Annotated in this window: 49 protein-coding genes and 1 tRNA gene (2 of these 50 only partly in view); 27 read left to right on the plus strand and 23 right to left on the minus strand. The window is 46.0% G+C overall.

The genetic code is table 11. The features are described 5' to 3' along the window. A protein-coding gene (gene thiL / locus DXN05_RS04725) for a thiamine-phosphate kinase (RefSeq protein WP_116846031.1) crosses the window boundary here: on the plus strand, positions 1-164 show its final stretch. It extends 871 nt beyond the left edge of the window; only the last 164 of its 1,035 coding nucleotides appear in the window; its start codon lies off the left edge, out of view; it ends in the stop codon at positions 162-164. Then, positions 161-1,654: a S41 family peptidase gene (locus tag DXN05_RS04730; protein WP_116846032.1), complete on the plus strand. Its 1,494-nt coding sequence runs from the start codon at positions 161-163 to the stop codon at positions 1,652-1,654. Before thiL ends, DXN05_RS04730 begins: the two co-directional genes overlap by 4 nt. Here DXN05_RS04730 and nagA read toward each other — a convergent pair. The 7 genes from nagA to DXN05_RS04765 all read right to left on the minus strand — a co-directional run bounded on the left by nagA (position 1,641) and on the right by DXN05_RS04765 (position 12,696). Further along, positions 1,641-2,747, minus strand: coding sequence for an N-acetylglucosamine-6-phosphate deacetylase (gene nagA, locus DXN05_RS04735; RefSeq protein WP_116846033.1), 1,107 nt, complete (start codon positions 2,745-2,747; stop codon positions 1,641-1,643). The genes DXN05_RS04730 and nagA overlap by 14 nt on opposite strands. Continuing rightward, on the minus strand, positions 2,740-3,564 hold the full coding sequence (locus tag DXN05_RS04740) for a nitrilase family protein (protein ID WP_116846034.1): 825 nt from the start codon (positions 3,562-3,564) through the stop codon (positions 2,740-2,742). Before DXN05_RS04740 ends, nagA begins: the two co-directional genes overlap by 8 nt. 11 nt (positions 3,565-3,575) lie before the next feature. Next, complete coding sequence (gene kdsB, locus DXN05_RS04745) at positions 3,576-4,307, minus strand: 3-deoxy-manno-octulosonate cytidylyltransferase (RefSeq protein WP_116846035.1); 732 nt, start codon at positions 4,305-4,307, stop codon at positions 3,576-3,578. 237 nt (positions 4,308-4,544) lie between these two features. Next, the gene (locus DXN05_RS04750) at positions 4,545-5,840 is read right to left on the minus strand and encodes a TolC family protein (protein ID WP_116846398.1); all 1,296 of its coding nucleotides are present in this window, start codon (positions 5,838-5,840) and stop codon (positions 4,545-4,547) included. Between the two features lie 53 nt (positions 5,841-5,893). Further along, positions 5,894-8,968, minus strand: coding sequence for an efflux RND transporter permease subunit (locus DXN05_RS04755; RefSeq protein WP_116846036.1), 3,075 nt, complete (start codon positions 8,966-8,968; stop codon positions 5,894-5,896). Between the two features lie 35 nt (positions 8,969-9,003). Further along, positions 9,004-10,092 carry an efflux RND transporter periplasmic adaptor subunit gene (locus DXN05_RS04760; protein ID WP_116846037.1) on the minus strand — a complete coding sequence of 363 codons (1,089 nt, stop codon included), beginning with the start codon at positions 10,090-10,092 and terminating at the stop codon, positions 9,004-9,006. Between the two features lie 213 nt (positions 10,093-10,305). Then, complete coding sequence (locus DXN05_RS04765) at positions 10,306-12,696, minus strand: TonB-dependent receptor plug domain-containing protein (RefSeq protein ID WP_116846038.1); 2,391 nt, start codon at positions 12,694-12,696, stop codon at positions 10,306-10,308. A 250-nt stretch (positions 12,697-12,946) separates the two neighbouring features. Between DXN05_RS04765 and DXN05_RS04770 the strand changes: the two genes are divergently transcribed. Together DXN05_RS04770 and DXN05_RS04775 are read left to right on the plus strand one after the other, a co-directional pair. After that, positions 12,947-14,122 (plus strand): GAF domain-containing sensor histidine kinase, encoded by a 1,176-nt coding sequence (locus tag DXN05_RS04770; protein WP_116846039.1) that lies wholly within the window; start codon positions 12,947-12,949, stop codon positions 14,120-14,122. A gap of 42 nt (positions 14,123-14,164) precedes the next feature. Further along, the gene (locus DXN05_RS04775; RefSeq protein ID WP_116846040.1) at positions 14,165-15,031 is read left to right on the plus strand and encodes a serine hydrolase; all 867 of its coding nucleotides are present in this window, start codon (positions 14,165-14,167) and stop codon (positions 15,029-15,031) included. A 5-nt stretch (positions 15,032-15,036) separates the two neighbouring features. On the opposite strand, the gene feoB is transcribed toward DXN05_RS04775, so the two are convergent. Then, positions 15,037-17,178 (minus strand): ferrous iron transport protein B, encoded by a 2,142-nt coding sequence (gene feoB / locus DXN05_RS04780; RefSeq protein ID WP_116846399.1) that lies wholly within the window; start codon positions 17,176-17,178, stop codon positions 15,037-15,039. A 194-nt stretch (positions 17,179-17,372) separates the two neighbouring features. On the opposite strand from feoB, the gene DXN05_RS04785 reads away from it, so the two are divergent. From DXN05_RS04785 to DXN05_RS04795, 3 genes are read left to right on the plus strand one after another with little or no spacing between them, the layout of a single operon-like run. Then, positions 17,373-19,013 (plus strand): M28 family peptidase, encoded by a 1,641-nt coding sequence (locus DXN05_RS04785; protein ID WP_158559126.1) that lies wholly within the window; start codon positions 17,373-17,375, stop codon positions 19,011-19,013. A gap of 8 nt (positions 19,014-19,021) precedes the next feature. Further along, positions 19,022-19,456 (plus strand): IPExxxVDY family protein, encoded by a 435-nt coding sequence (locus tag DXN05_RS04790; protein ID WP_116846042.1) that lies wholly within the window; start codon positions 19,022-19,024, stop codon positions 19,454-19,456. A gap of 16 nt (positions 19,457-19,472) precedes the next feature. Then, positions 19,473-19,721: a 4a-hydroxytetrahydrobiopterin dehydratase gene (locus DXN05_RS04795; RefSeq protein ID WP_116846043.1), complete on the plus strand. Its 249-nt coding sequence runs from the start codon at positions 19,473-19,475 to the stop codon at positions 19,719-19,721. Between the two features lie 35 nt (positions 19,722-19,756). On the opposite strand, the gene DXN05_RS04800 is transcribed toward DXN05_RS04795, so the two are convergent. Beyond that, the gene (locus DXN05_RS04800) at positions 19,757-20,077 is read right to left on the minus strand and encodes a DMT family transporter (protein WP_116846044.1); all 321 of its coding nucleotides are present in this window, start codon (positions 20,075-20,077) and stop codon (positions 19,757-19,759) included. A 122-nt stretch (positions 20,078-20,199) separates the two neighbouring features. Here DXN05_RS04800 and DXN05_RS04805 point away from each other — a divergent pair, with 122 nt between their 5' ends. Together DXN05_RS04805 and DXN05_RS04810 are read left to right on the plus strand one after the other, a co-directional pair. Beyond that, positions 20,200-20,820, plus strand: coding sequence for a hypothetical protein (locus DXN05_RS04805; RefSeq protein WP_116846045.1), 621 nt, complete (start codon positions 20,200-20,202; stop codon positions 20,818-20,820). A gap of 105 nt (positions 20,821-20,925) precedes the next feature. After that, positions 20,926-23,298: a S9 family peptidase gene (locus DXN05_RS04810; protein WP_116846046.1), complete on the plus strand. Its 2,373-nt coding sequence runs from the start codon at positions 20,926-20,928 to the stop codon at positions 23,296-23,298. Positions 23,299-23,361: 63 nt separating this feature from the next. Here the strand turns inward: DXN05_RS04810 and DXN05_RS04815 are convergent, their stop codons facing one another. Together DXN05_RS04815 and rho are read right to left on the minus strand one after the other, a co-directional pair. Further along, the gene (locus DXN05_RS04815) at positions 23,362-23,826 is read right to left on the minus strand and encodes a DinB family protein (protein ID WP_116846047.1); all 465 of its coding nucleotides are present in this window, start codon (positions 23,824-23,826) and stop codon (positions 23,362-23,364) included. 150 nt (positions 23,827-23,976) lie between these two features. After that, complete coding sequence (gene rho / locus DXN05_RS04820; RefSeq protein WP_245975124.1) at positions 23,977-25,611, minus strand: transcription termination factor Rho; 1,635 nt, start codon at positions 25,609-25,611, stop codon at positions 23,977-23,979. Between the two features lie 400 nt (positions 25,612-26,011). Between rho and asnS the strand changes: the two genes are divergently transcribed. The 3 genes from asnS (at position 26,012) to DXN05_RS04840 (ending at position 28,551) form a co-directional block, all read left to right on the plus strand. Beyond that, a complete protein-coding gene (gene asnS / locus DXN05_RS04830) occupies positions 26,012-27,451 on the plus strand; it encodes an asparagine--tRNA ligase (protein ID WP_116846400.1) in 1,440 nt (479 codons plus the stop codon). A gap of 71 nt (positions 27,452-27,522) precedes the next feature. Then, positions 27,523-28,314, plus strand: a complete 792-nt coding sequence (locus DXN05_RS04835; RefSeq protein ID WP_116846050.1) for a DUF3050 domain-containing protein — start codon at positions 27,523-27,525, stop codon at positions 28,312-28,314. A gap of 164 nt (positions 28,315-28,478) precedes the next feature. Beyond that, a tRNA-Phe gene (locus DXN05_RS04840) sits at positions 28,479-28,551 on the plus strand. A 76-nt stretch (positions 28,552-28,627) separates the two neighbouring features. Here DXN05_RS04840 and DXN05_RS04845 read toward each other — a convergent pair. Beyond that, positions 28,628-29,293 carry a hypothetical protein gene (locus DXN05_RS04845; protein ID WP_147313837.1) on the minus strand — a complete coding sequence of 222 codons (666 nt, stop codon included), beginning with the start codon at positions 29,291-29,293 and terminating at the stop codon, positions 28,628-28,630. Positions 29,294-29,464: 171 nt separating this feature from the next. Here DXN05_RS04845 and DXN05_RS04850 point away from each other — a divergent pair, with 171 nt between their 5' ends. Both DXN05_RS04850 and DXN05_RS04855 read left to right on the plus strand, forming a co-directional pair. After that, a complete protein-coding gene (locus tag DXN05_RS04850; RefSeq protein ID WP_116846052.1) occupies positions 29,465-30,472 on the plus strand; it encodes a DNA-methyltransferase in 1,008 nt (335 codons plus the stop codon). Further along, complete coding sequence (locus tag DXN05_RS04855) at positions 30,456-32,129, plus strand: AlwI family type II restriction endonuclease (RefSeq protein WP_116846053.1); 1,674 nt, start codon at positions 30,456-30,458, stop codon at positions 32,127-32,129. Before DXN05_RS04850 ends, DXN05_RS04855 begins: the two co-directional genes overlap by 17 nt. A gap of 185 nt (positions 32,130-32,314) precedes the next feature. Here DXN05_RS04855 and DXN05_RS04860 read toward each other — a convergent pair whose 3' ends face one another. Together DXN05_RS04860 and DXN05_RS04865 are read right to left on the minus strand one after the other, a co-directional pair. Beyond that, positions 32,315-33,088 carry a hypothetical protein gene (locus tag DXN05_RS04860; protein ID WP_116846054.1) on the minus strand — a complete coding sequence of 258 codons (774 nt, stop codon included), beginning with the start codon at positions 33,086-33,088 and terminating at the stop codon, positions 32,315-32,317. A gap of 730 nt (positions 33,089-33,818) precedes the next feature. Beyond that, positions 33,819-34,355 carry a DinB family protein gene (locus DXN05_RS04865; protein WP_116846055.1) on the minus strand — a complete coding sequence of 179 codons (537 nt, stop codon included), beginning with the start codon at positions 34,353-34,355 and terminating at the stop codon, positions 33,819-33,821. Between the two features lie 55 nt (positions 34,356-34,410). On the opposite strand from DXN05_RS04865, the gene DXN05_RS04870 reads away from it, so the two are divergent. Continuing rightward, positions 34,411-34,623, plus strand: a complete 213-nt coding sequence (locus DXN05_RS04870; RefSeq protein WP_116846056.1) for a hypothetical protein — start codon at positions 34,411-34,413, stop codon at positions 34,621-34,623. Here the strand turns inward: DXN05_RS04870 and DXN05_RS04875 are convergent, their stop codons facing one another. Genes DXN05_RS04875 through DXN05_RS04885 form a run of 3 tightly spaced genes read right to left on the minus strand, consistent with a single transcriptional unit; the run spans position 34,624 to position 38,362 of the window. Then, positions 34,624-35,952: an amidohydrolase family protein gene (locus tag DXN05_RS04875; protein ID WP_116846057.1), complete on the minus strand. Its 1,329-nt coding sequence runs from the start codon at positions 35,950-35,952 to the stop codon at positions 34,624-34,626. Positions 35,953-35,965: 13 nt separating this feature from the next. Next, complete coding sequence (locus DXN05_RS04880; RefSeq protein WP_116846058.1) at positions 35,966-37,474, minus strand: TolB family protein; 1,509 nt, start codon at positions 37,472-37,474, stop codon at positions 35,966-35,968. A 33-nt stretch (positions 37,475-37,507) separates the two neighbouring features. Next, entirely contained in the window at positions 37,508-38,362 is an 855-nt protein-coding gene (locus DXN05_RS04885; protein ID WP_116846059.1) for an AraC family transcriptional regulator, read from the minus strand. A 393-nt stretch (positions 38,363-38,755) separates the two neighbouring features. Here DXN05_RS04885 and DXN05_RS04895 point away from each other — a divergent pair, with 393 nt between their 5' ends. After that, positions 38,756-39,802 (plus strand): nucleoid-associated protein, encoded by a 1,047-nt coding sequence (locus tag DXN05_RS04895; protein WP_116846401.1) that lies wholly within the window; start codon positions 38,756-38,758, stop codon positions 39,800-39,802. A 99-nt stretch (positions 39,803-39,901) separates the two neighbouring features. After that, positions 39,902-40,057 carry a DUF1328 domain-containing protein gene (locus DXN05_RS04900; protein ID WP_116846060.1) on the plus strand — a complete coding sequence of 52 codons (156 nt, stop codon included), beginning with the start codon at positions 39,902-39,904 and terminating at the stop codon, positions 40,055-40,057. A gap of 69 nt (positions 40,058-40,126) precedes the next feature. Here the strand turns inward: DXN05_RS04900 and DXN05_RS04905 are convergent, their stop codons facing one another. From DXN05_RS04905 to DXN05_RS04915, 3 genes are all read right to left on the minus strand, one after another. Next, positions 40,127-41,032, minus strand: a complete 906-nt coding sequence (locus DXN05_RS04905; RefSeq protein ID WP_116846061.1) for a DUF72 domain-containing protein — start codon at positions 41,030-41,032, stop codon at positions 40,127-40,129. A 36-nt stretch (positions 41,033-41,068) separates the two neighbouring features. Beyond that, complete coding sequence (locus DXN05_RS04910; protein WP_116846062.1) at positions 41,069-42,151, minus strand: mannose-1-phosphate guanylyltransferase; 1,083 nt, start codon at positions 42,149-42,151, stop codon at positions 41,069-41,071. Positions 42,152-42,224: 73 nt separating this feature from the next. Then, positions 42,225-43,187 carry a KpsF/GutQ family sugar-phosphate isomerase gene (locus DXN05_RS04915; protein ID WP_116846063.1) on the minus strand — a complete coding sequence of 321 codons (963 nt, stop codon included), beginning with the start codon at positions 43,185-43,187 and terminating at the stop codon, positions 42,225-42,227. Positions 43,188-43,381: 194 nt separating this feature from the next. Here DXN05_RS04915 and recQ point away from each other — a divergent pair, with 194 nt between their 5' ends. The 5 genes from recQ (at position 43,382) to chrA (ending at position 49,150) form a co-directional block, all read left to right on the plus strand. Continuing rightward, positions 43,382-45,703, plus strand: coding sequence for a DNA helicase RecQ (gene recQ, locus DXN05_RS04920; RefSeq protein WP_211329977.1), 2,322 nt, complete (start codon positions 43,382-43,384; stop codon positions 45,701-45,703). A gap of 136 nt (positions 45,704-45,839) precedes the next feature. After that, on the plus strand, positions 45,840-46,316 hold the full coding sequence (locus DXN05_RS04925; protein ID WP_116846064.1) for an ExbD/TolR family protein: 477 nt from the start codon (positions 45,840-45,842) through the stop codon (positions 46,314-46,316). A gap of 158 nt (positions 46,317-46,474) precedes the next feature. Continuing rightward, positions 46,475-46,732, plus strand: a complete 258-nt coding sequence (locus DXN05_RS04930; protein ID WP_116846065.1) for a hypothetical protein — start codon at positions 46,475-46,477, stop codon at positions 46,730-46,732. Positions 46,733-46,909: 177 nt separating this feature from the next. Further along, positions 46,910-47,854, plus strand: coding sequence for an isopenicillin N synthase family dioxygenase (locus tag DXN05_RS04935; protein WP_116846066.1), 945 nt, complete (start codon positions 46,910-46,912; stop codon positions 47,852-47,854). Between the two features lie 33 nt (positions 47,855-47,887). Beyond that, on the plus strand, positions 47,888-49,150 hold the full coding sequence (chrA, locus tag DXN05_RS04940; protein ID WP_116846067.1) for a chromate efflux transporter: 1,263 nt from the start codon (positions 47,888-47,890) through the stop codon (positions 49,148-49,150). Positions 49,151-49,153: 3 nt separating this feature from the next. Here the strand turns inward: chrA and nadD are convergent, their stop codons facing one another. Together nadD and DXN05_RS04950 are read right to left on the minus strand one after the other, a co-directional pair. Then, positions 49,154-49,735, minus strand: coding sequence for a nicotinate (nicotinamide) nucleotide adenylyltransferase (gene nadD / locus DXN05_RS04945; RefSeq protein WP_116846068.1), 582 nt, complete (start codon positions 49,733-49,735; stop codon positions 49,154-49,156). A gap of 24 nt (positions 49,736-49,759) precedes the next feature. Further along, complete coding sequence (locus tag DXN05_RS04950) at positions 49,760-49,987, minus strand: FeoA family protein (protein ID WP_116846069.1); 228 nt, start codon at positions 49,985-49,987, stop codon at positions 49,760-49,762. Positions 49,988-50,068: 81 nt separating this feature from the next. Here DXN05_RS04950 and ybeY point away from each other — a divergent pair, with 81 nt between their 5' ends. The 5 genes from ybeY (at position 50,069) to DXN05_RS04975 (ending at position 56,735) form a co-directional block, all read left to right on the plus strand. Then, positions 50,069-50,506 carry an rRNA maturation RNase YbeY gene (gene ybeY, locus DXN05_RS04955; RefSeq protein WP_211329978.1) on the plus strand — a complete coding sequence of 146 codons (438 nt, stop codon included), beginning with the start codon at positions 50,069-50,071 and terminating at the stop codon, positions 50,504-50,506. Positions 50,507-50,937: 431 nt separating this feature from the next. Next, positions 50,938-52,806, plus strand: coding sequence for a tRNA uridine-5-carboxymethylaminomethyl(34) synthesis enzyme MnmG (gene mnmG, locus DXN05_RS04960; RefSeq protein ID WP_116846070.1), 1,869 nt, complete (start codon positions 50,938-50,940; stop codon positions 52,804-52,806). A 198-nt stretch (positions 52,807-53,004) separates the two neighbouring features. Beyond that, entirely contained in the window at positions 53,005-54,204 is a 1,200-nt protein-coding gene (locus DXN05_RS04965; protein ID WP_147313838.1) for a hypothetical protein, read from the plus strand. 148 nt (positions 54,205-54,352) lie between these two features. After that, positions 54,353-55,849, plus strand: a complete 1,497-nt coding sequence (locus DXN05_RS04970) for a T9SS type A sorting domain-containing protein (protein ID WP_158559127.1) — start codon at positions 54,353-54,355, stop codon at positions 55,847-55,849. 154 nt (positions 55,850-56,003) lie between these two features. Further along, on the plus strand, positions 56,004-56,735 hold the full coding sequence (locus DXN05_RS04975; protein WP_116846073.1) for a peptidase associated/transthyretin-like domain-containing protein: 732 nt from the start codon (positions 56,004-56,006) through the stop codon (positions 56,733-56,735). A gap of 75 nt (positions 56,736-56,810) precedes the next feature. On the opposite strand, the gene nadA is transcribed toward DXN05_RS04975, so the two are convergent. Beyond that, positions 56,811-57,671, minus strand: the 3' portion of a protein-coding gene (gene nadA / locus DXN05_RS04980; protein WP_245975126.1) for a quinolinate synthase NadA. 126 nt of this gene lie beyond the right edge of the window; only the last 861 of its 987 coding nucleotides appear in the window; its start codon lies beyond the right edge, outside the window — the gene reads right to left on this strand; its stop codon occupies positions 56,811-56,813.

Raw genomic sequence — 57,671 nt, forward strand, 5'->3', positions numbered from 1 at the left:
TGATTTTTACCCTGAAACAGGAAGACCATGAGAAAATAACACTGAACGAAGAAATTTCAGTGATTGGTTATATCACCGACCTGGAAGAGGGGCATAAATTACAGACCAAGGGTGGCAATGTATTCAATATTACCGCCCAGGGCTGGAACGCATTTCATAAATGATCAAATTACAGCAACACTTCATTGGTTTTGTCCTTATCCTTTTGTTCGCATCCTGCGCTTCGCGCAAAGGCATTGCAGTAGCCGACCGCAGGTATGCACCCGAACAAGCCAGGGCCGATGTAGTGTTGCTGAAAAAAATTCTCGAAGCCAACCATCCCAGTCTTTACTGGTACACGCCCAAAGACAGTATTGATTATTATTTCAACGCAGTTACTGCGGGCATTACCGATTCACTAACCGAGCAGCAGTTTAAAAACAAAGTATCGTGGGTGGTAAGTAAAATACGCTGCGGCCATACTGCTGTACGCAATTCAAAAGCATATTACCGCGAAACAGGCAAGGTGCCCAGGCCGCAATTCCCGCTTATTATCAAAACCTGGAAAGACAGTATGGTGGTGCTCGCCAACCTGTTTAAGAACGATACCGTATTCACACGCGGCACAGTGATCACCGGCATCAACGGACTGAGCAATAAACAAATGCTCGATTCTATGTTTCAGCTCATCAGTACCGACGGCTATTCAGACAATTTCAAAAGCCAGGTCATCAGCATGAACTTTCCGGGTTACTACAGAAATAGCTTTGGCATCAGTGACAAGTATACCATTAACTATCTCGACAGCACCGGCAAGCCACACACCGGCACCATCGGCAATTACGATGTAAAGGCGGATACCGCAAAAAAATCAGTTGCAGTACAACACCTGCCGCCATTAACCCGCAGGGAACTGCGCAGGGCCGATCTCAGTGCCAAAAGAAGCCTTCGCATAGATACGGCCACGCACACGGCCTACATGCGTTTAACCACTTTTTCGGAAGGCAGGCTGCGCCGCTTCTTCGCCCGCTCGTTCAGGCAGCTGCACCAGCAACAAGTACAAAACCTTATTATCGATTTAAGGGAAAACGGCGGCGGCAGCATTGCGTTGAGCAATAAACTCACCCGCTACCTGTCAGATCATCCTTTTGTAACTGCCGATACCCTGGCCACACCCAGCCGCAGGCTGCGTTATGGTAAATACATTCACCCTGCATGGGTATATTGGATAAGCATGCATTTTGCAGCACACAAACAGGCAGACGGACGATATCACTTCATCCACTACGAAAAGCACGCGTATAAGCCCTACACCAAAAATCATTTCAGCGGACAGGTGTATGTATTGCAGGGTGGTTATACCTTTTCTGCGGCAACTATGTTTATTGCCAACATCAAAAGCCAGCCGAACGTAACAACAACAGGTGAAGAAACCGGCGGCGGCAGTTATGGCAATTCATCGGTACACCTGCCCAGCGTGCGCTTGCCCAACACCGGTTTACAGGTGGTACTGCCATTGTTCAGGGTGGTGATCAACAGTAAACAACCCAAAACAGGCCGCGGCCTGATCCCGGATATTGCTATTTACCCCACCAGCAATGCCATTGAACGCAATGCAGATATCAAGATGGAAAAATTACAGGCTATTATCGCAGCGCATGCTACGCCACAATAAGGCGTTCAACCCCAAGGTCTTTGTTTAATACCACCATCTCTGCCGGGTAACCGGCTTTCAGCAGCAACTTTTCATCAGTAAGGCTCAGCAGTTTTCCCTGGTACAGGCTGCACATGCGCAGCGCTTCGGGCAAATCGATATGTACTTTTTCTACCAGGTTTTTCAGGCCCTTTGCCATGGTTAAGGCAGAACCGCTGAGTATGCCGTTCGCTTCGTATTTATCGCCTGCAAGATAGTGCTGGTAAGGACCTTCAGTAGTGGTAGTCACCGCATCGGTAATGATAAACAGGCGGTCTTTCATAATTTTTTTCGCAATGCTAATGGCTGCAAAATCAACATGAAAGCCATCGGGTACAATACTGCATTTAATGGTATTGTGATTAAAGATGGCACCCACCAAACCCGGTTCACGGTGTTGCAGCGGGCTCATGGCATTGTACAGGTGCGTAGCTGTTTCAATGCCGCTGGTAAACATGTCACAGGCCTCATGATAAGTCGCATTGCTGTGGCCGGCAGATACCACTATGTTGTACGAACGTATCAGTGCCACAATTTCCCTGCTGCACACTTCGGGGGCCAGGGTAATTATTTTAATTACATCCCTGCCATATTCAAGCAGTTCTTTTACCTGTTCAACCGTAGGAGAAAAAATATATTGTTCAATATGCGCACCACGCTTCACCGGGTTAATCCAAGGGCCTTCCACATGCAGGCCCAATGCGCCTTTGCCGCCCTGGTTCCAGTAAGCTTTAATGGCATCAACACAGGCGAATATAACTTCGTAGCTATTGGTAGCAACCGTGGGTATGCAATAAGCTGCGCCGCCCTCTTTTGAATAATCTACAATAGCCTGCACGGTTGCTGCATCAGGGTAAACAGATAATAACCTGCCTGCGGCACCATACAGCTGGATATCGAGAAACGGTGGGGCAATTACTGCATCCTCACCAAAATTGACGATTTCAACGCCATCATCAACACTTACAATGGGCATCACCGATTCAATGATGTTATCGCTGGCAATGACTGCGTGGTTCCGCAGCATATCGGTTCCGGTAAATACCTGTGCGGCGGTGTAGGCTATTTTAGACATGCAGTATATTAAAGTAGTCCGCATCACGCCAAAACGGAAAACGGTTACGCGTTTCGTCGAGCTGCGTTTTTTGTAAGGTAATGGTATAAATATCTTCGTCGTTTTCCTTGTGGTACAGTATTTCACCAAGCGGGTCAATCACCATACTATCGCCGCTGTGGGCAATATTATTACCGTCGTTACCCACACGGTTTAAGCCAGCCACAAAACATTGGTTTTCGATGGCGCGTGCCTGCAGCAGGGTTTTCCAGGCAAGCTTCCTGCGCTCGGGCCAGTTGGCAACATAAATAAGCACATCATACTCCGGACCTGCATCTACAGTTGCCCCGCCATTTTCAGCAACAGCGGCCATTGACTGCCTGGCCCATACCGGGAAGCGAAGATCATAACAAACCTGCAGCTGAATGCGCCATCCCTTTACAGAAGCAATCAGCCGTTTGTTGCCGGGTGTATAATACTGGTCTTCTTTACCGTATGCAAACAGGTGGCGTTTGTTGTATATGCCGTATTGCCCATTGGGCAGCATCCATATCAAACGATTGTAGTATAAACCGCCTTCTTCAATAATCACACTGCCTGTAAGCACAATTTTCTTTTGTGCTGCCACACGTTTCATCCACTTAACCGTTGGGCCATTCATGGGCTCGGCCAGTAATGCAGGCTGCATGCTGAACCCGGTGCTGAACATTTCAGGCAGTACCACAATTTCCGGTTTCCCGGTAATGCTGTTGATCTTTTGCTCCAGCATTGCCAGGTTGGCTTTTTTATCTTCCCAGTATAAAGCCGTTTGTATTAAGGTAAGGCTCAGTGAAGACATAGATAGATGAATTAACCGTTAACCAGTTTAGCCGCACGTTCCAGGTCTTCAGGTGTATCAATTTCAACGCCCATATAATCTACAATGGCCATTTTGATAGATACGCCGTTTTCCAGGTAACGCAGGCATTCAATTTTTTCAGCTGCTTCCAGTGGTGTCATGGGCCAGCTGGTAAAATTCAGCAGGGCCTGCTTGCGAAAAGCGTATACACCAATGTGTTCATAATAGGTAATGGGATGATCATTTGCACGCGGGTAAGGAATTACCGAACGGCTAAAGAACAGGGCATTACATTTTTTATCTACAGCAACTTTCACATAGTTGGGATCGTCGATAAACCGTTGCTCCTTTAACACCTGCATCAGGCTGGCTACCTGTACTTTTTTTCCCTCTTCCCCTTCAAACAAACGCAGCAGTTTATGTAAAGGTTCTTTTTTAACAAAAGGTTCATCTCCCTGCACATTCACCACAATATCTGCAGGAATATTGGCCACGGCTTCGGCAATGCGGTCGCTCCCGCTTTCGTGCTGCTTTTTGCTCATTACGGCCTTTCCGCCATGTGCTGTTATTTCGTTGAAAATAATATCGCTGTCTGTAGCAACAATCACTTCGTCAAAAAGACCGGTAGCAACGGTGTTGTCGTAAGTATGCCGTATCACCGGTTTATTTCCCAGCTGTTGCATTAGCTTGGCAGGGAAACGTGTGGCAGCATAACGTGCGGGAATCAGTGCAATCTTTTTCATGCAGAAAAAAGTTTTTTCAGGCAGCAGTTCATTGCCTGCTTTAAATTACTGCAAAGATGCGGATAGCTGCTTATATGCGCGGGAAAATAATGGGACCGGGATTGGTGTAAGGTTTAACGTTTGAAGTTTAAAGTTGGAAAGTGTACGAGCCTTCTCCGGAGGATACTTGTGGGATCCTGTTGAATCCCTCCCGGATTGAACCTTAAACATGAAACTTCAAACGTTAAACCCAAGCCCCTAGTACGTAAGCAGGTTGGCCAGCAGTTTCAGCTGTATTTCAGATGCCTTGGCGGCATACGTAAGATTGATTAGTGAATATCCCGCATTTTCAAAGCTTTGCTGGGCGGTGATTACATCAACAATGGTTGCCTGGCGCAGCTGAAAACGCTGCAGCACCAGCTCCAGCAACTGTCCCGACAATGCGTAGGTGCCTTTGGCAGTTTCAAGCTGTTGCAGGTTGTTGTTGTATGCCTGCCACGATTTTACCGTGGTGGATGTATAATCCCGGATAGCCATGCTTTTCTGCAGTTTGGCATTGGCGGTATTGATCTCTGCCACCTTGGTTTGCTTACGGTAAATATTGCCGTTGAAAATCGGGATGCTCAGCGTTGCGCCGATATAAGGACCATAGTTCTGGTTGAACAACACATTGCCCGCACCGTTTTTGGTTCTGGAATAGTTGTAACCGGCATTAGCACTCAGCAACGGGTACATTTGTGAAGCAATTTCCTTTTCACGCAGTTCATTAATGCGTATCTGCACATCGGCATTCAGCAGCCTCGGGTTGCGGGCGTACATATTATTCAGTACCGAATCAAGGCTCACCTGTTTATCTACCAGTATGGTGTCATTGATGGTGATCAGCGAATCAGGACGCAGGGTAAGCAGGGTTAACAGGTCTGTTTTGCCCTGGTCAATCACCAGCTGCTGCGATTGCAATGCCTGCTGCTGGGTATTTAAATCAACCTGTGCCTGAAACAAATCTGCGTTGTTGGCCATACCTACTTCTTTCTGCGCTTTGATGATCGACAGCTTTTGCTGTGAAACATCAATTGAACGCTGTAATGTTCGGGCATAGCTCTGCTGGCGTATTACATCGTAGTACTTCAGCATTACATTGGCTTCCACGTTAATGATCATGGAATCGACCGACTGCTCAGACAACAATTGCAGCTGCTCCAGCCTGTGTTTGGTGGCAACAATGTGCATGCCATTGTACAACACCATACCGGCCGATAAGCCGCCGCTGAGGTTATTGCTGTAAGTGCCGGTACGTTCAATAATTTCGCCTGTATTCAGTTTCTGTTTTACGGCGGTATTCTGTTCTGTGTTCGCGAGGTTTACGCCTACCTGCGGCAAACCGCCTGCCACACCATAATCGTTGTTAATGGTGTTTGCCTTCAGGTTGTTTTGTACCACCTGTATATCAAGGCTGTTTTTGAGTGCGATGTTGATGGCATCGTGCAGGGTAAGATTTTGCGCCGCCGCAGCCAGCGGACCTATCGCCAAACAAAAAAAGACGATTCTTTTCATGTACTGTTGTCTTATTAAAATGTTGCTGCGCGGCAAGCCGCGCAGCAATGGTTCTATTCTGTAATTTCTGTTTTGTGTGCTTTGTGTTTGCCTGAAATGTACGTGTATACCGCAGGGATTACAAAAAGCGTCAATATCAGTGAAAATATGATACCACCTACTACCACAATACCCAATGGAATACGGCTGGTAGAAGCCGCACCAAGGCTCATCGCAATAGGCAAGGCACCCAGTGATGTGGCAAGGCTGGTCATTAAGATAGGACGAAGCCTTTGCTGCGCCGCTTCAATTACCGCTTCGCGTTTAGGCAGACCCATTTCACGTTTCTGGTTGGCGAACTCAACGATCAGGATACCATTTTTTGTTACCAGGCCAATCAACATAATCATACCGATTTCGGAGAAGATATTGAGCGTTTGGTTAAAGGCATACAAGCTCAGCAATGCGCCGGAAAGGGCCAGCGGCACGGTAAGCATAATGGTAAACGGATCGAGGAAGCTTTCGAACTGCGCAGCCAGTACCAGGTAAATAAACACAAGTGCCAGCACAAACGCAAACATAATGTTCGAGGAGCTTTCTGCATAGTCGCGCGAAGCGCCAGACAACGCGGTTTGATAACTCGCATCCAGCAGGCGGTTGCCGATAGCCTGCATGGCTTTAATACCGTCGCCAATGGTTTCGCCTTCTGCCAGCGATGCTGATATGGTAGCGGCTTTGTAACGGTTAAAGTGATACAGGGTGCTGGGGTTGCTGCTTTCTTCCAGGTGTACAACGGCGTCGAGCGGAATGTTGTTGCCGTTGCTGCTGCGCACGTACAGTTTTGAAATGTCTTCCGGTTTGTTACGGTCTTCACGGTCTACCTGGCCAATTACCTGGTATTGAAACCCGTTCATAATAAAGTAAGCCATCCTGCCGCCGCTGAATGCAGCCTGTGCTGCACCAATCACATCTGCGGTAGACAGGCCAAGATCTTTTACTTTCATGCGGTCTACCGTTAACTGCACCTCGGGTTTATTGAATTTCAGGTTTACGTCAACGTTAGAGAATGTTTTATCCTTACGCGCCTCATCCAGGAATTTCGGGATCATCTGCTTCAGCTTATTCAAATCCTGGTTCTGGATTACAAATTGAACCGGCAAACTGGATCGCGAACTGGAACCCACAGAAATGGTTTGTTCCTGCACCGCGAAAATACGCCCGTCGTTAAAGCGTTTCAGTTTGCGTTGCAGTTCATTGGCAATATCATTCTGGCTCCTGTCACGTTCGCGCGGGTCAATTAAACCCAGTCGCGGCTGTGCACTGTTCGAAGCGCCAAAACCACCGCCACCGCCTGCACGGGCAAAAACGAAATCGCGTTCAGGAACAGAATCATACAGGAACTGGCTGATTTTATCCGTCATATCCTGCATGTAGCTGTAGCTGGTTCCTTCTGCTGCTGTTACTGTAAAGCGGATACTGCTCCTGTCTTCCAGCGGGGCAATTTCACTGCGCAGGCTGCTCATGGTAAACCAGATCAGCACACCACATACAACGATAATCACCCAGGCAACCCAGCGAAGCCGCATAAAACCGGTGAGCAGGCGTTTGTAACCATTTTCCATTCCCTGGAAAAAGGGTTCGGTCATGGTGTAAAACTTACCGTGCGATGAATCTTTCCGTGTAAGGTATACGTTCAGTACCGGTGTAATGGTTAATGATACAAAGGCCGAGATCAGTACCGCAGCAGCCAGTACCACACCAAATTCGCGGAACAGGCGGCCTACGAAACCTTCGAGGAAGATTACAGGTAAAAACACAATGGCCAGGGTGATAGAAGTAGAGATAACCGCAAAAAAGATTTCCTTACTGCCTTCCAGCGCCGCCTTTCGGATGGGTAGCCCTTCTTCCAGTTTACGGAAGATGTTTTCCGTTACCACGATACCGTCATCCACCACCAGGCCTGTTGCCAGTACTATACCCAGCAGCGTAAGCACGTTGATGGTAAAGCCGCAGATGTACATGATGAAGAAGGTGGCGATCAGTGAAATCGGGATATCTATCAGCGGGCGCACCGCAATCAGCCAGTTGCGGAAGAAGAAGAAAATTACCAGTACCACCAGCGCAAAGGCTATCAGCAGGGTTTCTTTTACTTCTTCCAGTGAGTGGCGGATGTTGAGGGTGTTATCGATCAGTACGTTCAGTTCAATATCGGCCTTGTTTCCTTTTTTAATTTCTTCGAGGCGCTTGTTAAACTCATCTGCAATCTGGATGTTATTGGCACCCGGCTGCGGAATTACGGCCAAACCAACAGCGTTTACACCATTGTATTTCCAGCCCTGCTCAGGCGATTCCGGACCCAGTTCTACGGTGGCAATATCGTTCAGGCGTACAATACCACTGCTGTCTTCATGAATAATCAGATCGCGGAACTGCTGCTCGCTGGTTAAGCGGCCCACGGTGCGAATGGTTAACTCGGTATTGTTACCATATATTTTACCTGGGGGCAAATCAACGTTTTCGCTGTTCAGTGCGGTTTGTATATCGTTGAATGCTACGTTGTAGGCACTCATTTTATCGGTATTCAGCCACAAACGCATAGAGTAGCGTTTCTGACCAAAAATGTTTACCGAGCTTACCCCGTCGATGGTTTGCAGCTGTTGCTGCAATACGTTTTCGGCGTAGTCACTCAGCTCCATAATGCTTTTTGAGCGGCTCTGTACGGCCAGCAGCAGAATGAAATCGCTGTTGGCGTCGGCCTTGCTTACCACAGGCGGCGCATCAATATCCTGCGGCAAACTGCGCTGCGCCTGGCCTACTTTGTCGCGCACGTCACTCGCTGCGGCTTCCAGGTCGGTACCCAGGTTAAACTCAACGGTAATATTACTGTTGCCAAGCGAGCTGGATGAGGTGATGGTTCTGATACCGGGAATACCGTTGATCTGCTTTTCAAGCGGTTCGGTAATCTGGCTTTCGATAATATCGGCATTGGCGCCGGTATAGCTGGTAGATACGTTAATGGTAGGCGGGTCAATGGCCGGGTAATCCCTTACAGCCAGGAAGGTATAACCCACCACGCCCAGCAATATGATAAATATGTTCATCACTGTGGCAAACACGGGCCTTTTCAGTGATAATTCGGATATATTCATTTTTTTGGTATGCGCTTTTCAACAATTAGATCAAATTATTCTGCCGTTTGCGGAAGCGTGCTGTCTTTCAGCTGCTCAAGTGTTTGCACCTTGCGCACTTTTACAGGCCCGTTGGGTAAGGCAAACAATACACCGTTTACAACAATGGTATCGCCTGCTGCTATGCCTTTTACAACCGCCACGTTGGTTGCCTGGCGCAAACCGGTGGTTACGTTTACAAATTTGGCCCTGCCACCTTTTACCAGTACCACCTGTTTGTTTTTATCGTCGGGTATAATGGCGTTGGTTGGTATCATAATGGCCCTGGCATCGGTACCGGCACCTACATATACTTTCGCAAAAGCGCCGGGGTTGGTTTCACTCTTGTTTTCCAGCACGGCCCTTATTTTCAGGTTACGGGTAAGTGCGTTGGCGGTTGGCTCAATGGCGGTAACCAGGGCTTTGCGGCGGGTTGCTTTCAGCGCATCGTTTTCTACTTCCACTGTTCCGCCTATGTGTACCAGGCTGCCGTAATCTTCAGGTATGGTAAAATCAATTTTCAGCTGGTTCAGCTGCTGAATGGTGGCCAGTATGCTGGCCGGGGTAATATACGCACCGGGGCTCACCTGCCTCAAACCCACTGTACCGCTGAAAGGTGCGCGTATCACGGTTTTATCAATCAATGCCTGGGTATATTGTATATCGGCCTTGTAACCGTTTACCGTGTTCAGTGCTGCATCGTAATCGGCCTGGTTTACACCATTAATGTCGAGCAGTTTGCGCAAACGTTCTTCTGTTTTAACCGCCAGGTCAAGCTGCACTTTTGTTTTGCTCAGCTGTGCCTGCAGGTCTGCATCGTTGATACGCGCAATAACGGTTCCTGCGGTGATGTACTTTCCTTCGGGCACATTGAGGTAAGTAATACGGCCGCTGATTTCGGGATGCAGCTCAACATATTCGTTGGCTAATACCGTTCCGTTGGCTTCTACCGTGTTGGTAACTGATGAATACCGGGCAATCAATACATCCACAATGGTGTTTTGATTGCTGTTTTTTGTTTGCTGGGCTGGTTGCTTTTTTCCGCCACAGGCTGCCAATAATATTGCGAGCGAAGCAGCCGTTGTAATTGAATGAAAACGTGACATCCGTAGGTAATTTGTCTATTAATGTGATAAAGATAGCCAGATTTTGCCCCGCTAAAAATGCATACGGTGAACCGGTTGAAAAAACGGGTGAGCGTGCCGCATTTGCAAATGCTTAACAATTCGCGCCACAGCGTACGTTGCAGCGCTGCTTCACAAAAAAGGGCTGTACAACCAGCGTCGCACAGCCCTTTTAATCAGATGATATTTTAGTTATTATTCAACTGTTTGTACCAGGTGTACAAACTTGCCGTCTTTGTTTACACCTTCCAGCACTACGGTGAGTTTTTTACTGATATCGTTGTTGTAAAACTCTACGGTGAAATGGTGATTTTTGGGGTCGGTCAAAATGTACGGATTCCAGTACAGCGTTGAACGCAAATCCGGTTCATCAGAGACGGTGGTTGAATAATTGGGCGAGTAAAACTGTTTGTAAGGCGTATAACCCGGCAACAGCCTGGAATCGAGCCCTTTGCCCGGCTCGGCTTTCACATCACCGCCTTTTTTGGTATACACCACAATGGCACCGCCCGATCCGCCGCCAAAGCTGCCGAAAAAGGGTGGGCGGAATACTTTGATATAGGCCACATCGCTCATAGAAATGTTCTGCAGTTGCTGCGCATCGGTAGGCATTTCATCGAGGTAAAACGTGGGGGTGCTGCCGCGCCAGGTGGCGCTTGCCTGCGAACCACCGCCTGTTGCATTGCTTATCTGCAAACCAGCCACCCTTCCCTGCAGGTATTGAAATACGCTGTACGAGCTTTGTGCCACCACATCGTTGCCCACATCAAACTGGTAAGCATCGCCGCCTTTAAACAGGCCGCTGGTGTAGCGGTCGTCCAGCAGGTCTATGGGGCGCTTGGCTTTTGCTTTTACCGTAACGCCTTCCAGCGTGGTCTCTTTCAGCAGTTTGGCCAATCTTGCCTGTTCTGCTGCAAAAAAGCGACTGCGGCCCAGGCCGGTTGTATCGTGCAGCAGCCAGTTGGCAAACAAGGGTATATTGGCCACTGTGCCGGGTGCAGGCAATAACCCGGTGCTGAAGGTTACAGCAGCCCTTTCTGCCAGGTCGCGCTTTTTGTTAAACTGGTAATACACTTTTACGGTATCGAAGAATATCATATCCGGCTGACTGAATGTACCATTACTCGCCAATGGCAGAAACACCATGGATTGTGTGGAATCTTTCGCTTTGAATATAATATTGATAAAGCCGGCTTCACGTATCTGGCTGGGCGTAGTGCCGTATACTTTACCCAGGAACGACATATACGAGCTGTCGCGCCTGTACTTAAGCTGTGGCCATTTATCTGCCATCAGGCTTTCCCAGTCAATTTTACGCCACCCATTGGTAAGCATTACCAGGTCAAGCTGCTGCTTCAGGCTGTCGCTGCCGTTTTTAAAATAGGCTGCGGGGTTGTATACCGGCCCTTTCAGTTCGCTGGTCAGCAACAGGTGCGAAACAATATTGTCGCTGGTATCGGTGCCTACCCCGCCATCAATAACGGCGAGCGAGAGGTTGGCACCTACGGTGTCGGGCACGTCAATATCAATAAAGTTTTTCGCGCGCCTGCGTGTATCGCCCACTACATCCAGTGTGGGTGCAAAGGAATAGTTCTGGTTGTTGATAAAACAAGCACGTTCTGCAACCGGTACCCAGTTGGCGGTGAACAGTGTTACCAGCATTACACCAGAGGGAAAATTATCGGTAGGAATGCCACCGCCAATGGCTACGCTTTCTGACAAGTCAACTCTTGCACGGTACACCAGCTGCTGTTGCATGCTGGCTACTACATACAGGGTTTTCAATTCATCCGGCGCCTCGGCAGTACGTTCTACCAGAAAGTTTTTACGGTTGCCGAATCCGCTGAGTTTAAGGGTTGCGCCTGTTTGTTTCACAGCCGGCAGCTGCGTGGTGTGTGCCTGCTTCTGTTCGTCTGTCCAGTAAGCGGTATAGGTTTCACCGGCTTTTGCATCAATATTGAAAAAGCCCATGCCATCGTGTTTCGTTATCAATGAATCGAGCTTCTCCCCTTTGCTATTGCGCACAGACCCTTTTACCGCAACCGGCTTGCCCCATTGGTCGGTAGCTTTAAACGCCACCTTGCCGTTTACGCCGTTCAGCAGGTCGCCACCTTCCGGCAAAAACTTAATTTCTGCCTTAACGGTTACGGCTTCCGGTTTTTTGGCAGACAGCTGCAGTACCCGCAGGTCTTTATTAAACAGGAAGGCCGAATCAAAATTCTGCATCCAGGTAGTGTATGCGCGCACATGAATCAGCTGTCCTTTAAAGCTTGCCGGTATATCAAACTGGCCTTTGGCCGATGCATCGATAATAGGCGTTGCCGTGTGGTACAGCACATTGCCTGATGCATCTATCCAGTCTACATAAAAGTTTTTACTGATGTCTGACGGCAGGATACCTGCCTCTAAATACGCTTTGAACCAGATGGTTTCGCCGGGGGCATACACCGACTTGTCGAAATGCAGGTAAGCGCGTTCCTGGGTAAACTCCTCACCCAGCTTCGCCAATACCGAATCTACCTTTTGCGCATAAGCACCCAATCCTGGAATAAGTCCCGCCAATAAAAAAGCATACAAACGCTTCATAAGTAGTAGTATAATAATTTAGTGTTCACCGTTACCCATGGCATCATTCACCAATAAGTTGCTGGTTAAGGTTTTCTAAAAATAATAGATTTATACTAGCTGCAACGCCGCAGGTTTAATGCAGCACCATTTTTAACATTCTCCGGCCCGCATACGGCTGTTTTTGAACAAAACAGCAACCCTGTGCATTTCATTTAGCAACGCGCTTGCAAGGCCGCTTGGCGTATTTTTGTACATCTAATGTATTACCATGAAAGTTGCACCTATGCCGGTTAATGAAAAAGAGCGTTTGGCTGAGCTGTACCGCCACGAGCTGCTCGATACACCTTATGAAAAGGATTTCAACGATATTGTGCAACTGGCCTCGCAAATTTGCCAGGTGCCTGTTTCTGCCATCAGTTTAATTGATTCGGGCAGGCAATGGTTTAAAGCAAAAGTAGGGATCGAATACCCCGAGGGACCGCGCAGCGAATCGTTTTGCGGCCATGCCATTCTCGAAGATCACCTGTTTGAAATACCCGATGCCCTGCAGGACGAACGTTTTGCCGACAACCCCGCAGTTACAGGCACTATCGGCATCCGTTTTTATGCAGGCATGCCGCTGGTTACCGAAAAAGGGTATAAACTGGGTACCTTGTGCGTGGGCGATACAGTTCCCCGCCACCTCAGCGAAGAGCAGCAGTATACATTGAAAGTGCTGGGCAGCCAGGTAATGCGCCTGTTCGAGCTGCGTATCCGTAACAACGAGCTGCAAAACCTGATACGCACACAGGAACGCATTATCTCCATTGTGTCGCACGATGTTCGCAACCCGCTCGCTTCGCTCAAATCTATTCTCGAACTGCGCCAGCAGGATATGGTATCACAGCAGGAAGCCGATGAATTGATGGCCATGTCGGCCAGGCAAATGGAAAGCACCATTGACATGGTGAACAATGTGGTGGAATGGGGCCGTCTTCAAATGAAACGTGAACACCTGAAGCAGGAAATAAACATACACGAACTGGTGAAGAAGGTATTTGCCGGTTACGAGCTCACCACTTCGCTTAAGCACAACCAACTGGTAAACGCAACCAATGAGCAGGTATTTGTCTGGTACGATGCACAGGCCCTCCAGTTTATACTGCGCAACCTGGTTAACAATGCCATCAAGTTTACTGAAAATGGTACCATCACCGTAAGCACAGAAACTTCCCCGGAAGGCAGCACCTGCATAAAGGTTTGTGATACGGGTGTAGGCATCGACCAGGATAGAATCTCTACCATGTTCGATACCCATAAAAATTTCAGCACCCCGGGCACACAAAATGAAAAAGGCAGCGGACTGGGTTTAATACTCATCAAAGAGTTTATGAATAAGGTTAAAGGCGCCATGCATATCACCAGCCAGCTGGGTAGGGGTACCTGTGTAAGTATTTGCCTCTGAGTTTTACGCGGAAGCATGTAATTTCAGGCACAATTATTCTGCATGAGAAAACTGCTTTTGCCTTTATTACTGGCCGCCGGCTGCCAGGTAGCCATTGCCCAGAAAACGGATAAAAAACTCGAAAAACTGCTCGGCGAAGCGCTGCAGGGCTTTAACGGGGAATCAGGTATTTATGTACACGACCTGAACCACAACAGGGTGGCCGCCATCCGGGCAGACAGCCTTTCGCCCACTGCCAGCATGGTTAAAATGACCATACTCACCGGCATTATGGATAAAATTCACCGCGGAGAATTAGACTACCACCAGCAATTGGTGTACAAAGATTCTCTCCTGTACGCAGGAAGTGATATTCTCGGCTCCTTCAAATCAGATGAAAAAATTGAACTCAGTAAGGTAATTATGCTGATGCTTACCACCAGCGACAACACTGCCAGTTTATGGCTGCAGAGTTTGGCGGGCGGCGGCACCCGCATCAATGCCATACTCGACAGTATCGGTTTTACCGCTACCCGTGTGAACAGCCGCACACCCGGCCGCGAAGCCAACAGGCAACAATATGGCTGGGCACAAACATCGCCGCGCGAAATGGCTGGTTTAATGGAAAAAATAGTACAGCACCAGTTGGTCAGCGACAGCCTTAGTGAACGCATGCTGCGTTTGCTTGGCCGCAATTACTGGGATGAAGAAGCCATTTCCGTTATCCCTTCGGATGTGTTTGTAGCCAGTAAAAACGGTGCGGTAGATGCCAGCCGCAGCGAGGTATTGTTTGTGAATGGGCGTGGCAGGCGTTACATTTTCTGCATTTGCACACACAACAACAAAGACACCAGCTGGGTACCAGGCAATGAAGCCTGGGTGCTTACACGCAAAATATCGAAGCTAGTATGGGATTATTACGGCAAATAACCGGGTTATTTCCATAAATGATACACAACAAAACTAAACAGGTAAGCCAGGCCGGTCATGTACACCAGTTGCACGATCGGCCATTTCCAGGTGCGCGTTTCACGTTTTACCACTGCCAGCGTACTCATACACTGCATGGCCAGCACGTAAAATACCATCAATGAAAAGCCGGTTGCCACGGTATATACTTTAGAGCCATCTTCCCTGCGCGCAGCAGCCATCTTCTGGCGCAGCGAGCTGTCGTCATCACTTTCACCAACACTGTACAGGGTGGCCATGGTACCCACAAACACTTCACGTGCTGCAAAAGAGGTAACCAGTGCAATGCCTATTTTCCAGTCAAAACCCAGCGGCTTAATGGCCGGCTCAATGCCCCGGCCAATAATGCCGGCAAAAGAATGCTGCAGTTTTTCGGCGTTGTAGGCATGTTTTACTTCTTCCAGCCGGGCAGAATCGTTTTTATATTGCGCCTGCATCACTGCATATTTCGCATCTACCTGGTGCATGGCTTTCGATGGACCGTAAGAGCTCAGAAACCACAATATCAGGCTTATCACGATAATTACACGGCCTGCATCCATCATAAAAATGCGCGCCTTTTCTACCATGGTAATACCCACGTTTTTCCAGCGTGGTGCCCGGTATATGGGCAGTTCAAGTATAAAAAAGCTTTTTTCCGTAAGCCTGATGATAAATTTCAGTACATAACTCACCACCAGTGCCACCACAATACCCAGCAGGTACATACTCATCATTACCAGCCCCTGCACGCTTAAAAAACCGAGGTAGTATTTATTGGGCACCACCAGCGAAATTAATATGGTATACACCGGCAGCCTGGCGCTGCAACTCATCAGCGGTGTAATCATAATAGTGAGCAGGCGTTCTTTTTTATTTTCAATATTGCGTGTACTCATGATAGCCGGCACCGCACAGGCAAACCCGCTGATCATCGGCATTACACTTTTGCCATTCAGTCCAACCTTGCGCATCAGCTTGTCGCTTAAAAAACTGATACGCGCCATGTAGCCGGTATCTTCCAGGATGGTGATAAGGCCAAACAATATCATGATCTGCGGTATAAACACAGCTATGCCGCTGATACCTGCCACCAACCCGTTTACCAGCAAATCACTCCACCAGGCTTCCGGCAATACATTATTCAGCCAGCTGCCCAGTTGGGTAAACAGCCATTCAATACCATCCATGGGGTATTGCGCCAGCCAGAATATGCTCTGGAACAGTAAAAACAGCGTGCCAAGTAAAATGAGATACCCCCAGATGCGATGCAGTAAAATATTGTCGAGCTTTTCGGTAAACAGTTTTTTCTGCAGCGGATCGGGCTCCACCACATTTTTCTGCATAATGTGCTTAATGCGCGTGTAACGCTGCATTATTTCAGTTGCCTGCGTTTTGGTGGGATTAAATTTATTGGCCACTTCCAGCGCTTCAATTTCTTCCTGCCGCGATTGCGGAAGCGGGAAATTTTCGTGGTTAATGAGGTAATGCACCGAAGCGTAATCGCTCAGTTTGGGAAACAGCTGCTGAACACCTTCAATAGCCTCCGGCGCCATTTCACGGTTGGGAATAAAATCCCGGGAGGGCGCCTGGTACTGCACACCGGTATGGTCTTTCCCGGCTGTTTGCGCCAGCGTTTTCTTAAGCTGCGAAAGCCCTTTGTTTTTGCGCGGGTTTACCAGTATTACCGGCACGCCCAGCTCGCGTTCCAGCCCGGGAACATCTATTTCAATACCCTTTTTACGGGCAAGATCCATCATGGTGAGGGCCACTACCACCGGAACTTTCAGGTCAATAATCTGGCTGCAGAAAAGCAGGTTGCGCTTCAGGTTGCTGGCATCGGCCACCAGCAGTACCATATCATGCTCCACCTCTTCGTCTACCCCCATCATTACCCGGTAAGCCACCCATTCATCGGCCCTGCGCGGGTACAGACTATAAGTGCCGGGTAAATCAATGATAGTGGCAGATACGCCGCTTTCCAATGCGGTTACGCCAGTTTTCTTATCAACGGTAACACCGGGAAAATTACCCACTTTCTGGTTCAGGCCAGTAAGGGCGTTAAATAACGACGTTTTTCCGCTGTTGGGGTTACCTACCAGTGCTATATGAATATTCCTTGCAGACAATATTTCTGTTTCAATCTGCAAATGTAAACGGCTGCTACGGTATATCCTTACGAGAACAGGAAGAATTAACGCAACAGTAGCGCCCTGGCGTATAAAAGGGTATATCTTTTGCCATGGCTAATATGTTATCCACGCATATTTAACCCATAAACCCGGCTATGTACCTTTACAGCGTCAAACCCAAGTATTTCTGTATGAAAACGCTCCTGCTCTGTATTTGCATGGTTCCTGTGCTCGCTATCGGCCAATCCCGGAAAGAACGGAAGGCCCAGGCAAAAGCCGATAAGGAAACACTCGATAATATCAGGAAGCATATTGAATTTCTGGCCGATGACAAACTCGAAGGCCGCCGCACCGGTTCTCCCGGTGAAATGCTTGCAGCCCAATATATCAGCACACAGTTTGCCGCCGATCAGCTGCTTCCCAAAGGCGACCAGGCCTTTACCCAGGAATTTTCTATCAACGAAGGCAAACAACTGCCTGCAGATGCCAATAGTTTTACCGTAAACGATAAAGCCCTGCAGCTGAACAAAGATTATTACCCGCTCGCTTTTTCTGCCTCTGCCGCAACAGAAGGTGCTTCGTCACTTAGCCTGCGCGAAAAAGGACAGCCCTGGTTTTTTGATGTGGCCGATTTGCTTGAAGACAATAAAAGCAACCCGCACTTCAATATTTTCGATGTAATTGCACAGGAAGTGCGGCACACTGCCCCCAAAGGCGCCAGGGCATTGATTGTGTTCAACAGCGGCAGCGCCATAGACAATATCCAGTTTAACAAAAACGACGAATCAGCAGCAGCCTCTATTCCCGTAGTATATCTTACACATGAAGGACTGAAAAAATATTTTGCCGACCCCACTGATTATTACCACCTGAAGCTGACTGTTAAGCTGGTACCCACCAGCCGCAAAGGCCGCAATGTGATCGGTTTTATCGATAACCAGGCGCCTGCAACCGTTGTTATCGGTGCGCATTTCGATCACCTCGGGTATGGTGAAGACAATAATGCCCTGGATGGCAAAGGCCAGGTTCACAACGGCGCCGATGACAATGCCAGCGGTACCGCTGCGTTGATTGAACTGGGCCGCCTGCTCAAAAACAGCAACGCCAAACACAACAATTACCTGCTGATAGCCTTTAGTGGTGAAGAATTGGGCCTGGCCGGCTCTACATACTGGCTGGCGCACAATACGCTCACGCCGCTCAATTACATGATTAACCTCGATATGGTAGGCCGGTACGACAGCAGCAAGAAACTCACCATCGGCGGCTACGGCACCTCTCCTGTCTGGGGGCAGGTACTGCCTGCACTTAGTGATAAAAACCTGCTGGTAAAATTCGACAGCACCGGTGCAGGCCCCAGCGATCATGCTTCTTTTTATCACAGGAATATTCCTGTGCTGTTTTTCTTTACCAACGGCCACAGCGATTACCACAAGGCAACAGATGATGCAGATAAAATCAACTATACTGCCGAGCTGGATGTTATTAAATACGTGCAGCACGTGGTAGAAGCAACCGATGGCAAAGGCCAGCTGCCATTTACCCGCACCAGCGAACCCGAAGTGCAGGTGGTAAACCTGCCGGTAACACTGGGTGTTATGCCCGATTATGGCTTTAATGGTACAGGCATGCGTATTGAAGCAGTGAGCAAAGGAAAAACAGCCGAAAAAATAGGGCTTAAACCGGGCGATGTATTGTTACAGCTGGGTAGTTATAAGTTTGTAGACGTGCCTACCTACATGCAGGCACTGGCTAAATTCAGGAAAGGCGATACCACACAATTGCGTTACAGGCGCGCCAATGTAGAGAAAACCGTTCCCGTAGCGTTTTAAACCAAAGCATGAAACTAAAACTGAACATTGATGAATTGACCGAAGATTTTTTCTGCGATACGCGGCTGCTCGGCATCATCGCGTCAGTAAAAAATTACCAGTTCTGCTGGCAGCTGAACCGCTTGATGGGATACAATTTCAGGCTGAACCCTGATATCGAAATTCATTTACGCAAAAAAGAAAGAAGCTACTTTTTCCCGGTATACCAGCATGCCGTGCGCAACAGCTCCCTCAGTCATTTTTTATACCACAACCATTACGACGGAGAATACCTGCTGCCTGAATTTAAACACATGGATTTTTTATGGCTCATGAAAGGCGACTGCGTGGAAAACAACGATTGCAGCGAAATTATTCAAACCATTAAACACATTGCCGGTGTGCAAATGGTAGCAGAGCTAACCAACGAAAAAATCCGCAACAAGGGGCACCTGGTATTTTAACCACAAACATTTTTGTATGGAAAAAACAACCGCTGGCTGGGTGGCAGAACACAATGCGCTTTACCGCAAATTCGAGTTTCCCGACTTTTCTGCCGCTTTTGCCTTCATGACACGCGTAGCACTGGCTGCAGAAAAAATGAACCATCACCCCAGGTGGAGCAATGTATACAACACGGTTGAAATATGGCTCAATACCCACGATGCAGGCAATACCATTACCGACAGGGATCACAAACTCGCTTCCCGTATCAACACTCTGCTGTAACTGTTATTCCGGCAACCAATGCCACTGCATGCCTGTTAATGGGCAGACACTACTTTTAAACCAACAATGGAACTGATCAGCGTACCAATAAAAAACAGGCGCCAGAAATCAGAAGGCTCTTTAAAGAAAATGATCCCCATAATTACGGTGCCCACTGCACCAATACCCGTCCACACTGCATAAGCGGTTCCGATGGGAATGGTTTGCGCTGCTTTGTTGAGAAAGAAAAAACTCGCTGAAATGGCAATGGCAAACCCGATGCTCCATTTCAGGTTGGTAAAGTTGTTCGACATTTTAAGGCAGGTGGTAAAACCTACTTCAAACAAGCCGGCAATAACAAGAATCAACCAATTCATAGTCTGAGCTGTTTAAAATGAGTAAACACCCGGTTATATGTCCGGCAACAAGCCGCAAATGTATTATAAATGCCGCAGAACCGGAACCAGGTGCTTTGCACAGCCATCTTTAACAACTTACCATGAAACAGTACCTGTTTGCAGCAGCCTGCCTGCTTGCTATTTTTTATACCGGCTGCACCTGCAACAGCAGCAGCAATAAAACCGGGGAAACTGATTCGGTGCAAACAGCACGCAATATTATTGCAGAAGACAGCGCCATGTTGTTCGACGATACTGCACAGGCTTTTATTTTGCGCGCCCTGCAGCTGCAGTCACTGCCCTGGAACCGTTTTACCCTCGAAGAGTTCTGGGCCGAAGACAGCATACAGAAAAAACCCTTCACCGCAGACACCGGTTTTTACAACAAGTATGCAGGAGTGTTGCGCTGGTCGCCAGACAGCAGTTATGTACTCGATATTGGCTCGTACGGCTCGGTGGTATTGAAAGATAAAAAGGGCAATAACCATATTGTAGCAGGCGATCCTGACACCGAAGTAGCCCTGTTATACCCGAAAGAACAACAGAAATGGCGGCTGTTATTTGGCGGGCCGTCTACCCATATTTTCAATGCCGTTTGGCCCGATTCAACCGAAGTGGCCATGCTGGGCGTGCTCGATCGCGAAGGCACCAGCAACGATGATACCCTGCTATGGCTGATTGATGTAAAAGGGAATTTTTTCCGCCGCTACAAATGGCATTAACCCATAACACCGCCCGGGCTGCTGTTTCACCGAAATAACCTGGCTGCCGGGTAATTATCGCAGCCTGCTTTACCGTAGTTTTATGCCCATAAAAAAACAACTGGCATGAGATTACTGATGAAATGGCTGCTGGCTTGTATGCCAATGGCCGCCGTATCCCAAACCCTTACGGTTGAAAAAATAATGCAGGATCCCAAATGGATCGGCACATCCCCCTCCAACGTATTCTGGCATTTCAACAGCAAACAGCTGTACTTCGACTGGAATCCCGGCAAACAAATATCCGATTCCGGTTATAGCTACAAACTTAAGGGCAGCACTCCCGAAAAAGCAGCCTACAAAGAAACATTGCTGCAGCAGGCTATTGACAATGGCGTATACAATAACACGCATACGCAAATTGCCTATACCTTTCGCGGTGATATATTCCGCCTCGATGTAAAAACAGGCAAAACCACACGTATTACACAAACAGAAGAGTATGAAGGCAACCCCCGTTTTATTAAACAGGACAGCTGGATCACTTACCTGCGTAATCAAAACCTGTATGCCTGGGATGCTTCATCCGGCGAAACCCTGCAACTGACCAATTTCACCAAAGGCGATGTAAAAGAAAAAGCCGGAAAGGATGGCGCAGCCAAAGGCAATGCACAGGAGCAATGGCTGCAGAAAAACCAGCTGCAGCTGATGCAGGTTATCCGTGAGCGCAAACAAAAGAAAGATGCAAAAGAAGCTTTCCTGAATGCTGAAAAAGATAATGACACGCTGCGTGTTATCAGCATTGGCGATAAAAATGTATCGAATATACAGGTAAGTCCAACGGCCCGTTTTATTACCTACCGTTTGGTACAGCCGCCTAAAGACGCCAAGAACACCATGGTGCCTGACTATGTAACCGAAAGCGGTTTCACCACCGATATTCCTGGCCGCACCAAAGTAGGCGCCCCCCTGGGTAAATACGAGTTTTACGTATTTGATACAGAAAAAGACACTGTTATCCAGGTGTTGACCGATTCATTGCCCGGTATTGCAGACCAGCCGGATTATGTAAAAGATTACCCGCAGAAAGAGGCTTCGAAAAAAACAACACGTGGCGTTATCGTCAATGGTCCTTACTGGAATCAGCAAGGCACAGCGGCCATTGTGGATATTCGCTCGCAGGATAACAAAGACCGGTGGCTGATGCAACTCGATGCCGCTACCGGCAAATTATCCCTTGTTGACCGCCAGCGGGATGAGGCATGGGTTGGCGGACCTGGCATCGGTTATGCAATGGGCGGCGCAACGCTCGGCTGGATCAATGACCAGCTGCTTTATTTTCAGAGCGAAGCCACCGGTTATGCCCACCTGTATACCTACCATACCGGCACACACAACAAACAAGCTATCACCAGCGGCCGGTACGAGGTTCAACAGGTACAGCTGAGCACCGATAAAAAATTCTTTTACCTGCTTACCAATGAAGTACACCCCGGCAAACAAAACTGGTACCGCATAAAAACAGATGGCAGTGCCAAAGAGAAAATCACTTCCATGGATGGTGGTTATGAGGTAAGTCTTTCGCCTGATGAAAAGTATATTGCCTACCGCTACTCGTACATCAACAAACCCTGGGAGCTGTATGTGCAGGAAAACACACCAGGCGCCAAACCGCAGCAGGTTACTTTTAAAGCGGCCAGTGATTCATTCAAAGCATACCCCTGGCGCGAAACAAACATATTCACCATTACTGCAAGAGACGGTAAAAACATTTACGCCCGTTTGTACAAGCCTGCTGCTTCAGTTAAAAATGGCGCAGCTGTAATATTTGTGCATGGCGCAGGCTACCTGCAAAATGTACATTACTGGTGGAGCCAGTATTTCCGCGAATATATGTTTAACAACCTGCTGGCCGATAAAGGATACACTGTTCTGGATATTGACTACCGCGCAAGCTCCGGTCATGGCCGCGACTGGCGTACCGGCATTTACCGTTATATGGGCGGCAAAGACCTGGACGATGAAGTAGATGCCGCTCATTATCTTGTAAAAGAAATGGGTATCGATTCAACACGCATAGGCATGTACGGCGGCAGCTACGGCGGTTTTATGACGCTGATGGCCATGTTTACCCAACCCGATGTAATTAAAGCCGGTGCTGCCCTTCGCCCTGTTACAGACTGGGCACATTACAACCATGGTTACACCTCCAACATCCTGAACGAGCCGTTTAACGACAGTATTGCTTACCAGCGCTCATCGCCCATCAACTTTGCCGGCGGCCTCAAAAACAACCTGCTGATTTGCCATGGCATGGTAGATACCAATGTGAATTTCCAGGATGTGGTACGCCTTAACCAGCGCCTCATAGAATTGGGTAAAAACAATTGGAGCGTTGCCCTGTACCCTATGGAAGATCACGGTTTTGTTGAGCCAACCAGCTGGACCGATGAATACAAACGCATCCTGAATTTATTTGATACAAAGCTGCTGAAGTAGCCCGGTTGTTATCATAAAAAAAGGCCGTTAATGACGGCCTTTTTTTATGATAACAGGAATCCATTAAACCATCGGTCGGTTTTTTTTCTCCGTTACATAGGCAATATAATCCGTTACCGGCGGGTCAATATTTTCCAGGCGCAGCAGCAACGCTATTTGCCCGCGATGATAGGTGGCATGGTTAACCAGGTGCAGGTAAATATCGGCCAGTTTATTGCAAAACTGCTGTCCCTTGGTATTGTAATAGGTTAATTCGTACGTATCGTCGTGCTGGTGCGCAATGTCGAGGCTTTGTTGCAGCAACGCTTCGTTGTGTTTGTTAAAAGTATGCGGCGCAATGGCCGACCATGGATTTAAAGAAGGCTGGCCGGGCGCTGCAATACGTTTAATCCACACATGGTGGGCCTGTAACACGTGTGCCATCAGTTGAAGGGCCTTTTCAGGCGGGCCGGAATTATCCAGGGCTTCGATAATGCGTTTGTTTGCGGCATAATTATACCGGAACAAACAGGAGTAGTTGTTGTCCATAACAGCGAGTAGATTTTTATGCAGTAATTACAATTTAAGCTATTTCTGCCGCAAACCCTAGCCTCTGTCACATTATCCAAAACAAAACCGGCCCTTGGGAGCCGGTTTGTCGTTTATCATTTAATTCCTTTCGGAAAGCGTTGAAGGCAATTAACCGTTCATGCTGGCCAGGAATTCTTCGTTGCTTTTGGTTCCGCGCATACGTTTCAGCAATTCATTCATTGCTTCTTCGGTATTCATGTCGTTGATGTACAGGCGCAGGATGTTCATGCGTTGCAGCACATCCCTGTCTAACAGCAGGTCGTCACGGCGGGTAGAAGAAGATACCAGGTCAATGGCAGGGAAAATACGCCTGTTGGCCAGTCGGCGGTCAAGCTGTAACTCCATGTTACCGGTACCTTTAAATTCTTCGAAGATCACTTCATCCATTTTAGAACCGGTTTCAATTAACGCAGTTGCGAGAATGGTTAATGAACCACCGTGTTCAATTTTACGGGCTGCACCAAAAAACTGTTTGGGTTTCTGCATGGCATTGGCTTCCACACCACCGGATAATACTTTGCCTGATGCAGGTGCAACCGTGTTGTGTGCCCTTGCCAAACGGGTAATGGAATCGAGCAGGATCACTACATCGTGGCCGCACTCAACCAAACGTTTTGCTTTTTGCAAAGCAATGGCCGAAACCTTTACGTGTTTTTCAGCAGGCTCGTCAAATGTAGAAGCAATTACTTCTGCTTTTACACTGCGTTCCATATCGGTCACCTCTTCAGGTCGTTCGTCAATCAGTACCACCATCAGGTAACACTCGGGGTGGTTGCTGGCAATGGCATTAGCCACTTCTTTCAGCAACACGGTTTTACCAACTTTAGGCTGTGCAACAATCAAACCGCGCTGACCTTTACCAATAGGGGCAAACAGGTCAATGATACGCGTGCTGTAGTTGCTGGGGGTAGTAAACAGGTTCAGCTTTTCGTAAGGGAACAATGGTGTAAGATAATCGAAAGGCACGCGGTCGCGCACTTCATCGGGGTTTTTGCCATTGATGGTTTCCACTTTCAGCAAAGCGAAATATTTTTCACCTTCTTTGGGAGGGCGAACCGCACCGTATACAGTATCGCCGGTTTTTAAACCAAACAATTTTATCTGTGAAGGAGAAACGTATACATCATCCGGGGAAGACAAATAGTTGTAGTCAGATGAACGCAGGAAACCATACCCGTCGGGCATCATTTCAAGCACACCTTCCGATAAAATGATACCGTCGAATTCAATATTGAAAGCGGGTTCTTTTTTGTATTGGTGACGCACAGGAGCAAGATCTTCCTGTGGTGCAATAATGTTGGCGAGCGCCATCAGATCGGCGGTGTCAGCATCGTTCAGCACACTGTCGTGGTGACCGTTACTTTCTTCTGTATCGTCGTAGGCAACTGCATCTTCAGCATCAGCATCTTCTTTTTTAGAAGGCTTTTGCTTTATTTCTTCTGCTGGTTTAGCGCTTTTGCGTCCGCGCTTTTTAGGCGCATCTTCTGCTGCTTTTTCAGTAACTTTTTCTGCCTTAACTGCCTTGGGCGCCTCCGTCATTACCACTGCATCTTCAGTAGTATTGGTTGTAGTTGCTTTTACGATACGCTTGCGTTTTGAAACGTCTCCACCGCTGTCTTTTTTCTCACTGGCCATAACTGCTTGTTTATCTAATATCTTGTAAATAAGTTCCTGTTTATCCAGCTTTTTGGCATTGGAAATGCGCAGCTGTTCTGCTATGTCCAGCAATTCAGGAACTAACATATCGTTCAATTGCAAAATGTCGTACATAAAAAACTAAAGGAGGTAAGGTTTAACGTTAAGATCCAGTCTTATTAATTGAAGAAAAATTCGGTTGATTACTGGAAAACAAGAATGCTGAGAGGTATGATTGAAAAACGAATCAGCTTGCTTCCGGTTGCAATGTTACTGCAAAATGTTCATATCAAAGCAAAAAATGGCTGTTCATTTGTTTTTTTGGGCTTTTTTCTAAAAAAATTAACGTATTTAGGCGTTTCTGCTGTAACACTGGGTGAATGCGCCGCTAAATGCGGTTTTTGACTGAAAAATGCAATTGACCAGCGCCTTCATTTATATTTGCCCCGCTTTATTTAATTCAACAACCCGGCAAGCGGGTTTCTTTTTTATTCAAATTTATTGTGCCATGTTCAACAACAGGATTAAGATTAAAACACTGCTGTCTGGCGATGCAGCCGGCCAGCAGGTAACCGTTATGGGATGGGTTCGCAGCTTTAGGAACAACCAGTTTATAGCCCTGAATGATGGCAGCACCAATAATAATCTGCAGGTGGTTGTTGAACTTGGCCAGCTCGATGAGCCAACACTGAAACGCATTACCACAGGCGCTTCCCTTAAAATTACCGGCCAGGTAGTGGAAAGCCTGGGCAAGGGACAAAAACTGGAAGTAAAGGCAACAACCCTCGAAATACTGGGCGATTGTGATGCAGAAAAATATCCGCTGCAGTTAAAAAACAGGCCCAGCCTCGAATACCTGCGCGAAATAGCACACCTGCGTTTCCGCACCAACACCTTCGGCGCTATTTTCCGCGTACGCCATGCACTTGCATTCGCGATACACGAGTTTTTCAACAAACAGGGCTTTGTATACCTGCATACACCCATCATCACCGCAAGTGATGCAGAAGGCGCCGGCGAAACTTTCCGCGTTACCACCCTGCCTTTTGATAACCCGCCGCGCACTGCTGCAGGTGAAATAGATTTTGCAGAAGACTTCTTCGGCAAAAGCACCAACCTCACTGTAAGCGGCCAGCTCGAAGGAGAACTCGGTGCTATGGCGTTTAGTGAGGTATACACATTCGGCCCAACGTTCAGGGCCGAAAATTCAAATACAACACGCCACCTGGCTGAGTTCTGGATGATTGAACCGGAAATGGCTTTCTATGACCTGGAAGACAACATGAACCTCGCAGAAGCGTTCATTAAATACCTTATCGGGTATGTAATGACCAACAACCGGGAAGACCTTGAATTTCTTGATCAGCGCCTGGCCGAAGAAGAAAAGCAAAAGCCGCAGGCCGAACGCAGCGAAATGGGTTTAATTGAAAAGCTGGAATTTGTACTCAACAATAACTTTGAACGCATTACCTATACCGAAGCCATCCGGATATTACTCGATTCGCCTGCTTATAAAAAGAAAAAGTTTAAATACGATGTAAGCTGGGGCATTGATATGCAAAGTGAACACGAACGTTACCTTGTTGAAAAACACTTTAAAAAACCGGTGATTGTAACCAATTATCCCAAAGACATCAAGGCCTTTTACATGCGCCTGAACGACGATGGCAAAACCGTTGCTGCCATGGATATACTGGCACCGGGTATTGGTGAAATTGTAGGTGGCTCACAACGTGAAGAAAGACTGGAAAAACTGGAAGGCCGTATGCACGATATGCATATACCAACAGAAGAACTGAACTGGTACCTCGATACCCGCCGCTATGGCGCTGTGCCGCATGCAGGCTTTGGCCTGGGCTTTGAGCGCATAGTACTGTTTGTAACCGGAATGACAAATATCCGTGATGTAATTCCGTTTGCGCGAACACCGAAAAACTGTGAATTTTAATAGCACAACTTTTAAGAAGCGGGTAAATTTGCCTGCTTCTTTTTTTAATCATTGGCCAATCAAATATCCGTATGCATCAGTCCAACATCAACCAGCTTAAACAAACCCTTCAGCCGGTACGCGATACACTGGTAGCGCACCCGCTTTACACGCGTCTTCACTCGTTACAGCACATTCAAACTTTTACACAGTTTCATGTGTACGCTGTATGGGATTTTATGTCGCTGTTAAAATCACTGCAGCAGCAGCTTACCTGTGTGCGCGTGCCCTGGGTACCTGCAGGAAGCGGCAATACCCGTTATCTCATCAATGAAATTGTACTCGGCGAAGAAAGCGATATAGACGCAAACGGTGTTCGCCAAAGCCACTTTGAATTATACCTCAGCGCTATGCAACAGCTCGGTGCAGATACCAGTGCCATCAACAACCTGCTTGCACAACTCGCTGCCGGGCAAACCATACAGCAGGCCATACAGCAAAACGGCCTGCCACAGGGTGTTGTTGATTTTGTGCATTTCACTTTCCAGATCATCGAAAACACACCTGCACATGTACAGGCTGCCGTGTTCACCTTTGGCCGCGAAGACCTTATTCCCGATATGTTCCTGGGCATGGTAAAAGAACTGTCTGAAACCTTTCCGCAGCTCGCTATTTTCCGCTATTATCTCGAGCGCCACATTGAAGTAGACGGAGACCATCACAGCCACCTGGCCATGGAAATGGTAAGCGAATTATGCGGCACCGATACCCAAAAATGGGTAGAAGCCACACAAGCTTCTTTACAGGCATTGGAGAGCCGCAAAAAACTGTGGGATGCCGTACTTGCTGCAGTTGAAGAACACCAGCCGGAAGTAAAAGCATAGAAAATTATTTGTTGTATAAAGGCTTGAAACCCTTTACCACACTGTGTTTCAGCAAGTAGTGCGGATGATTGCAAAAATAAATTCAGAAAAACTGTGTATTTTATTGGTGGTTTAAATAGAAATCCTATTTTTGCAACCCCAACGGAATAATATCCGCCACGGATGGTGCGGTAGCTCAGTCGGTAGAGCAAAGGACTGAAAATCCTTGTGTCGCCGGTTCGATCCCGGCCCACACCACGAAAGCCTCAACAATGTTGAGGTTTTTTTATTTAGGGTAACATTACATCTTCAAAGCTATAATAAGCTATGCCCTTTAAAGTTTATAAACATTTAGTATGTCTTCCGGAAGTTTTTCTATCGGCTCGCATTCTGTAATGGAATAGTGAAATTTATCAATAACACCCATTAACTTGCCATTGACGAAGTCTCCCTGCCCAATTTGCCGGCGAAAGCTCCTCAAGGCACCTTTCGCGTCATAAATTCTGCGAAGCTCATTCACTTCTTGATATATGCAGATTCCACCAACGTCAGCACAAGGACGATCATATTTCCATACAACGAAAATCGGAATCTCTCTTTTGCATTTTTCCTTATCCCTTACCTTGCATTCAAAATAGCTTTTCAATTTGGGCTTGTCGATGACAAGGGTTTCTTTTGGATTAAGCGGATCTTTAATCATTTGCGCGACTTTCATGAAGGCCTTGCCTTCTAGATACTTGGCTTCCACCCTGGCTATCAAATTATTTTTATCATCAACGACAATGATATCCGGGTTTTGATAAACATCTGTATCCAAACATTTTAGCCCAGTGTTATCAGTTATAAATTTCTTCAGCTCATCTACAAGCATTTTAGAATTTATAAGGTCCCGCTCAAATGGATATCGTAATACAGATTGAGGCTGACAAATATTACATGCCCCGCATGGTTTTGACCAATTAGACAAATTTTTTAAATCTGTCCGACATTGAAGTGCCATACGTGTATAATTTAAAAATAAGTTTTTGATTGAACATTAATTTAATGCTTTTTTCCGGCATAAATTAGAGAATAGTCAGTCCGTCGAGAAATTAATACAAAGAACAAAAATTCAATGGGTTAAAACGGCCTGCTATATTTTTTAGTAATTTTGCAACGAGAATTCTAACCCATGATTTATTCTATACGTGCGATCCAAGACAAGCATTCTATTGTTCCCGAAGAAATGAACAAATTGATCCAACTTCACAAAGTGAAGGTTGGAAAAAGCGGAATGCTTTCAAAAAATGCTTATGAATTACTGATCAGCCATCTTGGAAAAGAGACCGATAGTGATTCAAAACCGATTTATATTTTAAATGGCAATAAAGTTCCTGTTAAGAACAAACCTTATTATGAAACACCTGATGGCCGCATTTCTATTTTCCAAGATGATGTTATCAGCTTTTTGCAAGGCCTTCCGCCTAATAGCGTTGATCTAATTGTCACCGACCCCGCCTATTCCGGCATGAATCAAAAGCTTAAGCTTGGGCGTGGGAAAATTATCGGCAAGTATAACGAAGCAGGAAAAGAAGGAGCAAAATGGTTTGAAGAATTCCACGATACGGAAGAAAACTATAAAGCTTTTCTTGAAGCATGCTTCCGTGTTCTTAAAAAAGACAGGCACATCTACTTGATGTTCGATTCTTTTTCGCTTTTGTCTCTCGCGCCAATTGCAAGAGAAGTATTCGAGGTGAAAAATGTGCTTTGTTGGGATAAGGCAAATATTGGCCTTGGACATTATTTCCGACGCAGGCATGAATTCATTCTATTTGCTAGTAAGGGCAAAAGAAATTTAAACTCCAAAAACATTCCAGATGTGTGGAAGATCAAACGTGTAACCTCTTCTGCTTATCCAACACAAAAGCCTGTCGAAGTTTTTGAATTGATGCTGAAGGGTAGCGCTAGTAAGGACTTTGTCGTTTGTGATCCTTTCCTTGGTAGCGGATCGGCGGCTATTGCTGCGCTCAAACAGAATTGTAAATTTTTAGGATGTGATATCTCAAGCAAATCTGTTTCCCTGTCCAAAGATCGTATCTCCCAATTCTTGAAAACAAGGATTGACCCTTATCAAAAGGCATCTTTATTAGGTGATGACGACGCAATGACAAAATTATTTTTCAATGGCAAACTTAAGTAGAACACGAACGGTTTTCTCCTTCACTTCTCCACGCACGATAGAAAAAATAATTCCTGAAATTCAAGTCTTGATCGATTTCTTTAACGGCAAAGAATGGAATACAAAAACGCAGATCGCTTTCTTTGAAAAACTATTTGCTTCTCAATTTTACGAAGGCAGCAAAATGCCGGGTGACGCTGCTTTTGCAGCAAGAGACAGGATTACACGAGCTCCAAAAGCTTTGGGATTTGTTGATCTTAACCCAAAGATTGCTTTAACGAAGCCAGGTGCGCAACTTTTAAGCGGAAAAAGAATTCATGAGGTCATAGCAAGGCAGTTATTCAAATTTCAGCTACCGTCACCCTTTCACAAGATACCGGATGACAGAAACTTTAATATACGTCCATATCTGGAATTTCTTCGATTAGTAAAGGAGCTTGATATGATTTCTAAAACAGAAATTGCCATTTTTTTTGTTCAACTTACACACTATAAGAAATTCAATGAGACTGTCGAAGCCATCAAAAAATTTAGGAACGATGTAACAGAGAATAAAGGCAATAGGCGCGCTTTTATTGATGAAGTATTTACAAGAGAGATATTGAAAATTTACGCCGATGACATAGGAGCTGAAAGATTTAAGACAAGAGAAAGCCGTGAAGAAACATTGGCAAAATTTGTTCGAACCAAAAAAAGCAATCATTTCGACTATGCCGATGCTTTTATGCGTTATTTAAGAGCTACTCAGCTTATCACTTTTGATAAAAAGACTTTCAGGGCGATTGTTGCTCCAGCCCGCGCAGAAGAAGTGGCTTATATTTTAAAGAATGTTCCAAGACAGATTTCAAATTTTAAAACAGCTGGCGAATTCAAGAATTACTTATATGATCCTACCTCATTGCCCTTGCTGACCGATAACAGAGGCTATCTTGAACATCACCTTTCAAAGTTGAGAGTTCCCTTTAATGAAAGATTGACTATTGAGCAATTAAAAGACAAACTTGAACAGGAGGAGGGAAAGATTATTACCCATGCAATCGAAAAAACGACAATCTCCTTAAAAGAATATAGACAGTTTGATGATATCATTTCTGTCTTTAGAAAAGTTCAATTGCGCGAAGTTCCCGATCCGCCACTATATTTTGAATGGAATGTCTGGCGTGCATTGGTAATGATGAATTATGCAAAAGATATCAAAGGCAATTTCACAATTGATCTTGATGGAGTGCCATTGAATTCCGCCGTTGCTAACAAACCCGATATTGAAGCTGACTATGGTGAATTCAAAATGATTGTCGAAGTCACAATGTCCAGTGGTAGTAAACAATATGAAATGGAAGGAGAGCCTGTTGCTCGCCATTACGGACGTGCCCAACTGTCTTCTGATATTCCTGTATATTGTTTATTTATCGCACCCAAAATTAATGAAAACACCCTCGCTCATTTCTTTAATACCAATAGGTTTAACACGAAGGCTTATGGTGGCAAAACAAAAATCATTCCTATGAGCCTTACACATTTCATTGATTTTATGACGATTGCCCGAGATAAAGGATTTACCGATTCCCAAATATTAAAAAGTTATCTTGACAAAATTATTGCCAGAAATGCCACCGCCGAAGATGAAGCAGTCTGGTTTCAGCAAATAGAGAATTCCATTCCCACCTGGGTTGCGTAATTCCGCTATTAAATATTACGTTGTTTTTAACTATCATTTCAACAATACCCTGCTAAAAACTGACGTTACCTTAGGTGTAAAATTATATCGATACTATACCCTTACTTTATTCTACTTTTAGTACAACAAAAAGGCTGTTACCCCTTACCGGTGTAACAGCCTTTTTAATCTATTGCAAAGCAGCCTTAACGTTGTATATAGTTGTAGCGCAGTGTTCCAACATCCGAGCCGGTAATGCCCGCATTAAGCGGAAAACCATCCGATCCATATACATAACTATACGATGAAGAATAGCTGATGCCATATGCCGCGCTGGATTCCGTTTCCTTTGTCAGGTTTGATGCAGATATCGCCTGCGGAAAAGAGTTAATCAGGTAGTACACCAAACGCGCCTGCCCATTGATTGAGGCGTAAGGTGTAGGGCTGTTATCGTAAGTATAGTTATCCACATACTGATCGGTAGCAAACAGGGACTGCGAATACACAGCTGTCACATTTCCTTTTGCATCCCATACCAGGGAATCAACCCTGCTGTTATTCAGCTGACCAGGATTAACAGTATACACTTTAACCGGGTTTCCTTGTGGGTTATATACCAGTGTATCGTAGATGCCCTGGTTGCGTTTTATAACTTTTACAATTTTGCCGCCATTGTCATACACAATGTCCGTTGTATCCGAAGTCCGGTTAATGTCTGTATTGCCATCAGAGCTTGTTACCATGGTCAGCTTTCCGCTATTATACTGGTAAAAATTTGCACTTTGGTAACTGCCTTCAAAATATTCATCAGCTAGCAGTGTACCGTCTGTATTATACACGTAAGCAATAGAATCAGTACTGTTTGCAGAGGCAAAGATCACTGAGCTGATCATTTTTTGTGCAGGCGTGTCACTGTTCTTTTTACAAGCTACTGTTGTAGTCAGCAGCGCAAGGCTTAAATAAAGCAGGTTCTTTTTCATGAATGTTGTTTTTAAAGGTGTGGTTGTTTGTGTTTATTAATACAATAGGTTTTGCGAATTACGCGAGCCGGATAGTTTACATAAAAGCCTCCCGCAATAACGGGAGGCTTGGGGGTTGTGTACTATGTAAGGGGTTAGGGTTGATACAAGTTGTTTTTGATGCGCATGAAAATTATATCTGCCGGTTACAACAATACACATGACAACACCGGTTAAGCTAAACTTGGATTTAAAAGAAATTGGTTTTTCATCGAAAAGGATTTAGGGTGTTGTTGGTTTTTCTTTCAATTGGATATATAAAATGGGAATCGACATTTTCAGGCATACTTAGCCATACAACCAGGCTCATATGCGGCAGTTGAAATTCTTATGAATTTCCATTGATATTATAATAGGGAAACTGGTTTCCAGCAGATTGGAGAGAATAGCAAACAGGCACACGGCCGCGCTGCAGAAAAAAAACACTTTTTTCATGTTTCTGATAAAGGTTTAGGGTAAAAGCAACAACGGTGTTTAACAGGCAGCGATGTCTGCGATGCATTTACATTGCAGAAAAAATTTTATAATGACAAACAAGCGTGGATAAGGTAACGGCTAAAATTGCTTCCGGGGCAGTAATAAAGTATATTACTGAAAGGGTATAGATTAGATCAATGAAGAGTTACTATGTAACCGGTTTCATACCGAAACCATAATACGCCGGCAAGATAATAAAGTTTTGACAACCCAACTAAACATTTTCTGATTTTTTCGCATATGAAACTACTTTGGCTGTTACAAGTAGTTGACCTGTATGTCGTTGTGTATGCTCTGCCGCATGTACCAGTAACCCCAGCACATTGCTTGGCAGCTGTTTCCGGCCTACACCTCTTGGCTGCAGTAAATCGCTTTCGCCGGTTGTATGCAGTTGCGTAATCGCAGCGTCTACCTGTTTATTGAACAGCTGTAAAAGCGTTTGGGTAGTGCATGTTTCTCCCTCCTGCTGTTTGCCCTCCTGTGCCAGCTCCAGCAACTGTTGTTTAGTGAGCACATCACCTGTTGCATAGGTAAACAACCTGGAAAGTACGCCACGCAGGTGCTGTAAATGAAAACCAACCGAGGCTGTGCCCGCCGGTTTTTCCCACAACAGGCTGTCGTCAAAACCCTGTAATGCAGCATTTATTTCTTCCCGCGCCTGCAATAAGGCGTGTACTACCGGTTGCAACAATGGAATAATGCCTTCCACCGGACCGCGTAACCATACTTCTTCTGTATTATTCGTTGTCATCAATATATTTATTACTGGCATGGAATTTATACTGTTTATACTATAACGCAAGCATATGAAAACATTCGGCCTCATTTTAATCATCGCTGGTATAGCCATGATTGTAATACGCGGTTTCTCCGTTCAGACAGAAAAAAAAGTGGTGGATGTTGGTCCTGTCGAAATCAATAAAAAAGAGAACAAATGGATTGGCTGGCCTACCTACGCAGGCGCGGTCGTTGCCGTTGTGGGCGTGGTACTTGTTGCCACCAACCGCAACCGCACCTGATTATTTTTGCAGCACGCCGTTTTTCCAGACAGCTGCAATATTCCTGGTTTGCCTGATATCGTTTAACGGGTTGCCATTCAGCACCAGCAAATCGGCTTTTTTACCAATGGCGATATTGCCCCTGTTGGTTACCTGCAGCATACGCGCAGCATTAATGGTTGCTGCCTGTATTACATGCATAGGCGAAACACCTGCTGCTTCCATCAATTCCAGCTCCAGGTGCTCTGAAAACCCCTGCGCACGAACGGGCTGTGCACCGGAATCTGTACCCAGTACAATGGTTACACCGGCGCTGTCTAATTTATGCAGGTTGGTCACTGCATTTTTAAATGCCGTTATCTTCTTTTGCCTGGTTGAATCTTTCAGCTGTTTTTCTTTAAAGGCCGCGCTGCTCAGTCTTTCCCACACACCTGGCTCCAGTGATCTTTTAAAAAATGCATCATTCAGCCAGTAGGCATCCCCACCGTAGGCAAAATTGTATTCATCCAGGGTTAAAGTGGGAATATAAAAAACACCTTTCTGTTTAATGGCCAGTACCAGCGAATCGCTGATCACTGTGTCGCGTATACTATGTGCCAGCACGCTAACACCGGCATTCACCAGCCGGCGCGCATCTTCCTGGTAAAACACATGCGCTGCCACCCGCAAATGCTGGTTGTGCGCTTCCTGTATAATGGCATCGTATATATCTTCTTTCATTTTAGGGGCGGTATGACTAAAATCATCCACCCAAACCTTCACCAGGTCAGGGTGCAGTGCCGCCAGTTGCTGTATATCCTTTATGGCTTCGGGTATCCCTTGCGGACGCATTACTTTATCTGCAAACCCGGGTGGCGGGCCGCCGCCATTTACTCCCAGCCCGTAACCAGCTGTGAATATGGTAGCGCCGGGAATCAGTCCTTTCTGCGATGAATCGCGCAGCGGGAAAATAAGCGCATGATCGGTTCCCATGCTCATTACACTGCCAACACCAAACGATGCATATTTTTTCAGTTGCCTGATAATATTTTCTCTTGTGTAATTACCCGATACTGCACTATCGCCCTGCAGCAAGCCCAGGTGGCCATGCCCGTTTATCAGCATCGGCATAATGGTTTTACCTGTGTAGTCTATCACGGTTGCATCCGGTGCTATCGGGTCACCTGCAGAAAAAATACCCGCAATGGTATCATCCTGTATGGCCAGCGAAGCCTGTTGCAAAACACTGTCGACGGTGATAATGGTGGCGCCTTTGAATATGGTAATGGTATGATTACGTTTCATTCCCTTGCAAGCCCCAACTGCAGTCAATACCAGGCCTATCCATAAAAGCTGTGTGTGTGTTTTCATGTGTTGTGTTTTATTATTGCAGGCGTCCCGAATTACTTACAAAAGCAATGTGCCTGCTGTCGGGCGACCAGCCCGGTGTATTCATTGAGCCCTGCCCGCCATATACATAAGCCAGCACTTTGGGTGCTCCGCCACTTACCGGCATTACACGTATATATACCCTTTTATAAAACGGGTGATCGCCCGGTGCCACATCTTTATTAAAAGAAAGAAATACGATCTGTTTTCCATCAGGTGAAACATGCGGAAACCAGTTATTAAAACCATCATCGGTTAATTGGGTTTGCCCGCTGCCATCGGGTCGCATACGCCATAACTGCATGGTACCGCTTCGCACAGAGTTGAAATAGATGTATTGCCCGTCAGGACTGTATTCGCTGCCATCATCCAGGCCCGGTGTATTCGTCAGTTGCTTTTCTTCTCCGCCAGCTGCCGGCACGCTGTAAATATCAAAATCACCCTTTCGCTGTCCGGTAAATAACAAGGTCTTTCCATCGGGCGACCAGCCGTGTAAATAACTGGGGCCAACCGGTGTTATTTGTTTGGGTTCACCACCTGTTACCGGTACTGTAAACACCAGCGAACCGGAAACTGCATTGTTGCCATTGCTGCTTAAACCCAGCCAACGCCCGTCAAAAGAAAGCACATGATCGTTATTGTTTTGTTTAACTGCGCCTGTATTCAGCGGTTCTATTTTTTTAGTGGCAAGATCAAAGTGATAGATCAATCCCTTGCTGTTGTATAATAATGCCTTGCCATCGTGTGTCCAGTTAGGCGCCTGTAAAGAGGTGGTGCTATCCGTATAAATAATTTTGCGGTTGCCCGAATGTACATCCAGCAACTCTATGTGGCTGCCCAGGTATTGTTTATAAGCCAGCAAACTATCCGGTGCAGGCACAATAATACGTACATTGCTGAACTGTGCCTTTTCTGTAACCTGTGCATTGTGTGCACAAACAAATAAACCGGCGTATACTTTTTCACCCAGCTGTACATCCGATACCGCAATGGTATCAAATGGCTCACCAAATACAGCTGCGGAAAGAATAAATTTATTGCCCTTACGCTCCAGCTGCAGCACATCAGGTGCCTTCACCGTCATTCTTTGTTCTTCTATATTGGCTGTTGCTGCTGTGCGGTATTGCAGGGCGGCAAGGCCATCGCCATGTACAGCACCGCATACCATGGCCGATGTGCTGTCTAATGTTGTACGCACCATCCATCCTGCCTTGCGGTGTGCTTCTTTTCCTTTGCCCACCCATGAAACCCTTGCCTGCAAAATAAAATCACCGGTCAGCTGCCGCCATGCATAATAAAATGCATCGTGGTTAAACCAGATATTGTTGCCAGACCCGGTGATGCCATATTGCTGCAGCGCATTATTGTAAGTAAGGGAACCCTTCAACTGTATATTCCCTACATCGGTGCCGCCTTCGAAAATACCTTTTCCGCCTTGCGGCAAAACCCTGTTGAGTTGTAACAGCAATGCCATGCAAAGCAAACTGATTTTTACTTTCTGCATATAGTAAATTTTTACAAAACATGCTATTGCTGCCTACCTGCCCGGTTGCCACTGTGTTCTGAACTCGTTTGGAGACAGTCCTTTCATTTTGCGGAAAAATTTATTGAAATGGCTGAGGTCTGTAAAGCCCATTTCATAACTGATTTCCTTAATGGTAAACCCGCTGTATTTTAACCTGTTTTCTGCCAGGCTTAGTTTATAATTGTTGATATACTCACGCAGTGTTATGCCCAGCTGCTCTTTTAAATAAATACCCAGGTAATTACGTGAATAACCAAATAAATCGGCCAGTTGTTCAACATGCAGCAATTCGGGGGAGTAAATATTGTTGTGGATATATTGTATGATAGCCGTGAGCTTTTCATCGCCCTGCCGGGTTTGCTCCGGGTACTGGTTGCTTACCAGGTTGCGTTTAATAACCGACAATACGGTTTGTATCAGGAAAAATAAGGTTTCGTTGTTTTCATTTTTCGATTCCAGCCATTCTTTTGCCACCAGCCGCATCAGGTTGTCCATGGTAGCGGCATCACCTTCCCGGTTCAGGGCTACGGCATCTTTTTTACCCGCGTGCATCAGCAGTTCGTCCATGTACTGGTTCCAGTTGCTTTGCACGGTAATGCTGCCAATACCGTTCAGGTAAATATTGGTGAATTTGATAAAGGTGAACTGCGTTTTTTCTTCTATTTCAAAAGAATGATAGTCTGAAGGACCCAGCACAAAAATACTGTTGGCTGCGTAGGCGTAAGAAACGCCATTCAATTTATGCAGCCCTTTGCCCTCATGTACAAAAATAATTTCAATATGGTTGTGGTTGTGCTCCGGATGCGGCCATTCGTGCACAGCAAAATGCGACACTTTCAGAAAATTATGCTGGATATATCGCTTCATATATAAAAGTACCGGTTTTCCATTGAACTATGCAACAGCTCTCCCTCAATCCGTAAATAGCTTTGCCCTATCAAATTTACAAGGATGATTTTATTGAAATGAGCAGCCTTGCCAGTGCGGCAGGGATGGCTTACACCGGCACGGTCTTCGCAGCAACACCCAGGCCCGCCCCCCAACTTCTGGCCGGATAATGCCAGACTTGTTATTTCCTTTTCCATGCAGTTTGAAGCAGGCGGCGCACCTGAAATTGGTGCCGACAGCCCTTCCCGCCCACTATGCTATTGACAATTTAAGCCGCGACGAACGGCCAGGTAATAGAAATACACTAGTGCACACAACCAGGCAGGCGAATTACCCCCTGCCTGGTTTGCCTTGCTTTATTATCTTCGCGGCATGACAGGTATTGACAGTGTACAATTGAAAGAGGTGATCGTTCACAAAGTAGGCAACCCTACACGCAGCGAAATATTGAAGCTTTCTGCCAACCCGCTCACGCTGAACGATGAAATTGTAAGCGGTTTGCTTACCAAATATTTTCTCGGTGCTTTTAATGAAAACGAGCAGTACCGTTTTACCCATATCAGCGACCTCCAGCTCAACGAGGTGTACCACTATATTTTCCAGATATTCGAAGACGCTAAAAACTTTCTTCCCAACTCAGCACTGCTGGCCAATTTTCTTTACTCAAAAAGTACCCACGTAAAAGTAAAGGAAGGGGAATTTTATGTAGCCCATTTCGATAATGTACCCTTCGATGGAGATTATGTGCAGGCCATCGGCATGTTCAAATCAGAAACCAAAGAAACCTTTCTCAGGGTATTCCCCCACGGCCAAAGTCTCGAAGTAATTCACGAAGAAGGTGTCAACATCAATAAACTCGATAAAGGCTGCCTGGTATTTAAAAAGAATACGACCGAAGGCTATGTGGCCTGTGTGGTTGACAATACCAACAAGCAAAGCGATGCCCAATACTGGATCAAAGATTTTTTACAGGTAGAGCCGTATGCAGACAGCTATCACAATACCAACAACACATTGGGTATGTGCAAGCAGTTTATCACAAAAGAATACGCGGAGAAATTCGATGTTTCCAAAAGCGACCAGATCGATTTGCTCAACCGGTCGATGGACTATTTCAAAAACAACGAATCGTTTACGCTCGAATCGTTTGCGCAGGAAGTTATTCACCACGAAGAAGTGGTAGATGCTTTCAGGGATTACAAGCAAACCTACGAATCGGCTAAAAATGTGGTAATAGAAGACGAGTTTGATATTCACCTTTCCGCCGTGCAAAAACAGGCCAAACAATTTAAAACCGTACTCAAACTCGACAAAAATTTCCACGTATACATTCACGGCCGCCGCGATTTAATTGAGCGTGGTTATGATGAGCTGAGCGATAAGAAATTCTATAAGCTGTACTACGACGAGGAAAACTAATTGCCGCAGGCGTTACACTAACCTGGGCCTGCATGCTTTGGCATATTTTATGGGTGCATATGGGGTAGTCTCTTATTCCTTACCTTAAAATACTGTATTATGCTGCGCTGGACGATTACTTTCCTGATCATCGCTATTATAGCTGCCATTTTTGGTTTTACCGGAATTGCTTCCGGGGCCGCACAGATAGCCAAAATATTGTTTTTCATTTTTATCGTATTGTTCCTGCTTTCGCTTATCCGCGGCAGGGGCTAAACAAAATAGAAAAAGACCGCTCCTTTCCGGGAGCGGCCTTACAATATTTTTTACAGAAAGGTTTGTTGCTTAAAATAACCCAGGTTGTATAAACTTCGGTCGCTTTAACTGCAGCCCGCATTTCTTTTCCAGCGCATCTACCAGGTACACGGTCAACTCAGGTGACAATGCTTCATCATGCATATGCATAAAAAAGTACAGTTCTTCCAGCCCGTGTTTAAGCCAGTACTGAATGCGTTTTACCCATTCATCAATCCTGGTGTAATCTGTTGGGTGCAGGCTATTACCCACATAACGGATAAAGGCTTTGGGAATAGTAAGGTGCATGTGTGCACAGTCCCTGCGGCCTGCTGTATCCGTGATAATTAAACCGATATTGCCTGCATGCAGTGTTTCCAGTAATGTTTTAAAAGCCCCTTTATCCGAAAACCAATCCGGGTGCCGTACTTCCAGGAAAAACTGCAGGTCTTTCGGAAGCGATAGCAGGTAATTGAACAAATTGTCTTTCCGCGTGGGCGCGTATTTATCACTTACCTGTAAAAATATCGGCCCAAGGTGGTCTTTAAATGCCAGTACGCCTTCCAGGAATTTATCGGTGGTAGCATCTACATTTACAAACGAGCTGTAATGACTGATGCTCTGCGGAATTTTGGGGCAGAATTTAAAATCCATCCCCTTTGCCTTTGCCGCCCACTTCGAAATCGTATCCGTACCGTACACCTGGTAATGTGTGGCATTCAGTTCTATTGAATTGTAATGATCCACATAATGATCCAGGAACTGCGCGTCTTTTGTGCCCTTCGGATAAATTTTACCCAGCCATTCCTTCCTGCCCCATTTGGCGCAGCCAATGTACACCTGCGGGTGCGCCACCGGCTTACCTGCAGGTAATATTTTTTTATTCCATGCAGATTCTGCCGGCAGGGCAAAATTTACTTCTTCCAGCTCGGCTGGTGTTAATTTTCCAAAATCCATATCGAATGTCTGCAGTTACGCGGCAGACTGTACTTGTTATAAATGTTTCTCGCCCTTGTTGCGTTTTACTTCTGCAACATATTCTTTGATTTCCTGCTCTTTTTCTTTCTTGCAAATAAGCAGTACGTCTTTGGTATCTACTACAATAAAATCGTCCAGCCCCTGCAGTACCAGCAGTTTTTCGTGCGGTGCGCTGATCATGCATTTGCTGGCATCTACCACCATTACGTTTTCACCTGCAATGGCATTGCCCAGGTAATCTTTTTCAAGATTGTCGTAAGCGCTGTTCCATGTACCCAGGTCGCTCCAGCCAAAAGAAGCAGGGATCACAAATACATTGCTCGCCTTTTCCATAATAGCATAGTCAATAGAAATGCTCGAGCACAGCGGGTAAATACGGTCAATAGCCTCCTGCTCGCCAGGTGTATTGAAATGCTCTTTTTCCGACGCAAACAAATCATACATTTCCGGCTGAAACTGCTCAAACGCTTTTACCACGTGTTTAGCCTGCCAGATGAAAATACCGGCGTTCCATAAAAAGTCGCCGCTGGCCAGGAAAGTCTGCGCCATTTCAAGCTTAGGCTTTTCTGTAAACAGTTTTACTTTATACACATCTTCGGCCGCAGCAGCAGTTTCATGCTGAATATAACCGTAACCGGTATTGGGGTAAGTTGGTTTAATGCCAAGCGTTACAAACGACTGGTGCGTGGCTGCAAAATCAAGCGCCTGTTTCGACACCTTTTCAAATGCTTCAATATCAATAATCATGTGATCGCTGGGTGCAACTATCAAAGAAGCCTCAGGATCTTTCTGCAATAATTTAAAAGAAATATAAGCCACGCAGGGCGCCGTGTTTTTGCGGCTGGGCTCACTCAAAATGTTTTCAGTAGGGATGGCAGGCAACTGCTCTTTTACAATACCTGCATATTCTGCGGATGTTACCACATAAATATTTTCTTCAGGAATAAAGCGCTTGTACCGGTCATAGGTCCATTGAATTAAGGTTTTGCCGGTGTTTAAAATATCGAGAAACTGCTTTGGATAACTGGTTCTGCTTTTAGGCCAGAACCGGCTGCCAATGCCACCGGCCATGATTGCCACGTAGTGATGTTTATTCATACAATATTTATTCTGTCAAATATAGGCTGTTGTACTTAGCAAGCAAGAGGGTATCTGGTTGAAAACAAACGTATTAAATTATTCCTTCACGCACCAGGTCGTGCAGGTGCAATATACCCAGGTAACCGTTGTTATCATCTGTTACCACCAGCTGGCTGATATCGTGCCGGCGCAATACATCCAGCGCTTCTACCGCCAGCATATCAGGGGCAATGGTTACCGGTTTGTTGTGCTGCATATCTCCGGCTTTTATACCCGTCAGGTTATCTACATGCTCCAGCATCCTGCGCACATCGCCATCGGTAATAATACCCAGCACCTGCCCTTCGTCACTTACCACCACTGCCGCACCAAGCCTGCTTTTCGAAATGGTTACAATGACTTCTTTCAGCGATGCGCCGGTTACAACGGCCGGTTTTGCATTGTTGCGGTAAATGTCCGCTACACGCAGGTAAAGCCGTTTGCCCAGGTTGCCGCCGGGATGGTATTTGGCAAAATCCTGGCCCGTAAAACCCGATAATTCCATCAGGCATATGGCCAGTGCATCGCCCATTACCATCTGCGCGGTTGTGCTGGTGGTTGGCGCCAGGTTATTAATACAGGCTTCCTGTTTTACGGTGGTGTTTAATACCATATCACAGTTCGCCGCCAGAAACGATTGTGTGTTGCCCACCATGCCAATCAACACATTGCCGAAATGTTTAATCAGCGGAACAAGCACTTTAATCTCCGGGCTTTCACCGCTTTTGCTGATGATCATCACCACGTCATCGCGCTGAATCATCCCCAGGTCGCCGTGAATGGCATCTCCTGCGTGCATAAATAGTGCCGGGGTTCCCGTTGAATTGAGCGTAGCCACAATTTTTTGTGCAACCAGGGCACTTTTGCCAATACCGCTGATTACCAGGCGCCCTTTACAGGTGCTCACGGTTTTAACCGCTTTTTCAAACGAATCGCTTAAAAATCCGGCCATTTCCTGTATACATCCGGCTTCCTGCTGTATTACTTCCCGGGCTTTAGCTATTATTGGTGTCATACCCAACAAAATTAAACTTTAACACCAAACTCTTCCTGATTATCCTTATCGTTAGTAACTTCGCTACCCTTTCAAAAAAATGAGTTGTCCTGAAAGGAATTACACCACACGATTAGCGATTGGCTTGTATTATACACCGGCATTAAGTATCTTATCATTGACATCCCGTACTGTGGGAAGGAAATCTTTGAGAAATGGCAACAAGTACTAAAAAAGCATCCCCCCGCGCCGCCAAGGCAACGGATGAGGTTGTAACCCCAAAAAAAAGCGCGTCTAAACGCGCTAAACCTGTAACTGCTAACGCTATCACCCAACAACACCGGCACGACATCGAAAAAGGCATCCAGGAACACTTTGGATTTGAACAATTCAAAGGCCGCCAGCAGGAAGCCATTCACAGCCTGTTAAACGGCCACGATACTTTCGTAATTATGCCCACCGGCGGCGGCAAAAGCCTTTGCTACCAGTTACCGGCCATGATGCTCGAAGGCTGCGCCATTGTGGTTAGCCCGCTTATTGCACTCATGAAAAACCAGGTTGACCTGGTACGCAGCTACAGCGAAAAAGACGATGTGGCGCATTTTCTCAACTCCTCACTCAGTAAGAGCCAGCAACGCGAGGTAAAAGAAGATTTGCTCAGCGGCAAAACCAAACTGCTCTACGTTGCACCTGAAACACTTACCAAACAGGAAAACCTCGAGTTTTTCAGTGACCTGCACATTTCCTTCTTTGCTGTTGACGAAGCACACTGTATTTCAGAATGGGGCCACGATTTCCGTCCCGAATACCGCCGCCTTCGTGAAATGATGGATGAAATAAATCCGGGCGTTCCCGTTATTGCCTTAACCGCTACCGCCACACCAAAAGTGCAGAGCGATATCGTTAAAAACCTCGGCTTACGCAATCCCAATATATTCATCTCCTCTTTTAACCGCGGTAACCTGTATTATGAAATACTGCCCAAGGTTAAAAAAGACCAGACGGTTAAAAGCATTGTTCGCTTTATTTCGCAGAACAAGGGCAAAAGCGGTATTATTTATACCCTTAACCGCAAAACCACCGAAGAACTGGCCGAAATACTCGTAGCCAACGGTATTAAAGCCGTGGCCTACCATGCAGGGCTCGATGCCAAATTGCGCGCCGAACGCCAGGATCAGTTCCTGAACGAAGACATGCAGGTGATTGTAGCTACCATCGCATTCGGTATGGGTATCGATAAACCCGATATCCGTTTCGTTATTCACTACAATATCCCCAAATCAATCGAGAACTATTACCAGGAAACAGGCCGCGCAGGCCGTGATGGTCTCGAAGGCAAATGTTTGCTGTACTACAGCCATAAAGACGTAGCCAAGCTGGAACACCTGATGCGTGATAAGCCTTTGAGCGAACGCGAAGTGGGTGCACAGTTAATCAACGAAACAGTATCGTACGCCGAAAGCAGTGTTTGCCGCCGTAAAATTCTGCTCCACTACTTTGGTGAAGAATGGGATACGGTTAACTGCGGTAACTGCGACAACTGTCTTAACCCCAAAGAAAAAATTGAAGCAAAAGACGAAGCCGTGAAAGTGCTGAAAGTAGTTCAGTCGCTTGACGAACGTTTTGCTGCCGATTATATCGTTAACATCCTGCTGGGTAAATTAACGCCCCAGATCAATATGTTCCGCCACGAAAGCTTACCGGTTTTTGGTATCGGTAAAGACAAGGACGAACATTTCTGGAACAGCCTTATCCGCCAGCTGCTGCTCGAAAATCTGTTAAGAAAAGACATTGAAGAATACGGCCTGCTGAAGTTTACCCCACAGGGCGAGAAATTCCTGAAAAAACCTGCTTCTTTCCAGATTGTACTGAACAACCTGTTCGAAGATGCCAATGCCGAGGATGATGAAGAAGGTGACACCGGCTCTGGCGGTAATGCTGCTGCAGACGAACGCCTGTTTACCATGCTCAAGGAAATGCGCCAAAAGGAAGCCAAGAAAAAAGGCCTGCCTCCTTTCGTGATCTTCCTCGAATCGTCGCTCCAGGATATGGCTACCCTGTTCCCTACCACTTTGCAGGAACTGGAAAAATGCCAGGGTGTAAGCAAGGGCAAGGCCCTGCGGTATGGCAAACCTTTTATTGAGGTGATCGCCAAATTTGTAGAAGAAAACAATATTGAAAAACCGGATGATTTTGTAATGAAAAGTGTTGCCAATAAAAGCAACAACAAGATTTACATTATCCAGAACGTTGACAAAAAGATACCGCTCGAAACCATCGCCCGCAACAAGGATCTCCGTTTGGATGCCTTGCTCGAAGAAATGGAAACCATTGTTGCCAGCGGTACCAGGCTTAATCTCGATTACGCCATCGATGACCTGCTCGATGAAGATGAACAGGATGAAATTATCGACTACTTCCGCAACTGTGAAACCTCTTCTTTACAGCTTGCACAGGAAGAAATGGCCGAAAGCGATTATAACTGGGAACAGCTGAAAATTATGCGTATCAAGTTCCTTTGCGAATACGGTATTTAGGTAAACTGATAGCGATAATCCGTTTAATATAACCAGTGCCGGAACAGCTGTTCCGGCACTTTCGTATATCCCCAATTCTGTTCCTCATTTTGTGGAAACTTTTATCCATAGCATCTCAATTACAAAACATACAGCTATGGCAGAAATAATCTCAACCCAAAATAACAGGCATGTACACGGAAAAAAAGGTAAAAAATTATCAACCCGTGTTGACCTCACACCCATGGTAGACCTGGGTTTCCTGCTCATCACCTTCTTTATATTCACAACTACTTTAACCACGCCAAAGGCATTGGATATGGTGATGCCCGATGACAAACCAACCCAATCTCCTACAGAAGTGGGCAACGATAAAACATTACAGCTACAGCTGAACGGGGATCATGTTGTTTATTACAACGGCAACGACAGCCTCCACACCTACAAAACCGATTATGCAATCGGTGTCAGAAACGTAATTCAGCAAAAAATGAATACCGTTCAACATCAGTTCGGCAACGCACGCGAAACAGTTATACTAATTAAGCCAACAGATGCAGCCAGTTTGCAGCAGTTGGTGTCTGTACTGGACGAGATGCGTATCAACGGGGTACAGCATTACGTACTGCTATAGAAAGCTTATAAACTGGTAAAAAAATACTGGATTTGGTTAAAAAACCATTTAAATGCAATTCTCTACGCAGCGTTTTGTTTTTCGTTGGCATCATATTTGGGTAGCCTACTATATAACCTTGAATAAGTCAGTTAAAAACACTATTTAATTTCGCTACTATGCGCGCCACCGGAAATATACAATTTACTGTACAGGAAGGCTTAAGTCTTCTCGAAGTAGCTGCTAGCAAGTCCGGCGATCTTATCTTAAAGTTCCTGGATGTTCAGGGCAGAATCGCGAAAACCATCATCGAAAAAGTAGAGCAAGGGGCACAACAATTGCATATCAATGTGAGTGACCTCAGTGACGGGAATTATGTGATGAACGCGTTTCTGGGTGAGCACTTTATTAAAGCGGTTCGCTTTATCAAGAATTAGTCTTTCAATTGGGGGTATGTATACTATCGTCCTGCCTATTTGGGTGGGACTTTTTTTTGCCCGTAACTCTGGAAAAGCTCACCATTCACCTAAAAGTTATTCAGATACACACCGGCTAAAAGATAGTTTTGTACTTTGCCCCGGGCACCAATTATTTTATTTTAAAATTTGTTTGCCATGGCTATACCAGTTGTAGACCTTTCCCGCTTTACCAATGGAACAGAGGCAGAGAAAAAAGCTTTCGTTCAGGAACTCGGGAAAGCTTATGAAGAAGTAGGATTTGTTGCTGTAAAAAATCACGGCATCCCCGATGAACTGATTGCTGCGTTATACGAATACGTGCAGCAGTTCTTCTCCCTGCCGCTTGAGAAAAAACTGCATTACGAAATTGAGGGACTGGCAGGCCAGCGTGGGTATACCAGCTTTGGCCGCGAACACGCCAAAGGCAGTGAAGCACCTGATTTAAAAGAATTTTTCCAGTACGGTCAAACCGTTGAAGACGATGACCCCATTGAATCGGAATATCCCGACAATGTGCATGTACCCGAAATTCCACCATTCGATAAAACACTGTTCTCGGCTTACCGCCATTTTGAAAAAAGCGGCTATGCCTTGTTACAGGCCATTTCCCTTTACCTTGGGCTGGATGAGGATTATTTTAAACCGCACCTGCACAATGGCAACTCCATTTTACGCGCCATTCACTACCCGCCCATTACACACGAACCAAAATCAGCCATCCGCGCTGAACAGCATGAAGACATTAACCTCATCACTTTACTGGTAGGTGCTTCTGCAGATGGTTTACAGATTTTAACCAAACAGGGCGATTGGGTAAACGTGACTTCTTTACCTGAACAAATTGTAGTAAACGTAGGCGATATGCTGCAAAGGCTTACCAATAACAAGCTGCGCAGCACCACCCACCGCGTGGTAAATCCTGCCCGGGAACTATGGCATACCAGCCGTTTCTCCATGCCTTTTTTTATGCACCCGCGCAGTGAAATGAGCCTGGCCTGTTTGCCATCGTGTATTGATGCGGCGCATCCCAAAGCTTACCCCGATGCTACTGCAGGTGAATACCTTGATGAAAGGCTCAGGGAAATAGGACTGAAGAAATAGATTATGCAGTAATATCATCCCCCCTGAACAAACTTGTTTGTAACACGACATATACCTTTCCTCAGAGCTGTTTTTTTACACAGCATCACAGCATTCGGTGGCCCGCAGGGTCACCTGGGAATGATGCTGAAGACTTTTGTTCAGCAACGCAATGATATTACAGAAGAAGAACTAATGGAGTACAACGGCTTTTGCCAGATGCTGCCAGGCGCTTCTTCTACACAAACGCTTACTTTAATCGGGTATAAACGTGGTGGCATACCATTGGCCATACTCACACTCATTATCTGGATATTGCCGGCCTGTACCATCATGGGTGCCTTGTCTTTCCTGCTGGATTACATGGCAGACAAGTCGTTGAATGTACAAACCCTGCGCTTTATACAACCCATGGCGGTTGGCTTTATTGCCTATTCGGCCTACCGGTTGTTTGGCAAGTCGGTACACAACCCCATTACCCGCATTATCATGGCATCTTCGGTGCTGCTCACCTATTTCCTGTTTAAAACCCCCTGGATATTCCCCGGTGTAATCATAGCAGCAGGTATCGCCACCAATTTTAGTGATAAACGTATTCCGCAAAAGGGTATCCCGCCTAAAAAGATCAAATGGGGAAATATTCTCATCTTTTTCGCCCTGTTTATGCTGGCCGGCTTTCTCAGTGAAACTGCCCGTAAACAGGAATGGAAAAGTCGCGGTGTATACAACCTTTTCGAAAACTTTTACCGTTTTGGCAGCCTGGTATTTGGCGGTGGTGATGTATTGATGCCCATGATGTACGAACAGTACGTGGTACGCCCTGAAACCAAACAGGTAGAAATAAATAACCCCGGCGTACTGCAGATGTCGCACAGCGATTTTCTCACCGGCTCAGGCATTGTACGTGCTATACCCGGGCCTGTTTTTTCCATTGGTGCATTTACAGGAGGCATGTTATTCAGGGAAAAAGGCCCGGCCATGCAGGTCCTCGGCTGTGTTATAGGCGCCATTGCCCTGTTTTTGCCGAGCGCCTTACTGGTATTATTCTTTTTCCCGGTGTGGAATAACCTGAAGAAGTATGCAGTGATTTACCGTTCGCTGGAAGGCATTAATGCCGCTGTGGTAGGTATTATGTGCGGTGCTACCCTGTACTTAACCAAAAACATATCGATGGATATCATGAATGGCTTTGTGGAGCATTCATTGAACATTGCAGTAATTGTAACTACCTTTCTACTACTGGGTTTTACCAAAATACGTCCGCCCTTTATTGTAATAGGATGTTTATTGCTGGGATGGCTGGTTACTTTCTCCTGACCACTATCCTTGTTTTTTGCTGTAGTATCCGTTGGCTGCAATCTCTTCCTGCACTTTATCCGGAACAATATATCTCACCGAACGTCCGTCCCGTATCATTTGCCTCACCTGCGTAGCTGATATTTCCAGCAAAGGTGCATCTACAATGGTATGTTTTGTTCCGAAAGTATCTGTAACCGGATAACCGGGACGGTTGTAAATGATAAAAGAGTAATCCCTTTTTAGCAAATCAAAGTTCTTCCATTTGGGCAGGTTCTGAAAACTATCTGAGCCCATAATGATCACAAACTCGTGGCCGGGATATTTTTCATGCAGGTAAGTAAGGGTATCAATGGTGTAGGATGGCTTGGGGAGTTTAAATTCTACATCAGTAACCTTCAGGTTGGGTGCACCATCAATAGCCAGCCTGGTCAGGTGTAAACGGTGGTACTCATTCAGCAAACCTGCAGAAGGCTTCAGCGGATTTTGCGGCGATACCACCAGCCATACCTGCTGCACAATATCCAAACCTGCCACATAATTGGCAATAATGAGGTGACCAACATGGATGGGATTAAAGGAACCGAAGTAAAGACCTACTTTCATGTGGGGTTGTACGGCGAAGTTTGGTTAAACAATCTCTTCTACAAAAATATGATCTGCTTCATTTAACCGCAGGCTCAGGTTATACCCTGCAACCGAGATAGAAATGGGATCACCCAGCGGTGCCACCTGTTCTACCCTGATGAGTTCACCCGGTATACAACCCATTTCCATCAGCTTGATAAATATATCGTCATTTTCAAAAGAATGAATCACCACCTTTTTACCTATGCCTATTTCGGATAAACGCTTCATGTTCACTAAATATATTTACAAAAGTAAGCTCGCAGATCGTGTATTTGTTACGAATTTTGGAGAGACAAAAATACATTAACATTGACTAAGGTATATTTCCATTCTGCCGACCGGCAACTGACCATCCCTAACAAAACAGCACTCAAGCAATTTGTAGAAACCATCTTTAAGAAGGAGAAACACCCATTGCAGGAGATCCGTTATATCTTTTGTTCAGACGACTATTTACTGCAGATTAACCGGGATCACCTGCAGCACGATTATTACACAGACATTATCACCTTTGACCTGAGTGAGGGTAATGGAACCATTGGGGAAGTATATATTAGCCTAGACCGGGTAAAAGACAACGCCAAAACCCATGAGACCACCTACCCTACAGAAGCCCGGCGCGTTATTTTTCACGGAGCGCTGCATTTGTGCGGATACAAGGATAAGAGTAAGGCCGACGCTGTAAACATGCGCAAAATGGAAGATCTCTATTTAAAAAAATACCTGGTATTCCTTGACAAACAATAATGTGAAACGTTCCACGTGGAACAAAAGCTAGGTATATACAATTCAATGTTGTTTAGTTAAGTGTATTTGATATTTTAACCGCAAAGAACACAAAGGAAAACCCCGCCAAGTTCACAAAGGAACCCATTATGTTTATTTTCATTATGTCTTGATTGGTAATACCGGCACCTAATATCGTTTAAATAATACCTTTTTGTGATCTCTGTGGGTTTTCCCTTTGTGTTTCTCTGTGGTAGAAAATCAATCATCTTCGGTTATTCTGCCATCCAACTTCAAACCTTAAACTTTAAACTTTTAACATTAAACACCCCAACGTTCCACGTGGAACATAGTAATCAATTTGTAAAATAACTAGTCTGCCTGCCATCTCACGTTCCACGTGGAACGTAGGCTATTGTAGGAACTGTATCTTTGCAAAAATTATTAGAGGAATGTTTCCAGAATACGATGTAATAGTAGTAGGTGCAGGTCATGCCGGGTCTGAGGCTGCCGCTGCTGCTGCTAACCTGGGTAGTAAGGTATTACTGATTACGATGAATATGCAAACCATTGGACAAATGAGTTGTAACCCCGCCATGGGTGGTATTGCAAAAGGACAAATTGTACGGGAGATAGACGCCTTAGGTGGTTACAGTGGCATTGTCACAGATGAAAGCATGATCCAATTCAGGATGCTGAATAAGAGTAAAGGTCCTGCCATGTGGAGCCCCAGGGCTCAAAACGACCGTATGCTCTTCGCTTCCAAATGGAGGGAGATGCTGGAAAATACCCCCAATGTAGATTTCTACCAGGATATGGTGAAGTCAATCATTATTAAAAACAACCGGGCCTGCGGTGTGGTTACAGGTCTGGGTAACGAAATAAAGGCAAAAAGTGTCGTTGTAACCAGTGGTACCTTTCTCAATGGTATCATCCATATAGGTGAAAAGAAATTGGGTGGTGGCCGTGCCGGTGAAAATGCCGCAACCGGTATTACGGAGCAGCTGGTGACTTTTGGTTTCGAAGCCGATCGCCTCAAAACCGGCACCCCACCAAGGGTAGATGGCCGCAGTCTAGACTACACGAAAATGGAAGAGCAGCGAGGTGATGAAGAAATTACCGGGTTCTCTTACCTGGATGTAAAGAAGATTACACCGGCAGAACAGCGCAGTTGTTACATTACCTATACCAGCGAGCAGGTACATGATATGCTGAAAACAGGGTTCGATCGCAGTCCCATGTACACCGGACGTATTGAAGGGGTGGGTCCAAGGTATTGCCCCAGCATTGAAGACAAGATTAATCGCTTCGCCGACAGGGACAGGCATCAGCTGTTTGTAGAGCCGGAAGGTTTTAATACCGTAGAGATTTACGTAAATGGCTTTTCAACTTCCCTGCCCGATGAGGTGCAGTATAAAGCATTGAGCATGGTGCCCGGCTTTGAGAATGTACGTTTCTTTCGCCCGGGTTATGCCATTGAATATGACTACTTCCCCCCTACACAGTTAACCTATTCACTGGAAACCAAAATCATCAGCCATCTTTTCTTTGCAGGCCAGATCAACGGAACCACCGGTTACGAAGAAGCTGCCTGCCAGGGATTAATTGCAGGGATTAATGCGCACCAGAAGGCAAAGGAACTGGAACCCTTCATCCTGAAAAGAAGTGATGCTTACGTTGGTGTGCTCATCGATGATTTGATCAGCAAGGGAACCGAAGAACCTTACCGTATGTTTACCAGCCGCGCCGAATACCGCACGTTGTTAAGGCAGGATAATGCCGACCTCCGTTTAACGCCGATGAGCTACCGCTTAGGTTTGGCCAAACAGGAAAGAATGGAGAATGTATTGGCTAAGGAAGATGCTGTAAAAAGAATCAGGAAAACCCTGAATGAATTTGCCATTGATCCGTCAGAGGCTAACCAGTACCTTGAATCAATTGGCTCTGCAGTGCTCACCGAAAAACAACGTGCCAATAAACTGCTGTTGCGCCCGAATATCGACCTGGCTGCTATGATCAACGCCATGCCTTCCCTGGCTGCAGCACTGGCAAATGAAACAGCTGATTCACTGGAGCAAACAGAGATACAGGTAAAATATGAACGATATATTGAGAAGGAGCAGGAACTGGTAACCAAGTTGTCACAAATGGAAGAAGCCATTATCCCTGACAGTTTTGATTACAGCAAGGTAGGTTCACTGAGTAATGAAGCCTTACAAAAGTTCAATAAAATAAAGCCGCGCACATTGGGGCAAGCCAGCAGGATAAGTGGTGTAAACCCAAGTGATGTACAGATACTGATGGTATATATGGGCAGGTAAGAACTCCTTACATGATATATTCAGCAGGCCGGGTAAGCTTAATCGCTTCACCCGGCCTGCTTTTTTAGCTACACTACTTGACCCTGCAATGCGTAGCCCTTCTCCTTTTGAATAAAATGAACGCTCTCTTTATCTCCTATTCAATTTAACTTTTACTTATAGAATCCCTGTTTACGTAACCAAGCTAAAACTTCTCTTATGAGATTTTTCTACCTTCTAAAAAAAAACGCGCTAACCGTTCTGTCGTTGGTGCTGTTGTCTCTGATTACATCAACGGGCGTTAAGGCGCAGTTGAAAATTGGTGACAACCCAACTACCATTACCAAGTCGGCCCTGCTCGAATTACAAAGCACCAGGCAAGGTTTCCTGTTGCCACGTTTGGCCGATACACTTGACATCAATGCGCTCGTTCCCCCGGATGGTATGATGATTTACCTGGATCCTGCCGCAGGAACCGGCCGCGGTTTGTACATCCGCAAATCAGGTGTATGGCAGCGCATTACTACCGATTCTTCTACTGCAACTACAAGCTGGAATCTCAAAGGAAACAATCTTGCTACCACCAATGCATTTTTAGGAACCCTCGATCAGCGGGCCCTCCGTATTGTGACCAACAGCCTGGAAAGAATGGTGATCGACAGCGTAACTGGTGATGTATCAATTGCCAATAAACTTACTGTTACAAAATCCATTACAGGGGCAGATAGCATTACCGGTCAGCATGTATTTGCACTGGATACAGTAAAAGCGCCTAACCTGGTTTCAACAGACAGTTTGTATTTAACCAACCTGCAAGCGAACAGTGCCTTTAATGAAGTACTGGTGATTAATACGGCAACCGGTGCAGTGTCTCGCAGAACACTGGATTCGGCTACGTTCAAGGGATTCATCATAGGCAATTTTGATACAACCGGTTTTGTAACCGGCCTGGAAAAAAGAGCAGGTGTTGGCAGCGCGAAAGATTCTCTGATATTACATGCAGCCACAGAAACTTTACCTGGTGGTGTATCAGTGGTATCACAAAGATTTGCCGGTACAAAATCATACAGGGATTCTGTGATGGTAAGCGGCACCGGTACTCCCAACTCAAACCTGCAGGTCGCGGGCAGTCTTTCGCTGAACATACGAACAACCACCAGTTCTGAAACCATACACAGTGATGATTACACGGTACTCGCAAACCCCGCTGCCACTATTACCCTAACGCTGCCTGACCCCACGGGATTAAAAGGGCGTACCTATATTATCAAGAAAATCGGTGGTGGTTTGGACAATGCAGTAAACGTACAGGGCAATATTGAAGGGCTGGTAAATACCACCTATGTTATTTATAACGACTACTCGTTTATAAAAATACAAACCGACGGAACCAGCTGGTATATTATAGACAAACAGTAATCACCTGTTATTCTATGTTCAGCCCATGACAGGTATAAGCATATTGAAAAGCATTCTGAAAAAGACAATTATATTAAATATAATTTTAATATATTTTCAACCTGTTATTGCGCAAACTGAAGACATTTACCTGCACAATAACACCAGTATGTTTTTTTTTAATAAGGATACTGCCGCCCTGTATGGTAATATATTCATTAACGGCAGCCTTGCACAGGAAACAGGCAGTTATTTGTATTTCTTTGGAAAGAAGTGGATCAATACCAAAAGCGCCACGCTTGTTGATGAATCCCCCACAGGATTTTTAAACAATGGTGGCGTTGTTAATTTCCAGCAACCAAGCACACGTTACGGTGATCTTGGCCGGCAAAACATTATCGGCAGTTATGACGCGATAAACCTGAAAGGCCCCAGTTTTGCTTCCCTTGCATTAAACAACGCGGCAGGTTTACAACTGGATGACAGCAGCGACCTCGCTGTGCGCAGGCAACTGTACCTGCGTAACGGGAATATCTATCTTAACGGATCGAGCCTGGTGATTGGCACGGATATCAACCGCGGGTCAATTGAAGGATTTACAGATAAACGGTATGTGGTTACCGGCACACAACCCATGGGTGGCTTTATCCATTTCAGAAGTGTGAATAAAAGTACCGACAGCCTCATCTTTCCTATTGGCAGCACAGATACATCCTACACACCTATGTCTGTAAACAACACCGGTGTTACCAACCATTTCAAGGGCCGTGTATTTGATAAAACTTTTGACCAGGGATTAAGCGGTACCGATATCAGTCACCGTTCCATCAACAAAACCTGGCTGCTGGCTGCGGTAGACAACCCGCTGCAGGGAAGCGTGGCATTACAGCACAATATACCGGAAGAACCTTTTATCTTTTTTGATAACAGGGACGGGGCGTATGTTGCGCACAATATAAATGGCAGCTGGGACGCCGGGGAAATTTACGGGCCGCCAAAAAATCCCGGTTTGTTAACCACGGGTGCACCCATTACCATTGCCGGCACCAACACACGGATATTTGCCAATGACCCGGCCAATACCCTGTACATACTTACCAAGCTTACAAAAGATACCACGCATTACCAATATCCACGTGAGCTGATTGATTTCACAGCAACCAGGTTAAGCCCGGTTGCTGCAAGGCTCGACTGGCACGCCTTATTCACCAATCGTATTGTACGGTTCGATATCCAGAAAAGAAAAACCAATGAGCTGGACTGGACAACCATTGGCAGCGTAAATGCCACCAGCGAAGTGGGTTATACTTTTCCTGACAATGATGTGTATTATCCTGACCCGATTTATTACCGTTTGAACGTGATTTATAAAATCGGCGTCAGCAAATATTCAGAAGTCCGCTCTATCCCGGGTGTGGGCAACAACTTTGCCATTGCTTATCCCAACCCCACTGTTGGCGAGTTTACCGTTACAGTGGCCGACTATACCCAGGTGGCCAGCATCGGCATTTACGACTACCTCGGCAGAAAACTGGAAGAGCAGCGTGTGCCTGGGCCTAACACCAGGTTCAACATACACCATTACGCATCGGGCATCTATCTCGTGCTCATTGTTTCAAAAGACAAAAAGCTGATTACTTCATTGAAAGTGATTAAAGAAAACTAGGCTTGCGCGTGATTGTAGATAAGTGTAAAATCCTCGTTAAATGAACGGAATACAAACAGTAATCCTGTAGTTTCGTAGTATTCCAAAATTCAACAGTAAGCCTTTGCGCAGGAACTTTACACAACTGTTTATTTGTTTGTTTTGCTGTTGCTGTATGGCACAGTCGTATGCCCAGTTGCAACGCTGGGACATCCAGGGCACTGTATACGATTACACCAACAAACGCCCGGTTGAAGCCGTTACAGTTTTAAGTACCAGCGGCGGTGTAGCCATTACCGATACCCTGGGTAAATACCGTGTTCCGGTAAGGCAGGGAGATTCTATCTGGTTTTCGTACCTCGGGAAAAATACCATGAAGTACAGGGTGGATACTATTGAAAATACTGCGGCTTTTGAAATAGCCCTGCATGTGGATATTCACCTGCTGCCTGAAGTAAGGGTTAGATCGAGCAACTACAAATTCGATTCCGTACAAAACAGGCTCGACTATGCCAAAATATTCAATTACCGCAAACCGCGGTTAACCACCAGCAGCAATCCGCCTTCTACTTATACACCGGGCAGTTTAACCGTAGGTTTAGATCTTGATGCTATTATTGACATGTTCCGCGTAAAGAAAATGCGCTCGATGATGGCACTGCAAAAAAGATTACTGCAACAGGAACAGGATAAATATATCGACCACCGTTTTACCAAACGCCTGGTACGCCAGCTCACCAATGCAGACAGTACGAATGTTGACATCTTTATGAACACTTACCGTCCTTCCTACGAATTGCTGCAATTGTTCAACGACCTGGAACTGGGTTATTATATCCAGCAATCATACAAAAACTACATCGCCACCAAGCGAAGAAGACCAGTTTACCCACAACTACGCTTTTAAATGCATCAGAAATAAAAATGCCGTATCTGTGGATACGGCATTCGTTTATGTGGATAACCCAATGTGTGTTGTTAATTATCCAATAAGTCCGGCGGCACGGCTAATCTCCAACATGCGTTCAATGGGCTTCAGCGCTGCCACGCGCAGCTGTTCGTTCATCGTAATTTCCGGCAGCTCATGTTCCATGCACAGGTACAGTTTTTCCAGCGTATTCAGTTTCATGTGCGGGCAGTCATTACACGCACAGGCGTTATTGGGTGGTGCAGGAATAAATGTTTTATGCGGCGCATCTTTCTGCATCTGGTGCAGGATACCTGTTTCTGTGGCCACGATATACTCCTGTGCATCGTCTTTTACCGCGAACTTCAGCAGCTGGGTGGTGCTGCCCACAAATTCGGCTTCACGCAGAATCGGGTCTTCACACTCCGGGTGAGCAATAAGCTTTGCCTTCGGGTGACGCATTTTAAGGCGCGTAATCTTCTCCAAACTAAAAATCTCATGCACCATACAGGCGCCATTCCAGAGGAGCATGTTGCGCCCCGTTTTCTTGTTTAGATAGGCACCGAGGTTTTTGTCGGGTGCAAAAATGATAGGCTGATCTTCCGGAATGCTTTCAATGATCTTTTCTGCATTGCCGCTGGTGCAGATAATATCACTCAGTGCTTTGATCTCGGCCGAGCAGTTGATGTACGATACCACAATATGATCCGGGTGCTGCTCCTTAAACTTTTTGAACAGCGGTGCAGGTGCACTGTCGGCCAGGGAGCAGCCTGCCTTTAAATCGGGCAGCAGCACCTTTTTATGCGGGTTGAGGATCTTCGCTGTTTCGGCCATAAAATGCACGCCGGCGAAAACAATGATGTCTGCGTCGGTTTTGGCAGCCTGCTGGGCCAGGCCCAGGCTGTCGCCAATATAATCGGCCACATCCTGGATATC

The organism is Deminuibacter soli (genome assembly GCF_003412455.1).
In the GTDB taxonomy this organism is placed as follows: domain Bacteria; phylum Bacteroidota; class Bacteroidia; order Chitinophagales; family Chitinophagaceae; genus Deminuibacter; species Deminuibacter soli.

Excerpts from the sequence above, each read along its gene's own strand:
- DXN05_RS04785 (WP_158559126.1), top strand. The coding sequence starts at position 17,373 with ATGAAAACGCTCCTGCTCTGTATTTGCATGGTTCCTGTGCTCGCTATC.
- DXN05_RS04905 (WP_116846061.1), bottom strand. The coding sequence starts at position 41,032 with ATGGATTTTGGAAAATTAACACCAGCCGAGCTGGAAGAAGTAAATTTT.
- DXN05_RS04860 (WP_116846054.1), bottom strand. The coding sequence starts at position 33,088 with ATGAAAAAGAACCTGCTTTATTTAAGCCTTGCGCTGCTGACTACAACA.
- rho (WP_245975124.1), bottom strand. The coding sequence starts at position 25,611 with ATGTTAGTTCCTGAATTGCTGGACATAGCAGAACAGCTGCGCATTTCC.
- DXN05_RS04915 (WP_116846063.1), bottom strand. The coding sequence starts at position 43,187 with ATGACACCAATAATAGCTAAAGCCCGGGAAGTAATACAGCAGGAAGCC.
- DXN05_RS04800 (WP_116846044.1), bottom strand. The coding sequence starts at position 20,077 with ATGAATTGGTTGATTCTTGTTATTGCCGGCTTGTTTGAAGTAGGTTTT.
- DXN05_RS04930 (WP_116846065.1), top strand. The coding sequence starts at position 46,475 with ATGCGCGCCACCGGAAATATACAATTTACTGTACAGGAAGGCTTAAGT.
- DXN05_RS04795 (WP_116846043.1), top strand. The coding sequence starts at position 19,473 with ATGGAAAAAACAACCGCTGGCTGGGTGGCAGAACACAATGCGCTTTAC.
- DXN05_RS04885 (WP_116846059.1), bottom strand. The coding sequence starts at position 38,362 with ATGAAGCGATATATCCAGCATAATTTTCTGAAAGTGTCGCATTTTGCT.
- DXN05_RS04805 (WP_116846045.1), top strand. The coding sequence starts at position 20,200 with ATGAAACAGTACCTGTTTGCAGCAGCCTGCCTGCTTGCTATTTTTTAT.
- asnS (WP_116846400.1), top strand. The coding sequence starts at position 26,012 with ATGTTCAACAACAGGATTAAGATTAAAACACTGCTGTCTGGCGATGCA.
- DXN05_RS04740 (WP_116846034.1), bottom strand. The coding sequence starts at position 3,564 with ATGTCTTCACTGAGCCTTACCTTAATACAAACGGCTTTATACTGGGAA.
- DXN05_RS04815 (WP_116846047.1), bottom strand. The coding sequence starts at position 23,826 with ATGGACAACAACTACTCCTGTTTGTTCCGGTATAATTATGCCGCAAAC.
- DXN05_RS04850 (WP_116846052.1), top strand. The coding sequence starts at position 29,465 with ATGATTTATTCTATACGTGCGATCCAAGACAAGCATTCTATTGTTCCC.
- DXN05_RS04845 (WP_147313837.1), bottom strand. The coding sequence starts at position 29,293 with ATGGCACTTCAATGTCGGACAGATTTAAAAAATTTGTCTAATTGGTCA.
- DXN05_RS04975 (WP_116846073.1), top strand. The coding sequence starts at position 56,004 with ATGGCACAGTCGTATGCCCAGTTGCAACGCTGGGACATCCAGGGCACT.
- DXN05_RS04765 (WP_116846038.1), bottom strand. The coding sequence starts at position 12,696 with ATGAAGCGTTTGTATGCTTTTTTATTGGCGGGACTTATTCCAGGATTG.
- DXN05_RS04835 (WP_116846050.1), top strand. The coding sequence starts at position 27,523 with ATGCATCAGTCCAACATCAACCAGCTTAAACAAACCCTTCAGCCGGTA.
- DXN05_RS04775 (WP_116846040.1), top strand. The coding sequence starts at position 14,165 with ATGAGAAAACTGCTTTTGCCTTTATTACTGGCCGCCGGCTGCCAGGTA.
- nagA (WP_116846033.1), bottom strand. The coding sequence starts at position 2,747 with ATGTCTAAAATAGCCTACACCGCCGCACAGGTATTTACCGGAACCGAT.
- DXN05_RS04935 (WP_116846066.1), top strand. The coding sequence starts at position 46,910 with ATGGCTATACCAGTTGTAGACCTTTCCCGCTTTACCAATGGAACAGAG.
- DXN05_RS04910 (WP_116846062.1), bottom strand. The coding sequence starts at position 42,151 with ATGAATAAACATCACTACGTGGCAATCATGGCCGGTGGCATTGGCAGC.
- DXN05_RS04810 (WP_116846046.1), top strand. The coding sequence starts at position 20,926 with ATGAGATTACTGATGAAATGGCTGCTGGCTTGTATGCCAATGGCCGCC.
- DXN05_RS04900 (WP_116846060.1), top strand. The coding sequence starts at position 39,902 with ATGCTGCGCTGGACGATTACTTTCCTGATCATCGCTATTATAGCTGCC.
- DXN05_RS04965 (WP_147313838.1), top strand. The coding sequence starts at position 53,005 with ATGAGATTTTTCTACCTTCTAAAAAAAAACGCGCTAACCGTTCTGTCG.
- kdsB (WP_116846035.1), bottom strand. The coding sequence starts at position 4,307 with ATGAAAAAGATTGCACTGATTCCCGCACGTTATGCTGCCACACGTTTC.
- nadD (WP_116846068.1), bottom strand. The coding sequence starts at position 49,735 with ATGAAAGTAGGTCTTTACTTCGGTTCCTTTAATCCCATCCATGTTGGT.
- DXN05_RS04790 (WP_116846042.1), top strand. The coding sequence starts at position 19,022 with ATGAAACTAAAACTGAACATTGATGAATTGACCGAAGATTTTTTCTGC.
- DXN05_RS04970 (WP_158559127.1), top strand. The coding sequence starts at position 54,353 with ATGTTTTTTTTTAATAAGGATACTGCCGCCCTGTATGGTAATATATTC.
- DXN05_RS04925 (WP_116846064.1), top strand. The coding sequence starts at position 45,840 with ATGGCAGAAATAATCTCAACCCAAAATAACAGGCATGTACACGGAAAA.
- DXN05_RS04760 (WP_116846037.1), bottom strand. The coding sequence starts at position 10,092 with ATGTCACGTTTTCATTCAATTACAACGGCTGCTTCGCTCGCAATATTA.
- recQ (WP_211329977.1), top strand. The coding sequence starts at position 43,382 with ATGGCAACAAGTACTAAAAAAGCATCCCCCCGCGCCGCCAAGGCAACG.
- DXN05_RS04730 (WP_116846032.1), top strand. The coding sequence starts at position 161 with ATGATCAAATTACAGCAACACTTCATTGGTTTTGTCCTTATCCTTTTG.
- mnmG (WP_116846070.1), top strand. The coding sequence starts at position 50,938 with ATGTTTCCAGAATACGATGTAATAGTAGTAGGTGCAGGTCATGCCGGG.
- DXN05_RS04755 (WP_116846036.1), bottom strand. The coding sequence starts at position 8,968 with ATGAATATATCCGAATTATCACTGAAAAGGCCCGTGTTTGCCACAGTG.
- DXN05_RS04750 (WP_116846398.1), bottom strand. The coding sequence starts at position 5,840 with ATGAAAAGAATCGTCTTTTTTTGTTTGGCGATAGGTCCGCTGGCTGCG.
- DXN05_RS04855 (WP_116846053.1), top strand. The coding sequence starts at position 30,456 with ATGGCAAACTTAAGTAGAACACGAACGGTTTTCTCCTTCACTTCTCCA.
- DXN05_RS04870 (WP_116846056.1), top strand. The coding sequence starts at position 34,411 with ATGAAAACATTCGGCCTCATTTTAATCATCGCTGGTATAGCCATGATT.
- DXN05_RS04880 (WP_116846058.1), bottom strand. The coding sequence starts at position 37,474 with ATGCAGAAAGTAAAAATCAGTTTGCTTTGCATGGCATTGCTGTTACAA.
- DXN05_RS04865 (WP_116846055.1), bottom strand. The coding sequence starts at position 34,355 with ATGACAACGAATAATACAGAAGAAGTATGGTTACGCGGTCCGGTGGAA.
- DXN05_RS04875 (WP_116846057.1), bottom strand. The coding sequence starts at position 35,952 with ATGAAAACACACACACAGCTTTTATGGATAGGCCTGGTATTGACTGCA.
- DXN05_RS04950 (WP_116846069.1), bottom strand. The coding sequence starts at position 49,987 with ATGAAGCGTTTATCCGAAATAGGCATAGGTAAAAAGGTGGTGATTCAT.
- DXN05_RS04895 (WP_116846401.1), top strand. The coding sequence starts at position 38,756 with ATGACAGGTATTGACAGTGTACAATTGAAAGAGGTGATCGTTCACAAA.
- DXN05_RS04770 (WP_116846039.1), top strand. The coding sequence starts at position 12,947 with ATGAAAGTTGCACCTATGCCGGTTAATGAAAAAGAGCGTTTGGCTGAG.